The organism is Candidatus Methylomirabilota bacterium, assembly GCA_035315345.1.
GTDB lineage: Bacteria > Methylomirabilota > Methylomirabilia > Rokubacteriales > CSP1-6 > CAMLFJ01.
In genome coordinates, this window is record DATFYA010000091.1 from 1 (window position 1) to 56,436 (window position 56,436).

General features: G+C 70.8%; 56 protein-coding genes (1 of these 56 only partly in view). 27 read left to right on the plus strand and 29 right to left on the minus strand.

Annotation, left to right across the window (positions count from 1 at the left end):
• Positions 1-7: 7 nt before the first annotated feature.
• The 6 genes from VKN16_11960 to VKN16_11985 are packed head-to-tail and all read right to left on the minus strand — an operon-like array spanning position 8 to position 4,637.
• Complete coding sequence (locus tag VKN16_11960; protein HME94921.1) at positions 8-751, minus strand: dienelactone hydrolase family protein; 744 nt, start codon at positions 749-751, stop codon at positions 8-10.
• 37 nt (positions 752-788) lie between these two features.
• Positions 789-1,751, minus strand: coding sequence for an NADPH:quinone reductase (locus tag VKN16_11965; GenBank protein HME94922.1), 963 nt, complete (start codon positions 1,749-1,751; stop codon positions 789-791).
• Positions 1,752-1,776: 25 nt separating this feature from the next.
• Positions 1,777-2,025, minus strand: a complete 249-nt coding sequence (locus tag VKN16_11970; GenBank protein ID HME94923.1) for a hypothetical protein — start codon at positions 2,023-2,025, stop codon at positions 1,777-1,779.
• Between the two features lie 6 nt (positions 2,026-2,031).
• Complete coding sequence (gene merB, locus VKN16_11975; GenBank protein ID HME94924.1) at positions 2,032-2,499, minus strand: organomercurial lyase; 468 nt, start codon at positions 2,497-2,499, stop codon at positions 2,032-2,034.
• 26 nt (positions 2,500-2,525) lie between these two features.
• The gene (locus tag VKN16_11980) at positions 2,526-2,966 is read right to left on the minus strand and encodes a RidA family protein (GenBank protein HME94925.1); all 441 of its coding nucleotides are present in this window, start codon (positions 2,964-2,966) and stop codon (positions 2,526-2,528) included.
• Between the two features lie 24 nt (positions 2,967-2,990).
• On the minus strand, positions 2,991-4,637 hold the full coding sequence (locus VKN16_11985) for an AMP-binding protein (GenBank protein ID HME94926.1): 1,647 nt from the start codon (positions 4,635-4,637) through the stop codon (positions 2,991-2,993).
• 106 nt (positions 4,638-4,743) lie between these two features.
• On the opposite strand from VKN16_11985, the gene VKN16_11990 reads away from it, so the two are divergent.
• Complete coding sequence (locus VKN16_11990) at positions 4,744-5,547, plus strand: enoyl-CoA hydratase (protein HME94927.1); 804 nt, start codon at positions 4,744-4,746, stop codon at positions 5,545-5,547.
• Positions 5,548-5,576: 29 nt separating this feature from the next.
• On the opposite strand, the gene VKN16_11995 is transcribed toward VKN16_11990, so the two are convergent.
• The gene (locus VKN16_11995) at positions 5,577-6,401 is read right to left on the minus strand and encodes an alpha/beta fold hydrolase (GenBank protein HME94928.1); all 825 of its coding nucleotides are present in this window, start codon (positions 6,399-6,401) and stop codon (positions 5,577-5,579) included.
• 20 nt (positions 6,402-6,421) lie between these two features.
• Positions 6,422-8,005 carry an amidase family protein gene (locus VKN16_12000; protein HME94929.1) on the minus strand — a complete coding sequence of 528 codons (1,584 nt, stop codon included), beginning with the start codon at positions 8,003-8,005 and terminating at the stop codon, positions 6,422-6,424.
• Positions 8,006-8,173: 168 nt separating this feature from the next.
• On the opposite strand from VKN16_12000, the gene VKN16_12005 reads away from it, so the two are divergent.
• Genes VKN16_12005 through VKN16_12020 form a run of 4 tightly spaced genes read left to right on the plus strand, consistent with a single transcriptional unit; the run spans position 8,174 to position 12,263 of the window.
• Positions 8,174-8,722 carry a hypothetical protein gene (locus VKN16_12005; GenBank protein HME94930.1) on the plus strand — a complete coding sequence of 183 codons (549 nt, stop codon included), beginning with the start codon at positions 8,174-8,176 and terminating at the stop codon, positions 8,720-8,722.
• Positions 8,719-9,669: an ABC transporter permease gene (locus VKN16_12010; protein HME94931.1), complete on the plus strand. Its 951-nt coding sequence runs from the start codon at positions 8,719-8,721 to the stop codon at positions 9,667-9,669. The genes VKN16_12005 and VKN16_12010 overlap by 4 nt, the downstream gene beginning before the upstream one ends.
• Position 9,670: 1 nt before the next feature.
• Positions 9,671-10,570 (plus strand): ABC transporter permease, encoded by a 900-nt coding sequence (locus VKN16_12015; GenBank protein HME94932.1) that lies wholly within the window; start codon positions 9,671-9,673, stop codon positions 10,568-10,570.
• Between the two features lie 28 nt (positions 10,571-10,598).
• Complete coding sequence (locus VKN16_12020; GenBank protein HME94933.1) at positions 10,599-12,263, plus strand: ABC transporter substrate-binding protein; 1,665 nt, start codon at positions 10,599-10,601, stop codon at positions 12,261-12,263.
• A 39-nt stretch (positions 12,264-12,302) separates the two neighbouring features.
• Here the strand turns inward: VKN16_12020 and VKN16_12025 are convergent, their stop codons facing one another.
• Positions 12,303-12,641 (minus strand): peptidoglycan-binding domain-containing protein, encoded by a 339-nt coding sequence (locus VKN16_12025; GenBank protein ID HME94934.1) that lies wholly within the window; start codon positions 12,639-12,641, stop codon positions 12,303-12,305.
• A 152-nt stretch (positions 12,642-12,793) separates the two neighbouring features.
• Entirely contained in the window at positions 12,794-13,321 is a 528-nt protein-coding gene (locus tag VKN16_12030; GenBank protein ID HME94935.1) for a phospholipase D-like domain-containing protein, read from the minus strand.
• An 84-nt stretch (positions 13,322-13,405) separates the two neighbouring features.
• On the opposite strand from VKN16_12030, the gene VKN16_12035 reads away from it, so the two are divergent.
• Positions 13,406-14,203, plus strand: coding sequence for a ChbG/HpnK family deacetylase (locus VKN16_12035; protein HME94936.1), 798 nt, complete (start codon positions 13,406-13,408; stop codon positions 14,201-14,203).
• Here VKN16_12035 and VKN16_12040 read toward each other — a convergent pair.
• On the minus strand, positions 14,190-15,380 hold the full coding sequence (locus VKN16_12040; GenBank protein ID HME94937.1) for a heparan-alpha-glucosaminide N-acetyltransferase domain-containing protein: 1,191 nt from the start codon (positions 15,378-15,380) through the stop codon (positions 14,190-14,192). The two genes, VKN16_12035 and VKN16_12040, sit on opposite strands and share 14 nt — an antisense overlap.
• Positions 15,381-15,462: 82 nt before the next feature.
• On the opposite strand from VKN16_12040, the gene VKN16_12045 reads away from it, so the two are divergent.
• The 11 genes from VKN16_12045 to VKN16_12095 all read left to right on the plus strand — a co-directional run bounded on the left by VKN16_12045 (position 15,463) and on the right by VKN16_12095 (position 24,090).
• Positions 15,463-16,377: an LLM class F420-dependent oxidoreductase gene (locus VKN16_12045; GenBank protein HME94938.1), complete on the plus strand. Its 915-nt coding sequence runs from the start codon at positions 15,463-15,465 to the stop codon at positions 16,375-16,377.
• Between the two features lie 12 nt (positions 16,378-16,389).
• Positions 16,390-17,241, plus strand: coding sequence for an EamA family transporter (locus tag VKN16_12050; GenBank protein ID HME94939.1), 852 nt, complete (start codon positions 16,390-16,392; stop codon positions 17,239-17,241).
• Between the two features lie 168 nt (positions 17,242-17,409).
• Positions 17,410-17,892: a GspH/FimT family pseudopilin gene (locus VKN16_12055; protein ID HME94940.1), complete on the plus strand. Its 483-nt coding sequence runs from the start codon at positions 17,410-17,412 to the stop codon at positions 17,890-17,892.
• Between the two features lie 5 nt (positions 17,893-17,897).
• Positions 17,898-18,398 carry a hypothetical protein gene (locus tag VKN16_12060; GenBank protein HME94941.1) on the plus strand — a complete coding sequence of 167 codons (501 nt, stop codon included), beginning with the start codon at positions 17,898-17,900 and terminating at the stop codon, positions 18,396-18,398.
• The gene (locus VKN16_12065; protein ID HME94942.1) at positions 18,395-18,955 is read left to right on the plus strand and encodes a prepilin-type N-terminal cleavage/methylation domain-containing protein; all 561 of its coding nucleotides are present in this window, start codon (positions 18,395-18,397) and stop codon (positions 18,953-18,955) included. The genes VKN16_12060 and VKN16_12065 overlap by 4 nt, the downstream gene beginning before the upstream one ends.
• A gap of 10 nt (positions 18,956-18,965) precedes the next feature.
• Entirely contained in the window at positions 18,966-20,225 is a 1,260-nt protein-coding gene (locus VKN16_12070) for a hypothetical protein (GenBank protein ID HME94943.1), read from the plus strand.
• Positions 20,226-20,454: 229 nt separating this feature from the next.
• Positions 20,455-20,958 carry a GspH/FimT family pseudopilin gene (locus tag VKN16_12075; protein HME94944.1) on the plus strand — a complete coding sequence of 168 codons (504 nt, stop codon included), beginning with the start codon at positions 20,455-20,457 and terminating at the stop codon, positions 20,956-20,958.
• A gap of 14 nt (positions 20,959-20,972) precedes the next feature.
• The gene (locus VKN16_12080) at positions 20,973-21,524 is read left to right on the plus strand and encodes a prepilin-type N-terminal cleavage/methylation domain-containing protein (protein ID HME94945.1); all 552 of its coding nucleotides are present in this window, start codon (positions 20,973-20,975) and stop codon (positions 21,522-21,524) included.
• Complete coding sequence (locus VKN16_12085) at positions 21,521-22,066, plus strand: prepilin-type N-terminal cleavage/methylation domain-containing protein (GenBank protein ID HME94946.1); 546 nt, start codon at positions 21,521-21,523, stop codon at positions 22,064-22,066. Before VKN16_12080 ends, VKN16_12085 begins: the two co-directional genes overlap by 4 nt.
• 76 nt (positions 22,067-22,142) lie before the next feature.
• Positions 22,143-23,357 carry a hypothetical protein gene (locus VKN16_12090; GenBank protein ID HME94947.1) on the plus strand — a complete coding sequence of 405 codons (1,215 nt, stop codon included), beginning with the start codon at positions 22,143-22,145 and terminating at the stop codon, positions 23,355-23,357.
• A 1-nt stretch (position 23,358) separates the two neighbouring features.
• Positions 23,359-24,090 carry a tetratricopeptide repeat protein gene (locus VKN16_12095; GenBank protein HME94948.1) on the plus strand — a complete coding sequence of 244 codons (732 nt, stop codon included), beginning with the start codon at positions 23,359-23,361 and terminating at the stop codon, positions 24,088-24,090.
• Positions 24,091-24,117: 27 nt separating this feature from the next.
• Here the strand turns inward: VKN16_12095 and VKN16_12100 are convergent, their stop codons facing one another.
• The 4 genes from VKN16_12100 to VKN16_12115 form a co-directional block, all read right to left on the minus strand.
• Positions 24,118-26,439, minus strand: coding sequence for a xanthine dehydrogenase family protein molybdopterin-binding subunit (locus VKN16_12100; protein HME94949.1), 2,322 nt, complete (start codon positions 26,437-26,439; stop codon positions 24,118-24,120).
• A 96-nt stretch (positions 26,440-26,535) separates the two neighbouring features.
• Positions 26,536-28,056, minus strand: coding sequence for a tripartite tricarboxylate transporter permease (locus tag VKN16_12105; GenBank protein HME94950.1), 1,521 nt, complete (start codon positions 28,054-28,056; stop codon positions 26,536-26,538).
• Between the two features lie 3 nt (positions 28,057-28,059).
• The gene (locus VKN16_12110) at positions 28,060-28,500 is read right to left on the minus strand and encodes a tripartite tricarboxylate transporter TctB family protein (protein HME94951.1); all 441 of its coding nucleotides are present in this window, start codon (positions 28,498-28,500) and stop codon (positions 28,060-28,062) included.
• A 25-nt stretch (positions 28,501-28,525) separates the two neighbouring features.
• Positions 28,526-29,509 carry a tripartite tricarboxylate transporter substrate binding protein gene (locus VKN16_12115; GenBank protein HME94952.1) on the minus strand — a complete coding sequence of 328 codons (984 nt, stop codon included), beginning with the start codon at positions 29,507-29,509 and terminating at the stop codon, positions 28,526-28,528.
• A gap of 144 nt (positions 29,510-29,653) precedes the next feature.
• Between VKN16_12115 and VKN16_12120 the strand changes: the two genes are divergently transcribed.
• On the plus strand, positions 29,654-30,418 hold the full coding sequence (locus tag VKN16_12120) for a RidA family protein (protein HME94953.1): 765 nt from the start codon (positions 29,654-29,656) through the stop codon (positions 30,416-30,418).
• A 170-nt stretch (positions 30,419-30,588) separates the two neighbouring features.
• Here VKN16_12120 and VKN16_12125 read toward each other — a convergent pair whose 3' ends face one another.
• Together VKN16_12125 and VKN16_12130 are read right to left on the minus strand one after the other, a co-directional pair.
• Positions 30,589-32,121, minus strand: coding sequence for an AAA family ATPase (locus tag VKN16_12125; protein HME94954.1), 1,533 nt, complete (start codon positions 32,119-32,121; stop codon positions 30,589-30,591).
• Complete coding sequence (locus VKN16_12130; protein ID HME94955.1) at positions 32,106-35,690, minus strand: proline dehydrogenase family protein; 3,585 nt, start codon at positions 35,688-35,690, stop codon at positions 32,106-32,108. Before VKN16_12130 ends, VKN16_12125 begins: the two co-directional genes overlap by 16 nt.
• A gap of 66 nt (positions 35,691-35,756) precedes the next feature.
• Here VKN16_12130 and VKN16_12135 point away from each other — a divergent pair, with 66 nt between their 5' ends.
• Positions 35,757-36,776, plus strand: a complete 1,020-nt coding sequence (locus tag VKN16_12135; protein ID HME94956.1) for an alcohol dehydrogenase catalytic domain-containing protein — start codon at positions 35,757-35,759, stop codon at positions 36,774-36,776.
• Positions 36,777-36,835: 59 nt separating this feature from the next.
• Here the strand turns inward: VKN16_12135 and VKN16_12140 are convergent, their stop codons facing one another.
• The 3 genes from VKN16_12140 to VKN16_12150 form a co-directional block, all read right to left on the minus strand.
• Complete coding sequence (locus VKN16_12140) at positions 36,836-37,249, minus strand: MaoC family dehydratase (protein ID HME94957.1); 414 nt, start codon at positions 37,247-37,249, stop codon at positions 36,836-36,838.
• Entirely contained in the window at positions 37,236-37,679 is a 444-nt protein-coding gene (locus VKN16_12145) for a MaoC family dehydratase (protein HME94958.1), read from the minus strand. The genes VKN16_12140 and VKN16_12145 overlap by 14 nt, the downstream gene beginning before the upstream one ends.
• Positions 37,680-37,823: 144 nt before the next feature.
• Complete coding sequence (locus VKN16_12150) at positions 37,824-38,774, minus strand: LLM class flavin-dependent oxidoreductase (GenBank protein ID HME94959.1); 951 nt, start codon at positions 38,772-38,774, stop codon at positions 37,824-37,826.
• A gap of 177 nt (positions 38,775-38,951) precedes the next feature.
• On the opposite strand from VKN16_12150, the gene VKN16_12155 reads away from it, so the two are divergent.
• From VKN16_12155 to VKN16_12170, 4 genes are all read left to right on the plus strand, one after another.
• Positions 38,952-40,460, plus strand: coding sequence for an MFS transporter (locus tag VKN16_12155; GenBank protein HME94960.1), 1,509 nt, complete (start codon positions 38,952-38,954; stop codon positions 40,458-40,460).
• Between the two features lie 88 nt (positions 40,461-40,548).
• On the plus strand, positions 40,549-42,903 hold the full coding sequence (locus VKN16_12160; GenBank protein ID HME94961.1) for a xanthine dehydrogenase family protein molybdopterin-binding subunit: 2,355 nt from the start codon (positions 40,549-40,551) through the stop codon (positions 42,901-42,903).
• 156 nt (positions 42,904-43,059) lie between these two features.
• Positions 43,060-43,449 carry a response regulator gene (locus tag VKN16_12165; protein HME94962.1) on the plus strand — a complete coding sequence of 130 codons (390 nt, stop codon included), beginning with the start codon at positions 43,060-43,062 and terminating at the stop codon, positions 43,447-43,449.
• Positions 43,450-43,462: 13 nt separating this feature from the next.
• Positions 43,463-43,963, plus strand: a complete 501-nt coding sequence (locus tag VKN16_12170; GenBank protein ID HME94963.1) for a hypothetical protein — start codon at positions 43,463-43,465, stop codon at positions 43,961-43,963.
• Positions 43,964-43,992: 29 nt separating this feature from the next.
• Here the strand turns inward: VKN16_12170 and VKN16_12175 are convergent, their stop codons facing one another.
• Positions 43,993-44,625: an isochorismatase family cysteine hydrolase gene (locus VKN16_12175; GenBank protein ID HME94964.1), complete on the minus strand. Its 633-nt coding sequence runs from the start codon at positions 44,623-44,625 to the stop codon at positions 43,993-43,995.
• Between the two features lie 202 nt (positions 44,626-44,827).
• Between VKN16_12175 and VKN16_12180 the strand changes: the two genes are divergently transcribed.
• Both VKN16_12180 and VKN16_12185 read left to right on the plus strand, forming a co-directional pair.
• Positions 44,828-45,256: a CBS domain-containing protein gene (locus tag VKN16_12180; GenBank protein ID HME94965.1), complete on the plus strand. Its 429-nt coding sequence runs from the start codon at positions 44,828-44,830 to the stop codon at positions 45,254-45,256.
• Positions 45,257-45,277: 21 nt separating this feature from the next.
• Entirely contained in the window at positions 45,278-45,637 is a 360-nt protein-coding gene (locus VKN16_12185) for a hypothetical protein (GenBank protein ID HME94966.1), read from the plus strand.
• On the opposite strand, the gene VKN16_12190 is transcribed toward VKN16_12185, so the two are convergent.
• From VKN16_12190 to VKN16_12210, 5 genes are all read right to left on the minus strand, one after another.
• Positions 45,638-47,731: a glycosyltransferase family 39 protein gene (locus tag VKN16_12190; GenBank protein HME94967.1), complete on the minus strand. Its 2,094-nt coding sequence runs from the start codon at positions 47,729-47,731 to the stop codon at positions 45,638-45,640. It lies immediately after the preceding gene.
• 165 nt (positions 47,732-47,896) lie between these two features.
• On the minus strand, positions 47,897-49,225 hold the full coding sequence (locus tag VKN16_12195) for a nitroreductase/quinone reductase family protein (GenBank protein HME94968.1): 1,329 nt from the start codon (positions 49,223-49,225) through the stop codon (positions 47,897-47,899).
• Positions 49,226-49,276: 51 nt separating this feature from the next.
• Positions 49,277-49,753 carry a hypothetical protein gene (locus VKN16_12200; protein ID HME94969.1) on the minus strand — a complete coding sequence of 159 codons (477 nt, stop codon included), beginning with the start codon at positions 49,751-49,753 and terminating at the stop codon, positions 49,277-49,279.
• Positions 49,754-49,799: 46 nt separating this feature from the next.
• Entirely contained in the window at positions 49,800-51,389 is a 1,590-nt protein-coding gene (locus VKN16_12205) for an alpha-amylase family glycosyl hydrolase (GenBank protein HME94970.1), read from the minus strand.
• A 48-nt stretch (positions 51,390-51,437) separates the two neighbouring features.
• Positions 51,438-53,060, minus strand: a complete 1,623-nt coding sequence (locus VKN16_12210) for an alpha-amylase family protein (protein ID HME94971.1) — start codon at positions 53,058-53,060, stop codon at positions 51,438-51,440.
• Positions 53,061-53,626: 566 nt separating this feature from the next.
• Between VKN16_12210 and VKN16_12215 the strand changes: the two genes are divergently transcribed.
• Positions 53,627-53,872: a hypothetical protein gene (locus tag VKN16_12215; GenBank protein HME94972.1), complete on the plus strand. Its 246-nt coding sequence runs from the start codon at positions 53,627-53,629 to the stop codon at positions 53,870-53,872.
• Between the two features lie 151 nt (positions 53,873-54,023).
• Complete coding sequence (locus VKN16_12220) at positions 54,024-54,401, plus strand: hypothetical protein (GenBank protein HME94973.1); 378 nt, start codon at positions 54,024-54,026, stop codon at positions 54,399-54,401.
• Between the two features lie 7 nt (positions 54,402-54,408).
• On the opposite strand, the gene VKN16_12225 is transcribed toward VKN16_12220, so the two are convergent.
• The 3 genes in view from VKN16_12225 to VKN16_12235 are tightly spaced (at most 33 nt apart) and all read right to left on the minus strand, a layout consistent with a single transcriptional unit that may run on beyond the window.
• On the minus strand, positions 54,409-54,831 hold the full coding sequence (locus VKN16_12225; protein HME94974.1) for a hypothetical protein: 423 nt from the start codon (positions 54,829-54,831) through the stop codon (positions 54,409-54,411).
• A 33-nt stretch (positions 54,832-54,864) separates the two neighbouring features.
• Complete coding sequence (locus VKN16_12230; GenBank protein HME94975.1) at positions 54,865-55,527, minus strand: DedA family protein; 663 nt, start codon at positions 55,525-55,527, stop codon at positions 54,865-54,867.
• Positions 55,527-56,436, minus strand: partial view of an MFS transporter gene (locus tag VKN16_12235; protein HME94976.1) — the 3' portion only. It continues 299 nt past the right edge of the window; 910 of the gene's 1,209 nt are visible here — the last part of the coding sequence; its start codon lies beyond the right edge, outside the window; the stop codon is at positions 55,527-55,529. Before VKN16_12235 ends, VKN16_12230 begins: the two co-directional genes overlap by 1 nt.

Sequence of the window (56,436 nt, forward strand, 5' to 3'; positions counted from 1 at the left end):
CAACCGATCACTCGTGCCGCAGGCGTCGGCCGAAAAAATCGCTGACCCGCTGCCGAGCGGCGGTGGTGGCGGCGTCATCGTAGCCGAGCGTGTGCCCCAGGTAGCTGCGTGGACGCCCCGGATTGTCGAAGGAATGCGGCGCCCCTCGGTACACCTCGAGCTCGACGGTCGCATGCCCCTGCACTACCTCGCACCGCACCGCCGGAGTCCAGTCATCCGCGCCTCCGATGAGGATCAACAGCGGCGCGTAGAACCGGGAGTAGTGCTCGCAGAAGGGATACAGGGCGACGCCGGCGCGAAAGCCACCTTCCGGAGGTCGGCTGCGCTCCCACATCGCGGCCAGCACGACGCTGCCGCCGTGTGACCACCCCATGAGCGCCACGCGTTCCCGGTCGACGAACGGCGACGATCGGAGGTAGTCGAGCGCGCCATAGGCGTCGAGTGTTCGCTGCGAAACGCCGAGTCGGCCGAAGTTGGTGCAGATCTCGGTCAGGCCACGAGGACCGAAGCTGTCCACGAGTAGCGTGACGTACCCCCCCTCGGTGAGGAAGCTTGCCCACGACTCATTGCCAGGTTGAATGCCACCGCACCCGTGCATGAGGACGACCGCCGGGAACGGGCCGTCACCATTCGGCTTGCGAAGAACGCCGGTGATTCGCTCCTGCGAGCGCGAGCTGAACCTCACGACACCACAGCCCGCGAGCGTCAGGAGGGCAAGGACGAGGGGGAGAGCCGCACGCGCGAGCGTCACGAATGTTCCCGGGCACCTCCACCCACTCTTCCGGCCGTCACGCCACCAGCACGATCTTGCCGTGGTGGCCGGCCTGCATGACCGCCTCGTGGGCGCGTGCGGCCTCACCAAGCGGCAGCTCCTGCGCGATCACCGGACCCAGCGAGCCGTTGCGGAGCCCCTCCACCAGCGCGGCGTGGATGCCCGCGTGCTGGGCGGGCGTCGCGTGGTTCAGCGCCATGCCCAGGATCGCCGCGTCCTTGTTCATGGCCAGCCGCGCGTTGATCTCGACCGTGCCGCGGTTGCCGATCACCACGATGCGCCCCCGCAGGGCGATGATCCCTAGATCTTTCTGGAGGTTCACGTTGGCCAGCATCTCCATGATGACGTCGGGCCCGCGCCCGCCGGCGAGCCGCACGCACTCCTCGAGATAACCCGGCGCGCCGTGGTCGAGCACGTGATGGGCCCCCTGCTCGGCCACCATCTTCCGGCCGCGCTCGGTGCTCGCGGTCCCGATGACGGTGAGGCCGCGCGCCCGCGCGAGCTGGACCGCGCCGATGCCCACGCCGCCGGAGGCGCCGTGCACCAGCACCGTCTCGCCCGCGCTGCCGTGAGCGCGATTGAACAGCGCATGGTAGGCGGTGGCATAGGGAATGTTCATCGCCGCGCCCTGCGCGAAGCTCGCATTGGCCGGCAGCGGATGCACCTGGGCGGGCTCGCACACGCAGTACTCGGCGTAGGCGCCGCTGACGGTGCCGCCCACGTAGACGCGATCGCCCGCCTTCACGCCGGTCACACCCGACCCGACCGACTCGACCACGCCGGCCGCGTCGGCGCCCGGGGTGTAGGGCAGCTTCGGCCCGCGGTTGTCGGTGTTCGAGCGCAGGTAGGTGTCCACCGGGTTGATGCCCACCGCGTGATTGCGCACGAGCACCTGGCCCGGGCCCGGCTGGGGCGTGGGGATCTCCTCGAGCTTGAGCACGGCGGGGCCGCCGTACTCCGAGACGCGAATCGCCTTCATGGTCGACGCTCCTTTGTGGTTGGGATCAGGACACCGGGAGATCCGGTGTGCCCATCCAGAACGGGGTGGTCTTGCCGATCGACTCCAGATAGGCGCGGCGCTCGGCCCCGCGGCGCGGATACCACGTCGAGAGGTAGTCGCCGTCCAGCATGTGCCGGCGGCTCTCGGTGCCGAAGAAACCGGCCAGCTGCGGCAGCGTGATGAATCCTTCCTCGGACCGAGGCGTGTACTGGCTCCAGCGGCGCGCGTGCTCTTCCGACCGGAAGAGGTTCATCCCGGTTCAGAGATACGGCGGCCGGCCGCGCGAGGGGCCGAAGCCGAAGGCCAGGTGCCCGACGAGGCCGGGCGGATCGACCCACGTGATCGTCCCGTCGCGCATCTCGACCGTCACCGGGTCGCCGCAGTCGAGGCAGGGCGCGTCGACCCGCACGGTCTGGCCGGGGAAGAGCCAGGTCGCCGAGGTGGCCTCGAATCCGCACTGGGCGAACCAGCGCTGCTCGCCGCGCACCGTGATGCGGTACTGGGTGGGCAGATTGTTCAGCGGCGGGAACGACGCGATGTAGTCGGTGTCGGGATGGAGCCAGCCGATCGGATAGGCGGCCATCACGTCGCGCAGCAGCGCGCGGCCCTCCTCGGCGGGCACCGCGAGGGCGCGGGCCAGCTCCGCGTAGTGCGGGGCGCGGCCGGTGTCGACGAGGCTGCGCATGATGCGCTGGAAGGCCTGGTCCATCGATCGCGGGTCGGGCATGGTGGCTCCTTCTTTTCAACCGCCCCTCATCCTGCCCTCTGCCCACCGGGGAGAGGGGAAGACATGGGCGGGGCGTGATCGGGGAGGACGGCGATGGCGGAGATCTCGATCAGGGCGCCCTCGCGCAGGAGGCCGGCGACGATCACGCCGGTGGCGGTGGGGAAGCGGTCCTTGAAGATCTCGCGGCGCACCGCCGCGGTCTTGGCGTAGTTCTCGGTGGTCGTCACGTACTCGGTGGTCTGCACGATGTGCTCGAAGCCGGCGCCGGCGTCCGCGAGCAGACGGCCGAATTTCTCGAAGATGTAGCGCGTCTGGGCCACGATGTCGCCGGGGCCGACGATCTGACCGGTGTCGTCGCCCGCGGTCATGCCCGAGATGAACAGGAGATTTCCCGCGCGCACCGCGGGGGAGAACGTATAGCGGGCCGGCCACGGGCTCGGCCCGGTGATCACCTCGTAGGCGGGCATCGCGTGTTCTCCTCGATCGCGGCGTCACCGACGCCGCAGCAGGAACCGCTGGATCTTGCCGGTCTCGGTCTTGGGCAGCTCGGCGAGGAACTCGATCTCGCGCGGGTACTGGTGCCGGCCCAGGTGCGTCTTGACCACGTCGACGATCTCGCCCTCGAGCCCGCCCCGCGGCGCGCGGCCGGGCTTGAGCACCACGAAGGCCTTCACGATCTGGCCGCGCAGCGGATCGGGCTTGCCCACCACCGCGGCCTCCGCCACCGCGTCGTGCTTGAGGATCGCGCTCTCCACCTCGAAGGGGCCGATGCGGTAGCCCGCGCTCTTGATCACGTCGTCGGCGCGGCCCTCGAACCAGAAGTAGCCGTCGGCGTCGCGGCGGGCCAGATCCCCGCAGGTGAGCCACTCGCCGCGGTAGCCCTCGCGATCCCGCCCGGGGTCGTTCCAGTAGCCGAGCGAGTAGTAGCCCTCCGGGTGCGGCTTCATCCCGACGTGCCCGACCACGTCCGTCGCCACCTCATGGCCGTCGTCGTCCACCACCGCCATCGTGCAGCCGGGCAGCGGCAGCCCCATCGAGCCGGGCTTCACCGCCATGTCGATCGGGGCGAGGTTGCCGACGGGCAGGCCGAATTCGCTCGAGCCGTACTGGTCCCGCACCGTGACGCTCCAGTGCTCCTGGAAGAAGCGCACCACCTGCGCGTTCAGCGGCTCCCCGCAGCTGCTCGCGCGGCGCAGGCGCACCCCCTCGCCCGCGGCGGCTCCGAGGGCCATCACGGAGCGCAGCAGGGTCGGCGTGGTCGCCAGGTTGGTGATCTGCTGCGCGCGCAGCTGGGCCAGGCAGTACTCCGCGGTCGGCGCGGCCTCGTGCGAGTGGACCGGGAGGCCCAGGGCGAGCGCGCCCATGTAACACACCAGGCCGTAGCCCCACCCGGGATCGCCGGTCGGCCAGAAGGCGTCGCCGCTCCGCAGATCGGCGCCGAACACGAGATGGGGATGGATCGCCATCAGGAAGTTGGCGGCGATCCTCACCCCCTTGGGCGCCCCCGTCGAGCCCGAGGTGTAGAGCAGCACGGCCGGATCGTCTCGCCGACAGGTCGCGGGCGTCCCGTCCTCGCGCGCCTCCCGCATGGCGCGCCAGAAATCGATATCGGGGGCCAGGGCGCCGGCCACGGAGCCGGGCGCCGGGCTGTCGTCACCCGTCACCGTGACGACCCGCGTGGCGGGCGGCAGCGTCGCGGGTAGACGGGCGCGGTGCTCGCGGTGGGTGCAGATCACGGCGGCGCCGCTGTGGCGCAGGCGGAAGTCGATGGCGTCGGGGCCGAAGCCGGTGAAGATCGGCACGTACACCGCGCCGGCCTTCCACGCGCCGATCATCGCGATCAGCATCTCGGGCACGCGCGGCATGAACGAGGCGACGCGGTCGCCGCGACGGACGCCGTGGGCCTGCAGCACCGCGGCGAAGCGGGCGGTCAGCCGCGCCAGCTCGTCGAAGGTGTACGTGCGCCCCTCACCGTGGCGGCTTCGCCAGCGCAGCGCGGGTCGATCGGCTCCCGCGTGGCGATCGACGATGGTGTGCCCCAGGCTCACCGGCTCGCCCGGACGCCAGCCCAGCGCGCGGGCGCTCTCCTCCCAGCGAAAGGCAGCGCGCGCCTCCTCGTACCGGGGCGGAGTCGGCATGGCGGTGACGGCCCGGAGCATACCGCACTTGCGCGGGGCGGGCGGACGGGATACACCAGTCTCCGCCGGCCACGGGTCCGGCCATCCGCCATCCCAGGAGAGCGCCATGACCGCGACCGTGAAGACCGAGAAGCTGCTGATGCAGAAGGACGGCCCGATCGGCTGGATCACCTTCAACCAGCCCGAGAAGCGCAACGCGGTGAGCCAGGAGATGTGGCAGGCCATGCCCGAGTACGTGGCCGACCTCGCGGCCGACGACGCGATCCGGGTGGTGATCCTGCGCGGGGCGGGCGAGCAGGCCTTCGTGGCCGGCGCGGACATCTCGCAGTTCAAGGACCGCCGCCGCAACGCGGCGGACGAGGAGGAGTACCGCCGCATCTCGGGGGCGGGCTCGCAGTCGCTCGCCAAGCTCGGCAAGCCGCTGCTCGCGATGATCCACGGCTTCTGCATCGGGGGCGGCGTCTCGATCGCGATCACCTGCGACATGCGCATCGCGGCCGACGACGCGCGCTTCGGCATCCCGGCGGCCCGCCTGGGGCTGGGCTACCACTATCACGGCATGGAGAAGCTCATGTCGCTGATCGGTCCGGCCTACACCAAGGAGCTGTTCTTCACCGCGCGCACCGACTTCAGCGCCCCGGACGCCCTCCGCATGGGCCTGGTCAACCAGGTGGTGCCGAAGGCCGACCTCGAGCGCTTCACCCGCGACTACGCGATCATGATGTCGCGCAACGCCCCGCTGACCCTGCGCTCCGCGAAGGCCAGCGTGGATCAGCTGGTGCGGCCGGAGGAGCGGCGTGACTACGCGATGCTCGATCGGCTGATCAAGGACTGCTTCGACAGCCAGGACTACCAGGAGGGGGTCAAGGCGTTCTCGGAGAAGCGGCGGCCGCAGTTCCAGGGGCGCTGAGTCCCTCGGGTCGGACCGCGCTCACGCGCCTACGCGCGTCGGGGCGTGAGCCACTCGATCAGCAGCCGATTGACCTCCGGCGCCGCCTCGTAGTTGACCCAGTGGCCCGCCCCCTCGATCACGCGGGTGTCGAGCCTCTCGTCCGTCTCGGTCAGCAGACGTCGGCTCTCGGCCAGGTGATGGCCGGTGAACGCGTCGCGGCTGCCCCAGATCCCGGCCAGGTGCGCGCGGACGGCCGGGAGCGCTCGGCGGAGCACGTCCGACACCGGGATCGTGCCCGACTTGAAGCGCGCGCGCTGCACGTTGTCGATCTGCAGCGCCACCGCGAGATCGTCGGCGCTCTCGGGACGAGCGAGCATCAGGGTGCGCAGGTTCTCGCGGTGGACGTGCCGGATCGCATCGGGCTCCATCCCCGGCTCGAGACGGAGGAGGGTCCGCACCGGCGCCGGGGTCAGCCCGAGCCCGCCGGTCCCGATCAGCACCAACGTCCGAACCCGCGTCCCGAGCCGCGCGGCCACCAGGCCGCCGATGATCGCGCCGAATGAAAAGCCGGCCAGATCGAACGTGGCCGGCGCGGTCAGGATCTGGTCGATGCCGGCGGTCACCAGATCGGCCAGCCGGTCCGCGGTGTGCGGCTCCGGCGGGGCGTCCGACTCGCCGTAGCCCGGCATGTCGGGCGCGAGCACGCGGAAGCGCTCGGCGAGCGGCAGCACGTTGCGGATCCAGTGCGTCCACGAGCCGCTGGCTCCGTGGAGGAGGACGAGCGGCGGGCCCGCGCCCCACGCGCGCCAGACCATCGCGCCGCTGGCCACCCGCGTGACGGTGCGGGTGGCGCGCGCGGCCGGATCCTCCATCGAGCGGGCGGTCTCGACGATCAGGCGCCGGAGTCGGGCACCGCGAGCAGCGCGTCCCAGTCGACCGCCCGCTGGTACGCGGCCGCGGCCTGCAGCAGCGCGTCCTCGCGGAAATGCGGCGCCACCAGCATGAGCCCCACCGGCATCCCGCCGAGCTTGGCGCACGGCACGCTGATGGCGGGATGGCCCGTGTAGTTGAACGGACACGTGTTGGCGATCACCGGGCCGAGGTCCAGGCTCCGCGCCCCGCCCAGCATGGTCAGCTCCAGCGCGTCCTCGTGATCGCGCGGCGCCCGCCAGCGCGGCGCGGTCAGCGGGATGGTGGGCATGGCCAGCACGTCGACGTCGTGGAAGACGCGGTCGTACTGCGCCGCGAACGTGGGCCGCACGTTCTGGGCCTTCGCGTAGAGGCGGCCGCCGTAGTTGCGCTGCAGATAGTAGCCCTGCAGCAGGTTGAGCTTGAGGTTCGGCGAGAACTCCCGCGCGTGGCTCTGCTTGAGGCGGCCGAAGATCGAGATCAGCGACGACGGATAGTACGTCTTGGCGAACGAGCCGCCGAAGTGGGTGTCGTACATCCGCTTGCCGCCCTCGAGGTAGATCGGCAGCAGCGCGGGGAGCGCCTTCGTGTGCAGCGGCACCGAGACCCGCCGGACGCGCGCGCCCGCCCGCTCCAGCGCGCCCACCGCCTCCATCACCGCCTCGTCGACGGCGCGATCGCCGCCCGGCACTCCGAGACCTTCCTCCAGGACGCCGACGCGCAGGCCGCTCACCCCGCGGGCGAGCGCATCGACGTAGCGGGGCAGCGTGGCCGGCACGTCGGCCTGCCGCGGGTCGAGGCCGTCGCGCCCGGCCAGGCACTGAAGCGACACCGCGATGTCCTCCACGGTCCGCGCCATCGGGCCCACGTAGTCGATGGTGGGCTCGAGCCCGAAGACGCCGGTGTGCGGCACCAGCCCGTGGGTCGGCATGAGCCCCACGATGCCGCACCACGCGGCGGGCAGGCGGATGGATCCGCCCTGGTCGCCGCCGAGCGAGATGTCCACCATGCGGCCGGCCACCGCCGCGCCCGATCCGGACGACGAGCCGCCGGTGACGTGCTCGCGGTTGTGCGGGTTGAGCGGCCGCCCGTAGTCCCCCACCCCGGAGAGCCCGGGCCCGCCCCAGGAGAACTCCTCCATCTTGAGCTTGCCCACGATGGTGGCCCCGGCGGCGAGCAGCCGGGTGGCCACGGTGGCGTCGAAGTCCGGCACGTAGCCGTCCATCATGTGCGAGCTGAACGTCATCGGCACGCCGGCCAGCGCGATGTGGTCCTTCAGCGCGACGGTCTTGCCGTGGAGCGGACCCGAGTCCGCGCCCTTGACGCGGCACTTCGTGATGAACGCGCCGAGCGGGTCCTCCTCCTCCGAGGGCCGACGCCCCGGGTCGCGGTCGGTGAAGGACAGCGGCGGCCGCCGCTCCTCCACGCGCATCTCGTCGAACGCCTCGAGCGCGGCGACCGTGTCCATCATGCGGGCCTGGATCAGCCGCGCCTCGGTCGGGGTGAGATCGAATCCCAGCGCGCGCCCGTACTCCATCACCTCGTCGACGTCCGGCCGCCTCAACATCGTGATCGTCTCCTGTGTTCGGGTCGCTCCCTCTTCCCTCGGGGGAGAGGGTCAGGGTGAGGGGTGTTCTATTGCGGGTGCATCATGCCATGGACTATAGTGGGCGGGGCCCGCGACGTGGCGGCACGTGCCGACCGTCGATCGGGCCGGCGGACTTTCTGGAGAGCGATGGTCACCGTGACCGCCGAGACGTCATCGTCGTCCTCCCTGGACGACGCGTGGGCAGCCCTCGGCCGGCGCGCTACGTACTTCTACTTCCCCGGCGTCAGCCGATCTCCCTCCGGCGCCACCCTGGACCACGCGCTCGATCTGCCGATCGTGGACCGACAGGAGCAGGTCGCGACGCTCCGCATCGATCGCCCCTCCCGCCCCTCTCCCCTCGAGGGGAGAGGACAGGGTGAGGGGGGTCATCGCGAGCGACGGTTCACCCTGCGCGGTGAGCTGGTCACGATCAGCGGCCGCTGGCGGCTCGAGCCGACCGACGCGGGCGTCCGCGTGCGCCTCACCCTCGACTACGACATCGCGGGCCCGCTGAAGACGCTCGCGGTGAACACGCTGCGCAGCCGGAGCCCGCTGCCGATCCGCACCGACGCCGACGAGATCCTGAGCCGCGCGGTGGACGAGTTCTTCGAGACGCGCTTCGCCGAGCAGGCCGCCGACTACTGCGAGCGCCTGCGCACGCGCCTCGAGGGCACGAAGGCGGGCCGACCCGCGTGATCGTCTACGTCCTGCAGCGGCTGCTCGGCCTCGTCCCCGTCCTCTTCGGCATCTCGGTGGTGATCTTCCTCGCCATGAAGCTGATTCCGGGCGACGTGGCCCGCGCCCTGCTCGGGCCCATGGCCACCGACCAGTCGCTCGCCCAGCTGCGCCACGCCCTGGGCCTCGACGAGGCGATCTACGTCCAGTACGGCAAGTGGCTCTGGCGCGCGCTGCACGGTGATCTCGGGCTCTCCCCGATCGTGCACAAGCCGGTGGTCGAGCTGCTGCTCCCCAAGTTCGGCAACACGCTGATCCTCGCCGGCGCGAGCTTCGTCCTGGCCGCGGTGGGCGGCGTCGCGGTGGGGGTGCTCGCCGCCTCGCGCCAGCAGACGGTGGTGGACCGGGCCGCGATGGGCGCCTCGCTCCTCGTCGGCAACATGCCGCCCTTCTGGCTCGGCCTGGTGCTCATCGTGTTCTTCGCCATCAACCTGCGCTGGCTGCCCAGCCTCGGCATGTACTCGTCGCGCGGCCCCGGGGGCTTCGAGGACCTGCTCGCGCACCTGATCATGCCGGCGGTGGCCACCGCGGCCGCGCCCGGCGCGATCATCGCCCGCATGACGCGGGCCTCGGTGCTGGAGATCCTCGGTCAGGACTACATCAAGGTCGCACGGTCCAAGGGCCTCTCCGAGCGTGCGGTCCTGGGCCTGCACGCGCTGCGGGTGGCCTGGCCGCCGATCCTCACCATCGCCGGGCTGCAGCTCGGCTACCTGCTGGGCGGCGCCGTCTTCACCGAGGAGGTCTTCGGCTGGCCGGGGCTCGGCCGCCAGCTCGTCAGCTCGGTCATCGCGCGCGACGTGCAGGTGGTCCAGGGCGCCGCGCTCTTCATCGCGCTGTCGTTCGTGATCGTGAACCTGGCGGTCGATCTGCTGAACCTCTACCTCGATCCGCGCTCGCGGCCGGCCTGACGTGGCCACCACCACCGCGCTCGCGGTCAATCCGGTGCAGGCCCGCGCCCGCCGCGGCCCGACCGCGCTCGTCGGCTTCCTGCGCGCGTTCGCGCGCGACCGGCAGGCCCTGGTCGGCGTGGTCATCATCGCGATCGCGGGCGGGGCCGCGCTGGCCGCCCCGCTCATCAGCCCGTGGGATCCGCTGACGTCCGGGGCCACGGAGCGGCTCGCGCCGATCGGCACCGCCGGCCACCTGCTCGGCACCGACGAGCAGGGCCGCGACATCCTGAGCCGGCTCATCTGGGGCGGCCGCGCCTCCCTGCTGGTCGGCATCCTGCCCACGGTGACCGCGGCGGTCGTGGCGCTCGGGCTCGGACTGCTCGCCGGCTACGCCGGCGGCCTGCTCGATCACGTGATCATGCGCGTGCTCGACGTGTTCTTCGCGTTCCCCCTCGTGCTGCTCGCCATCGCGATCGTGGGCGTGATCGGACCCGGCATGCAGAACCAGATGTTCGCGCTCGCGGTGGTCCTGGTGCCCTACAGCACGCGCGTGGTCCGCACCGCCACCCTGTCGGTGAAGCCACTCGAGTTCGTGGAGGGCGCCCGCGCCCTCGGAGCCGGCCGCGGCCGGCTGATCGGCCGGCACCTGCTGCCCAACGTGCTGCCGCCGCTGCTCGTCTACACCAGCACCCTGGTCGGCATGATGATCGTGGCCTCGGCCGGCCTGAGCTTCCTCGGCCTGGGCGTGCAGCCGCCCACCCCGGACTGGGGCGTCATGGTGGGCAACGGGCGGCTCGTGCTGTACCGGGCCGCGCACGTGGCCACCATTCCCGGCATCGTCATCGTGGTCGTGGCCCTGGCCTTCAACTTCGTCGGAGACGGTCTGCGCGAGGCCCTCGACCCTCGCGCGCGCCGGTAGGCCCCCGGTCGAGCCAAGGAGGCACGTGATGGATGCTCGAAACATCGATCTGATGATGCGGATGCTGCCCCGGACGTCGCCCGACGTGAGCCGGCGCGACTTCCTCCGCACCGCGGCCGCCGGCGCGGCGGGCGCCGCGGGCGCGCTGGCCACGCCGAAGCGCGCGCGCGCCCAGACCCCGAAGAAGGGCGGCACGCTCGTCTACGGCATGGAAGGCCCCTCCGACATCCTGGACCCGCAGGCCACCGGCTGCTGGCTCACGTATCGCGTGACCTACCAGATGTTCGAGGGCCTGCTCGCCGAGGATCTCACCAAGTCCGACGTGGCCATCCCGAAGGTGGTGCCGCGGCTCGCCGAGTCCTACACGCTGTCCAAGGACGGCCTCACCCGCACGTTCAAGCTGCGCAAGGGAGTGAAGTTCCACGACGGCAGCGCGTTCAACGCCCAGGCCGCGGTGTTCTCCTGGGAGCGCATGTTCAAGAAGGACGCCCCGCAGTTCTACGCGCGCGCCAACAGCTACACCAGCTATGTGGTCGAGTACATCACCGGCGTGGAGGCGGTCGACGAGTACACGCTGAAGATGACGTTCAGCAAGCCCTACGCGGAGTGGGAGCGGATGACGCTGCAGAGCTGGGGCGAGCCGATGATGATCAGCCCGGCCCAGGTGAAGAAGACCGGCAACGAGAAGTTCGCCGACGCCCCGGTGGGCACCGGCCCCTTCAAGTTCGTGGAGAACGTGCCGGGCGACCGCATCGTGCTCGAGCGATTCAAGGAGTACTGGGGCCCGCAGGCCAACGTCGACAAGCTGGTGTTCCGCCGGCTCGACGACCCCGCCGCCCGGGTGGCCGCCCTGCGCACCGGCGAGGTGGACTTCATCCTCGCTCCGCCGCCCGACGAGGTCGAGGCGCTCCGCAAGGACAAGTACCAGGTGATGCAGTCCAACGCCCCGCACATCTGGTACTGGCACCTCAACATGAAGGACGAGAAGTTCAAGGACGTGCGGGTGCGGAAGGCGCTGCAGATGTCGGTGGACAAGGAGAAGATGTGCAAGGAGCTGCTGCGCGGCACCGCCAAGCCGGCCTGGAGCATGATCTCCCCCGCCACCGCGGCCTACGATGCCGGCTACAAGCCGTATTCCTACAACCCGGACAAGGCCAAGGCGCTCCTCAAGGAAGCCGGGCTCGGTAACGGCTTCGAGACCGTGTTCTGGACGTCGACCTCCGGCTCCGGCCAGATGATCCCGGTCCCGATGGCCGAGTGGATCCAGCGCGACCTGGCCAAGGTCGGCATCCGGGTCAAGCTCGAGACGTTCGACTGGATCACCTATCTGTCGAAGATGTTCCAGGGGCTGCGCCCCGGTCACGGGGCCTACCAGCTCTCCTGGGGCATGACCACCAACTTCTGGATCGACATCGTGGCGCGCTCCACCCGTCAGCCCGACAAGGGCGTCAACGTCGGCTGGTACGGCAATCCCAAGGTGGACGGGCTGCTCGACCAGGCCCGCGCCGAGCTCGACGACAAGAAGCGCGCCGCGCTCTACCGGCAGATCGACAAGATCATCATGGAGGACGACGCCGCCTTCTTCCCGATCTGCAACGACCTCAACCTGGTGGTGCTGAGCCCGAAGGTGAAGGGCTTCGTGAATCCGCCCGAGGAGTGGTTCCAGCTCTGGACGCCCTGGGTCGAGGCCTAGGCCGACCAGTCAGGTGATCGCGCGCCCGGTGGCCTCGCGCTACCGGGCGCGCGTGTGCTCGGCAAACACCCGCTTCTGGATGTCGAGCCGCACCATCGTCTCCGGGTCGAGCCGCCCGGTGACCGCGATCTTCTCCGATCGCTGGTACTTCACCAGCGCCTCCCGTGTCCTCGGGCCGACGACGCCGTCCACCGGCCCGGGCTCGTATCCGAGATCGCGCAGCGCGCGCTGCGCCTCGCGCACGTAGCGGGGCGCGGGCTGCGGGGGCGTTCCCGGTCGTGCCGCCGCGGCGGTCACCTCGGATGAGGCGGTGATCGCGAGCGGCGCATCGAGCAGCAGCAGCGACAGCGTGACGGCGAGCGCGATCCAGGGTGTCATGCGCGCCGATCCGCGCAACCGGCGTGCCAACCATCGCATGTCGCACGGTGACGCGGAAGCTGCGAGAAACGCGGGCGTGTCGAGACGCTGACAGGTGCCGCGGTGGGAAACCTTACCCGCCGGCGCGTAGAACCGTCGGGACGCTGACAGACTTACGGGGTGGGCGACCGGACCGAGTGCGCGGCGTGAGCCTGCCAGTTCTCGCTGTAGCGCGCGGCCAGGCCCGCATCGCTGATCACCAGCAGGTTCTCTGCGTTCTGGCTCTCGGTGCCCGCCGCGAAGCTGAAGCCGCCGGTGAGGACGACCTGCCGGTCGATCACGGCCACGCCGCCGCCCACCGGGGCGTGAACCCGGTCGCTCAGGACCGCGATGCCGGCCTGGGCGAGCGACGGCGCCGCGGAGGCACGACCCTTCGGGGCCTTGGCGTTCACGATGACCTCGACGCTCACCCCGCGCTGGTGGGCCTCGACGAGTGCCCGCGTGATCGGGGGCGATGTCACCGCGACGGCCTGGAGGCGCACGCTCTTCCGCGCCCGCCCGATGGCCTCGGTCACCGCGCGGGTGCCGTCGTCGGGCGAGAAGTACACCGCCCACGGACGGGACTGCTCGGGCTCCGCCAGCCGGGGCGCCTGGGCCCAGACCGAGGTCGGCAGCAATACCAGGAGGACCAGGATCAACACGTCTGGATGATCGCACGTCCGGCAACCCGGACTCTTCACGGTCAGTTTTTTTACAGTCCACGGTACTGTTAAAGTTGAGACTCGATGGACCTCCCGACTTCTCGGAGACGCTTCCTGGCCACCGGCGTCGGTGCCCTCGCCGCGGTGGCCGCCGCTCCCCTCCGATCCCTCGCCACCGCCTCGGAGCGCCTGGTCGTCGTGAACGCGGACGACTTCGGCATGTCCGCCGAGATCGACCGCGGCATCCTCGAGGCCCACGACCGGGGCATCGTGACCAGCGCGAGCCTCCTGGTGGACGAGCCGAACACCGAGGCCGCGATCCAGGAGGCCCACCGGCGGCCGAAGCTCGGCCTGGGCCTCCACGTGGCGTTCGACTCGCGGGGCAAGTGGCTCATCGACGTGAAGGACCTGGACGTCGTGCAGCGCGAGATCCACCGGCAGATCGACCGGTTCATCCGGATGACCGGCGCGGCCCCCGATCACATCGATTCGCACCACCACGTGCACCGGCTGTTCAACATCGCCTATCTCTTCCTCGACGTGGGCCGACAGTACCGGGTGCCGGTGCGCGGCCTCACCGAGGTGGTGTTCGTCGGGCGGTTCTACGGCCAGCCCGAGTTCGGCAAGACCGATCTGAGCAAGATCGGCGTGGAAGCCATGATCGGCCTGCTCCAGTCGCTCAAGCCCGGGATCTCGGAGGTCTCCTGCCACCCCGGCACGCTCGAGTCACGGCCGGACGCGGTCTACAACCGCGAGCGCGAGGTCGAGCTGCAGACGCTGACCGACCCGCGCATCCGGAGCCTGATCACCGAGGAGGGCATCCGGCTCATCAACTATCGCGACTACGCCCGCCTCCGATCCGTCCGGCTCAGATCCGAATGAAGATCCGCCTCCGGTAGAGGAGGCCGAGCAGCCCCAGCCAGAGCAGCACGAAGCTGACCGCGTAGGCGAGCGAGGCCATCTCGGGCGGGAGCCACCGGGCGTAGAACGTCTCGTAGATGTACGTCTGGAGCACCAGCGACTCGCCGTCCTCCGGGCTCGTGATCACGATCCAGTTGAGCACGATGCCCATGAGGCTCGAGAGCCAGTAGGCGGTGATCGCGTTGGTGCCGAAGACCAGGAACGGCGTCACCGCCCATCCCCGGTGGCCCTTCATGTCGACGAGCCAGTAGATCGCGGCCAGGACCAGGCAGGCCATCCCCGCCGAGAGCAGGACGAAGGAGCCCGTCCACAGGTTCTTGATGATCGGGTAGGTCTGACTCCACCACGAGCCGAGCGCCACGCCCACCCCGCCCGCGACGATCAGGCCGATCACCTTGGCCGAGGCCACCCGCGACGACCGGATCCAGTGGCCGGCCAGCACCCCGCACATCACGCTGGCGACGCCGCCGAGGGTGCTGAGCGTGCCCTCCGGATCCCAGGTCATGGTCTCGTGCATGAGGTGGTTCCGGCCGATCAGCTTGAGATCGAGCCAGTTGGACAGGTTCAGATCCGGCGCGAGCGCGGTGGACCCGAGCCCCGGCACCGGCACGCGCGTCATCAGCACCCAGTAGCCCACGAGCAGCGCGATCAGGGCCACGAGCTGCCCGCGCACGCCGGTCCACAGCACGATGGTGGCCGCGATCAGGTAGGACAGCGCGATGCGCTGGAGCACGCCGGGCACCCGGATCGTGCGCAGGTCGTACTCGGGGAAGCCCTGCATGGCCAGCCCGAGGGCGAAGATGATGATCGAGCGGGTCAGCACCTTGCGGAACAGCTCGCGGCCGCTGGCCCCGCGCTCCATCAGCCCGCCGATGGAGAGCGTGGTGGTGATGCCGACGATGAACAGGAAGAACGGGAACACCAGATCGGTCGGCGTCCAGCCATCCCACGGCACGTGCTCGAGCGGCGCGTAGACGTGGCTCCAGCTGCCGGGGTTGTTGACCAGCAGCATCGCCGCGATGGTGAGCCCGCGGAAGACGTCGAGCGATTGCAGACGCGGCGAGGGGCGAACCGCCGTCGACTCGACCGTGGCGGGGGCGGGGGCGACGTCGATCAACAGGGGCGCGGGGCGAGCCATCTCGACTCAGACTGTATCACCACGCGATACCCTGCTCCCGACTCCCGTGTTACCGTACTCGCGCTCACAAGGAGGCGAGCGCATGAAGCTCAGCGTGGAGTTTGCCAGCGTGTCCTACCGCGAGGGGCCGGCCGCCGTCGCCGAGCTCGCCCGCGCCATCGAGCGGATCGGCTACGACCACATCGACATCTTCGACCACGTGGTGATGGGCGTGCCGATCGAGGGCCGAGCGCGGGGGCCGTACAACGCGGCGATGCCGATCCTCGAGGCGCTGACCGCGCTCGCCTACATCGCGGCGGTCACCTCGCGGGTCACTCTCGGCACCGAGGTGCTCGTGCTGCCCCAGCGGCAGCCCGCGCTGGTGGCCAAGCAGGTGAGCACGCTCGACACGCTCTCCGGCGGGCGGATCCGGCTCGGGGTCGGCGTCGGCTGGCAGGAGTCGGAATACGAGGCCCTCGGCGAGAGCTTCCGCACCCGCGGCGCGCGGATGGACGACGCGATCCGGCTGCTGCGCGCCTACTGGACCGACGCCGAGGTGACCACGGCCGGCCCGCACTACCGCACCGTCGCCATGGCCATGGAGCCGAAGCCGCCCCAGGGCGCGCGACTGCCGATCTGGATCGGCGGCAACTCGGAGGCGGCCTACCGTCGCGTCGGCCGCCTCGGCGACGGCTGGCTCGCGTCCCGGGTGACCGACCCGGCGAGCGCGCGCGAATCCATCGCGGCCATCCGCCGTCACGCCGAGCAGGCCGGGCGCGATCCGGGCGTCATCGGGCTGCAGAGCATGGTGGCCCCCCCGCCCCGCGACGCCGCCGGCAAGACCTTCTACGCCGACCACGACGCGGTGGTGGCCCGCGTGGCCGCGCTGAAGGCGATGGGCTTCGAATGGGTCGCGCTCAACGCCACCGCGATCTTCCAGGCGGGCGCGCGCTCGGTGGCGGCGATCACCGAGCAGCTCGACCGCCTGCACGCCCGTATTCGCGCCGAGGTCGGCTGATCCGCGTTGACCGTGCCGCCGCAGGTCCTGGCGCTGGGCAGCGCTCTGTGCGCGGCCATGGCCACCTTCCTGATCCAGCGCGGGCTGCAGCGCTCGAACTTCTACGCGGGCGCCTGGATCAACGTGGTCGTGGGCGCCATCGCGGCCTGGACCGCGACGCTGATCCTCGTGCCCTGGCAGGCCTACACCTGGCGCGCGGTGCCCTACTTCGTATTCTCGGGCGTGGTCGGCACCGCGGGCGGTCGGCTCTTCCGCGTGCTCGCCATCCAGAAGGTGGGCGCGCCGGTGGCCGCGGCGGTCAACAACCTCGCGCCCCTGGTGGCGACGGGGCTGGCCATCGTGCTGCTGGGCGAGCACGTGACGCCGCCCATCCTGGGGGGCACCCTCGTGATCGTGGTCGGCACGATCCTGCTCTCGCTGAGCGGGCGCTATGTGGGCTTCCGCCCCCGCCACCTCGTGTATCCCTTCATCGCGGCCTCCTGCTTCGGCACGGTCGCGATCGTGCGCAAGCTCGGGCTCAGCACCGCCGGGCCCCTCTTCGACGCGGCCATCAACGTCACCGCGGCGCTGCTCGCCTCGACCAGCTTCGTGGCCGCTTCCGGGAACCTGGGCTCGCTGCGCTGTGAGCGCCGGAGCCTGCTCTGGTTCGTGGCCGGCGGCATCGCGGAGAATACCGGCGTCTTCCTGGTGCTGCTGGCCCTCGGCGGGGGCGACGTCAGCGTGGTCATCCCCCTGGCCGGCAGCGCCCCCCTCTTCGTCCTGCTGATCGCCTACCTCTTCCCCAGCGAGTCCAACCGCCTGAACTGGCGGGTGATCCTGGGCGCGATGTTGATCGTGCTGGGCGTTGTCCTGCTCACTCGCTGAGCCTCGGCAGTGCCTCGCGCGCCACGACGCGATGCAGCAGACGCCCGCGCGGGCCGGGCCCGGCGCCATCCCGCGAACGTTGACAGGGGGGGGTCTTGGTAGTAGCAACGAAGAGACCGGGGTGCCGTCCTGCTGCCGTGGCTCGCCCGGCGTTCTATGGCATGTCTTTTGCGAACGACTGCGACGACCGATCCGGAGGGGCGCTACCGCCAGCGGGGATTCACGCTCATCGAGATGACCGTGACCCTCACCGTGCTGGGCCTGCTGGTCGCCATGGCCATCCCCGCTTACCTCAGCTATCGCCAGAGCGCGGTCCTGAAGTCGGGCGCCCAGCAGATCGTCACGATGATCAACGTGGCGCGCGAGCTCGCGCTGCGGGTGAACGACAACGTGTGCGTCAAGCTTCCGAGCCCCACCACCATGAGCTACACGCTGGGCGGCTGCTCCGGCAGCGTGTGGATCGGGGCCGGGACGGATCCGGCCGGTAACGTGCCGCTCCCGGAGGGCGTCACCGTGACCACCACCGCGAATCCGGTCTTCAACTACGTCGGCGCCGCCCTGCCGGCCGCCACCTATACGATCACCAACCCGCAGACGAGCGCGACCCTCACCGTGTCGGTGTCGCTCTCGGGGCGGGTCACGATCCCGTGAGCGCCATGAGAGCCGCCCCGCGGCGTGTCGTCGTCGGCTCCCCCGGCATGACCCTGGCCGAGGTGCTCGTGGCCTTGCCCATCATCACCATCGGGCTGCTGGCCCTGCTCGCGGCCATCCCGCTCTCCACGTTCGCCACGCAGGAGGGCAAGCAGACGTCGACCGCCACCTTCCTGGCCGGCCAGCGGCTCGAGCAGGTGCGCAACGCGCAGTGGTCCGCGATTCCCGCCGTCGATCAGCTCGGCATCTCCGCCTCGCCCTCCGCGCCGCCGCAGGTCGGGGGGACGGTCACGTTCGCGGACGAGAATCCGGTGGGCTCCTACGCGGGATACCGTCGGCAGGTCCGCGTCACCGACTGCGGGGTGGGCGGCGGCTGCGGCGGCGTCACCAGCTCCGGCATGCGGCTGGTCACCGTGACCGTGACGTACGCGCCGCTCAGCGCGACCGGCAAGGATGCCGCCGCGCCGCGGTCGGTGATGGTCACGATGCTGGTCGCGCAGCGATGAGCCGGTCCCGCCGGCGGGCCTGGCCGGCCGTGCTCGCCGATCAGCGCGGATTCACCATGACCGAGATGCTCATGGTCACCACCGTGCTCGCGGTGATCCTGGGCGGCGTCATCCTGGTGCAGCACCAGGGGCAGCAGGCGTATCTCTTCGGCTCGCACCGCATCGAGGCCCAGCAGAACGGGCGCGCCGCGCTCGAGCTGATGTCACGGGAGCTGCGATCCGCGCTCTCGGTGACCGCGGTGGGCGGCACGACCGACCTCACGTTCGTCGACGGCAGTGGCGCGCCCGTCCGCTACCAGCTGACCGGCGCCACCCTCAATCGAACCTTCGGCGGAGACACCTCCCCGTTGGTCGGCGGCGTGCAGACCCTGGCCATGACGTGTTACTCCGCGTGGGACGGCAGCACCAATAGCGGCACCGCCACCACGGTGCCCGGGGCCGTGAAGCTGGTGCGCCTGCAGTTAGTGACCGGCACGGAGGATCAGGTGGGTCCGGGCTCGCCCGGCGACCAGCGCATCGCGATGGAATCGCTCGTTCGGCTGCGCAATGTTCCGTGAGAGGCCAGCGGTGCCGTGGCTGATGCGCGCACCGTCGCGACTCGCGCATGACGAGCGCGGCATCGCCCTGCCGATGGCGCTGCTCGCGCTGCTGATCCTCGCCACCCTGGTCATCTCGTTCGTGCTGCTGGCCACCTCAGAGCCGCTCATCGCCACCAACCAGAAGCTGGTGGCGCAGGCCCGCGCGCTGGCCGAATCCGGCATCGAGCGGGCGATCTGGGCGCTCAACAATCCGACCGATCCCAAGGGCGTGCCGAATCCCCTGGTGGGACCCGCGCCCGCCCCCTACGACGGCAGCGCCGCGATCCCGCTGAACGTCAACGGCGTCTACGTCGGCGCCGTGTTCGTGACTATAATGGGGCCAACACCCGCCAACGGGCTCAACGCGAACGAGCGCAGCGTGATCGCGGTCGGCTGGGCGCCCTCGACCACGGGTAGCTCGACGGCCCGCCAGAAGATCCAAGCCACCGTGTACCAGTTCCTCTTCAAGAGCGCGCCGCCGCCGGCCGCGCTCCTCACGCGCGGGGCCATGAACGTGGACGGCCACGTGAACGTCGACGCCCGCGGCGACCTGACCTGCGGCGCCCGCGACGGGACGTGGAGCACCGGGGCCACCGCGGTCAACGGCCCGGCCGACGTCTACGGCGCCGACGGCAACGGCACCCCGAACCAGTCGGTGGGCCCCGGGGTCACCGACGTCAAGCAGCTGGTCGCGGACTCCGCGTTCAGCCCGTTCGTGCTCAAGTCCGGGGACCTCGACGGTCTGAAGGCGATGGCCAAGGCCAACGGCACGTACTGGAGCGGCACCGCCGTGCAGACCCTCACCTTCAACTCCGGCAACAAGCTGCCCAACGGCATCATCTTCGTGGACACGGTCAGCGGCGACAACATCGACAAGAACGGCCCCAACACCACGTCGCCGGGGGACTTCGCCAACATCACGATCCAGGGCAACGCGGAGGGCGACCCGAGCGGCGTCTTCAGCGGCATGATCGTGGTGGCGGGGAATCTCAACATCTCCGGCAGCCTCCAAATGCGCGGGATCGTCTACGCGGTCGGCACGCTCGCGCTCGCGGTCGGCGGAAGCGGACAGATCGACGGCGCGGTGATCACCCAGAACATCCGCAACGCCTCGGCCACGACCGTCGACCCCGCCGCCGCCAGCACCAGCATCAACTTCAACTGCGGCCACGCGTCGAATCCGGGCGGGCAGATGCCTCAGACCTTCACCGTGCAGCCCGGCAGCTACCGGGAGGTGTCGGGCAGCTGATCCCTCGCGCGCGCGACGGCCACCTCCGGGTGGATGTCGGCGCGCGTGTGACCGCAACTCATCCGCCTCGACTAGGTTGACCCGCGGACCAGCTCCTGTCGCACGGGTGACGGCCTTTGTCATTTCAGCCATTGAGCCGTGCGGGCGCTGGCCGTCAACCGCTCTCAGAAACTGGAGTTTTGTCCCGAACTAACCAGGCACTCGACTTGCAACCCATCGCGAGAAAGCGATGCAAACTGAACAAGATATCTCGCCGGATCCGCTCGCGACCCGCCGGGCAGATCCCGGGTTCACTCTCGCCGAACTGATCGTGCTGATCGCGGTGATCGGCATCCTGTCGATCATGGCCATGCCGTCGTTCTTGAGGTACTACCAAGCCGCCACTCTGAAGTCGGGTGCCCAGCAGTTCGCGGCCCTGATCAACCAGGCGCGCGAAATAGCCATCAAGGAAAACGACAACCTGTGCGTCAAGGTCTCGAGTCCAACGCAGATGATGTATGTCCGCAACAATTGCACCACGGGTACCGCCTGGGTTGGAGCTGGTACAGACGCTGCCGGCAACATCAACCTGCCGCCGCGCATCTCCGTGGCGGGTCCCTCCGCCGCGAACTCGCCGATCTTCAACTATGTCGGGTCGGCACTACCGGCGGCCACCTTCACACTCACCAATATCGAGACCGGTGCCACCCTCACGGTGTCAGTGGCGGCGTCCGGTCGGGTCACGATCCCGTAACAGGAGATACAACAATGGGACGGCTCGTCTCAGATCAACGCGGTATGACGCTGGCCGAGGTGCTGGTCGCGCTGCCGATCATCACCATCGGCCTCCTGGCGCTGCTCTCGGCGATCCCCATCTCCACCTACGCGACCGCGGACGGAAGCCAGACTTCGACCGCGACCTTCCTGGCGAACCAACGGCTCGAGCAAGTACGCAACACCCAGTGGAGTGCTACGTGTCAGGTAGACCCTGCGACCGGCCTGGTCATCCCCGGTGCGGCTACGGTCATCGACAAGGTCGGCGTCTCGGCCTCCTCGACGGTCGCCCCGAAGGATCCGGCCGCGGTCGTGACCTTCGCCGATGAGAACCCGGTCGCGGCGCCCTACACTCGCTACTCGAGACAGGTGCGCATCACAGGTGTAGCCACGACTCCGACCTGCACGGCCGCGGGGATCATGAGCGCCACCGGGGTGCGAACGGTCACGGTGACCGTCGCGTACACGCCGCTCAGCGCCACCGGGTCGAATGCGGTCTCCGGGACACGGCCGGTCAGCGTGACCATGCAGATCGCCCAGAGATGATCCCCGTGCGGGCCATGCTCAGGGACGAACGGGGGTTCACGCTGACCGAGCTGCTTGTGGTGACGGCCGTCCTCGGATTGATTTTGGCCGGCGTCGTGCTGGTGCAGCAGCGGGGGCAGGAAGCCTATCTGTTCGGCGCCCACCGGGTCGAGGTCCAGCAGAACAACCGGTCCGCCCTCGAGCTCATGGTTCGGGAGCTTCGATCGGCAAAATCCGTCACCGCGATCCCCAGCGCCACGAATCTGACCTTCCAGGACGCAGATGGCGTGACCAAGCAGTACCAACTCTCGGGCACCACTCTGAATCGTACGGTGGCCGGCACGACTACACCGCTCATCGGAGGCGTCCAGACGCTGAGCATGACCTACTTCTCCGCGTGGAATGGAGCCACCAATACCGGCACCAGCACGACGGCGCCGAGCAGCGTGAAGTTGATCCGGATCCAGCTCGTGACGGGTACCGAGGACCAGGTAGGTACCGCTTCACCGGGAAACCAGCGTGCCATCATGGAGTCGCTGGTGCAACTGAGAAACATCCCGTAGCACAAGGAGAGCAGGCGTGCCTATCTACAGTAGGACTCTGAAGCTCCTCCGAGACGAGCGTGGGATCGCGCTCCCGATGTCACTGTTGGCCTTGCTCGTTCTCTCCACGCTCGTGATCGCGTTCGCCCTGCTGGCGGCCTCCGAGCCGGTCATCGCCACAAACCAGAAAATGGTCGCTCAGGCCCGAGCCGTGGCCGAATCCGGCGTGGAGCGCGCCATTTGGGCCCTCAACAATCCGACGGATTTCAACGGGATCCCCGACCCGTTCCCGGGGACGGCCCCGGCCCCATATGACGGCAGCGCCGGGATCCCGATCCTCAACAGCGGTGGGACGCAGATCGGCCTGGCGTTCGTGACGGTCACCCCGGGAGCCGCGACGAACGAGCGGACCATCGTGGCCGTCGGCTGGGTGCCCACGAACACGGGGAGCACGGCCAAAGCCCACCAGAAGATCCAGGTGACGGTGTCCAAGTTCCTGTTCAAAGTATCTCCCCCGCCGGCAGCGCTGACGGTCGCGGGCCAGATCAATGCCGGCGGCAACGTGAACATCGACTCCCGCAGCGATACCAGCTGCGGGAACAAGGACGGAACGTGGAGCGCGAATTCCACGGATACCGGGGGCTCGGCGGAGATCTACGGAGCGGACGGGAACAACACCAAGAACCAGACGCTGAGCGGGATGGGCGGCGGGGTCGCCGACAAGCGGACGGACGTACCAGGTACCGCGTTTGACCCGTACATACTCAAGAATGCGGACCTGAACACTCTCAAGGCGTATGCAAAGAAGAACGGGACCTACTATTCGGGCGCGGGAGTCCAGGGTCTGACCTTCAACTCGGGCAACAAGATGCCAAACGGTATCATCTTCATCGACACGGTGTCCGGCAACAACATCGATTACAACGCCGACGGATCCGCCTGCGCCGGCTGCACGGCGACATCGGATTTTGCCAGCGTCGACATCCACGGCGGTTTCGCCGCGGACGCCAGCGGCATATTCAGCGGAATGATCGTCGTCGCGGGCGGGCTGTCGATCTCCGGGGACGTCGAGCTGCGCGGGTTGGTCTACGTGGTGAACGATCTGACCTATACGGGTACCGGCAACGGCCACATCGATGGCGCGGTATTCAGCCAGAACGTCCGCGACATCTCGTCAACAACGATCGATACGAATACCGGCGGCAATGCGCAGGTCAACTACAACTGCAACTATGCCTCGAACCCGGGCGGACAGTTGCCCCAGGGCTTCAGCATCGCGCCCGGGACCTACAAGGAAGTCGCTGGATCCTGAGATGAGCCGATCGAACGCTTGCGCGCTGCTCGTCCTTCTTGCGGTGGTCGTCGGGTGCCAGTCTCCATCACCGCCGTCCCGGCCGAGCTCCGCCAAAGATACGGCGGGGCTGGCGGCACAGGCCCTCGCGGAGGGTCGCCATGCCGACGCGGCCCGGCTGTACCGAGAGGCGCTCGGCGAGGAGCCCGGCAACATGGCACTCCACTACGGGCTGGCCGTGACCAGCACCTACCTGGATCAGCGGGATGACGCGATCCGGGAATTCAGGTGGGTCTTTCAGTATGGGCCTCCGAACGCAGCGGAGGTAGAGGCATCTCGACGCTGGCTCAGTCGGGCCGGGGCCCTTCCCCTGGTGACCTATGCCGCGGCAATTCAGGATCGGCCGGAGAAGGAGCGCACCCCGGGCAACGCCAGCCTCGAGGGGCGGGCCGTGTTCGCGGAGAACGGGAAACCGCCACAGCCGATGCGCCGGGAGCAGCTCTTCCTGGTTGGGCAGCCGAACAGTCCGACCCAACGGGAACGCTACAATCTGAGGACCGACGAGAACGGTGCCTTCAAGTTCCCCGATGTCGTCCCCGGCCCTTACAAGCTCACCAACCGGGTGGCCGGCACGCCGACTTGGCGCATGCGGGTCGAGCTCAAGGCCAGCGAGGTGAAGGTGCTCGACCTCAACCCGTCCAACAGCGCAACCCTGCAGGACGACTTCCCAGAACCAGCGGCCGAGACGAAGTAGCTCGATCGGGTTCCGTCCAGCTCGCCTCTAGCCTCGACTCCGTTGCCGCGCCGCCGCCACCAGGGCGTGGATGTCCGCGCGCGTCACCGGCACCCGCTCGATGGGATCGCAGCCGAACGGGGCCAGCGCGTCCTCGATGGCCTGGGCGATCAGCGGGTGCACCGGCATGATGCCGCCTTCGCCGGCGCCCTTCGCCCCGAGCGGGTTCAACGGCGTGGGCGACTCCAGATGACGCAGCTCGAAGACCGGCGGCGCGTCGGCCGCGGTGGCCAGCACGTAGTCCATCAGCGTCGCGGTCAGGCGCTGGCCGCCCTCGTCGTAGGCCAGCTGCACGTTGAGCGCGTCGGGCAGCCCCTGCACCACCGCGCCGTGGATCTGCCCGTCCACGATGCCCGGCTCCAGCACGTGGCCGCAGTCGTGCGCCACGATCCAGCGCAGGATCGACACCGCGCCGGTGTCGGGATCCACCTCCAGCACCACCGCGTGGGTGCCGTTGGCGAAGCTCGACTGCGAGACCGCGAAGACCTGCGTGTCCTCGAGGCCGGCCGCCTCGCCGGGCACCCCACCGGCATGGGCGGCCGCGGCCACGTCGGCCCAGGTCAGCGCGCGACTGGGCAGCCCGCGCACCGAGAACGTGCCCTCGGCGACGACCACGTCCGCCGGGGCCGCCTCGAGCAGGTGCGCGGCGACGCGGCGGGCTCGCTCGAGCACCGCACGCGAGGCGAGCAGCGCCGCGCTGCCGCCGATGGCCGCGGTCCGGCTGCCGTAGGTGCCGCCGCCGGTGGCGACCAACGCGGTGTCGCCGGTCAGCACCTCGATCGCGTCGGGATCGACGCCGAGCTGACGCCCCACGAGCCGCGCGAACATCGTGGCGTGCCCCTGCCCCTGCGGCGCCGCACCGCTGATGACGGTCACCGTGCCGTCGGCACCGACGCGCACCACCGCGCTCTCGTTGGGCACGGTGGCGGTGGCCTCGACGTAGTTGACCACGCCGACGCCGAGGTAGCGGCCCTGCGCCCGTAGCCGCGCCTGCTCGCGCCGCGCCGCCGCGTGATCCAGGGCCTCGAGGGCCAGGGCCATGCAGCGGGGATAGTCGCCGCTGTCGTAGTCCACCGGGCCGCGACCCGCGGTGGTGAGGCCGGTCGCGTAGGGGTGCCGGTCCGGCGGGATCAGGTTCCGGCGACGCAGCTCGACCGGATCCATCCGGAGCGCCCGGGCCAGCGCATCCATCGCCCGCTCGATCACCCCGGTGCCGTACGGCCGCCCAGCGCCGCGGTAGGCGCCGACCGGCGTGGTGGTGGTGACCACGCCGCGGAAGCGCAGGTCGAGATTCGGGATCACGTACGAGCCGACCGAATGGATCATCGCGTTCTGTGGCAGGTTCAGGCCGGAGATCGTGTAGGCGCCCATCTCGTGGAGGAAGTCGTCGCGCAGGGCGAGCAGGCGTCCGTCGCGGGTGGCCGCGATCTCCACGTCGTGGACCTGGTCGCGCTCCACGCAGGCCACCAGGGTGTGCTCGCGCCGCGTCTCGATCCACTTGATCGGCCGGCCCAGGCGGCGCGCGAGCTCGGCCACCACGAGGTACTCGGGGTAGTACATGCCCTTGGTGCCGAAGCCGCCGCCGACGTCGGGCGGGGCGATCACCCGCACCGACTCCTCGGGCAGGCCCAGCTGGCCCGCGAACACGGCGCGGTGGCGATGCACCATCTGGACGGCGCCGCGGACGGTCAGGCGATCACCGCTCCATTCCGCGATGAGGGCGCGTGGCTCGAGCGGATGGGCGCCGCCGCGGGCCAGCCGGATGCGGGTGCGCACTGTGATCGCCGCCCCGCGCAGCGCCGCGTCCACGTCGCCCACCTGCTGGCGCCACTCCGCCACCACGTTGCTGCCGATCGCCTCGTGCAGGATCGGCGCGCCCGGGGCGAGCGCGGCCTCCACATCCACCAGCGCGGGCAGCGGGTCGTACTCGACGCGGATCAGGTCGAGCGCGTCGTAGGCGCGGTACACGTCGTCGGCGATGACCACCGCCACCGGCTCGCCCACGAAGCGCACCCGGTCGCGGGCGAGCGGGCGGATCTTGCAGGGCACGGGCAGCGCGGGGTGCGGCGCGTAGATCGGCATGGGATCGCCCGCCGCCCCGAGGTCGTCGGCCACGAACACGCCGGCCACGCCGGGGGCCCGCCGCGCCGCCGCCACGTCGATCGCGACGACCCGCGCATGCGCGTGCGGGCTGCGCAGCATCGCCGCGTGCAGGCACCCGACCACCCGCAGATCGTCCACGAACTGCCCCATCCCGGTCACCAGCCGCGGGTCCTCCCGCCGCCTCACCACCCCCGCATGCTCAGCCATACGCGCTCCGGGGTCAGGTCTTGCATTACGACATTTCTAGCGCTCACCGACCCGGCGGCGACCAGAAAATGTCGTAATGCAAGACCTGACCCCCGATCAGGTTTCGGTTTCGGCGGCGAGACGGGCCCGCCAGTCCAGGGTGCGGGAGATGAGCGGGCGCAGGGCGAGGACGACGAGCAGCACGCCCACCGCCAGCAGCGTCGCCGAGATCGGGCGCGTCACGAACACCGTGTAGTTGCCGGCCGACATGGCCAGCGACTGGCGTAGCGACAGCTCCATCATCGGGGCCAGCACGAGCCCCAGCACGATCGGCGCGGTCTCGAAGTCGAGCTTGCGCAATACGTAGCCCAGCACGCCGGTGCCCAGCATGATCCACACGTCCACCGCGCTGCTGTTCACCGCGTAGACGCCGAGGATCGAGCACACGAGGATGATCGGGTACATCAGCGGGTACGGCACGCGCAGCAGGTTTACGAAGAGCCCGACCAGCGGCAGGTTCAGGATCAGCAGGATGACGTTGCCCACGTACATCGAGGCGATGAAGCCCCAGAAGAGCCGCGGGTCCTGCTGGATCAGCAACGGCCCCGGCGTCACCCCGTGCACCATCATCGCGGCCAGGAGCAGCGCGGCCACCGGCACGCCGGGCACGCCGAGGGCCAGCATGGGCACGAAGGCGCCCGAGGTGGCCGCGTTGTTGGCCGACTCGGGCCCCGCCACCCCGGCCACCGCCCCCTGGCCGAACTGCTCGGGCCGCGTCGAGAGCTTCCGCTCGATCGCGTAGGACACGAACGTGGAGATGACGTGGGCCGAGCCGGGGATGATGCCGATGAAGAAGCCGATGCCGGTGCCGCGCCAGATCGGCAGGTGCGCCGCGCGCCACTCCTCGCGCGAGGGCAGCAGGTCGCGCAGCTTCGGGCGGATGACTGCTGGCGGGTTCGGTTGCCCGGCGGTCAAGAGAATCTCCGCCAGGCCGAACAAGCCCACCGCCACCGGCACGACGCCGATGCCGTCGCCCAGCTCGGTGATGCCGTAGGCGAAGCGGAAGTAGCTCGACATCTGGTCGATGCCGATCATGCCGAGCAGCAGCCCGAGCGCGGCCATGGCCAGGCCCTTCACCATCGAGCCCGAGTTCATGTAGGCGAGCACGAGGAGCCCGAGCAGCAGCAGCGAGAAGTACTCCGGCGGCCCGAAGCGCAGCGCGAAGGAGGCCAGCGGCGGGGCCAGGAACATCAGGGCGATCACGCTCACCGTGCCCGCCACGTAGGAGCCGACCGCCGCGATGGTCAACGCCGGCCCCGCGCGCCCCTTGCGGGCCATCGCGTACCCGTCGATGCACGTCATCACCGAGGCCGCCTCGCCCGGGATGCGCATGAGGATCGAGGTGGTGGAGCCGCCGTACATGGCTCCGTAGTAGATGCCGGCCAGCATGACCAGCGCGCGCGTCGCGTCGAGCCCGTAGGTGGCGGGCAGCAGCAGGCTGATGCCGGCCAGCGGCCCCACCCCGGGCAGCACGCCGACCAGCGTCCCGACCAGGCAGCCGATGAAGCCGTACCAGAGCACGCCGGGGGCGAGCGCGACCTGGAAGCCCAGGCCCAGGTTCTGCAGCGTCTCGAGCACGGCTCAGATGCCGAAGGGACCGCGGGGCAGCGGCACACGGAGGAGCGTGTCGAACAGGAAGAACGAGCCCCAGGCCATGACCGCGGTGAGCGCGAGGCTGAACGCGAGGCCCTTGCGCTCGACCACGAGCAGCAGGAAGGCCACCACCACCGCGATGGTGATCCGGTACCCGATTCGCTCGAGGCCCCATGCCGCGAAGGCGCACGCCCCGAAGATGGCCATCGCGTGCCGCCACTCGTGCCAGCCGACCTCGGCGAGGCGCCGGGCGCGGCCGCCCATCAGGAACACCACGCCCCCGAGCCCGATCAGGAGGCCGGCCAGCAGCATCGGCATGAAGGCGGGGCCGGGCCGATGCAGCGTACCGAACGGAAAGGCGCGGCTCTCCTCGACGGCCACCAGGCCGACCAGGACGAGGGCCAGGCCCGCGACGCGATCGATCGTCATCGCGCGGCGCGCGCCCCTGCCCGGATCACTCGACCTTGCCGATCTGCTTCACCACCTGGGCCAGGCGCGCCGCGTCCTTGGCCCACCACGGATTGAACTCGTCGGCGTCCATGTAGGCGATGGGGGTCTCGAGCTTCGCGTGCGAGGTGATGACCTCGGGCTCCTTCACCGCCTGCCGGGTGGCCTCGCGCAGGATCTTGATCACGCCCGGCGGCGTGTCCTTCGGCACCACCAGCCCGGCCCACGCAGTGTACTCCACGTCGTAGCCCTGCGACTTGAACGTGGGCACCTCGGGGTACGCGGCCACCGGCCCGGTGCCGGTCTGCGCGAGCAGGCGCAGCTTGCCCGCCTTCACGTGCGCGGCGGCCAGGCTCACCGGCGTCATCACGGCCTGGGCGTGGCCGCCCAGGATCGCGTTCATCATCGGGCCACCGCCGGTGGTCGGCAAGTGGCGCAGCTTGATGCCCGAGGCGAGCATGAACATCTCCATCGGGATGTGCGCGGTGCCGTAGAGGCCGGACGACGTGAAGACGATCTCGTTCGGCCGCTGCTTGGCGTCGTCGACCAGGTCTTTCAACGTCTTCCAGGGCGTGTCGGCCCGCACCACCAGCATCGAGGGATCGGCGTTGATGCGGGCGATGCCGGTGAACTGCTCGCGGGTGTAGTTCTGCGGCCGGCCGAAGAGCTTGTCCACCTCGGGCAGCACCGAGACGCTGACCAGCGCCATCAGCGCGGTGTAGCCGTCGGGCTTGGCGGTGGCCGCGGTCTGGTAGCCGACCGCGCCGGCGGCCCCGGACTTGTTCAGCACCGTCACCGGCTGCTTCAGGATGCGCTCGAGTGCAGCGGCCACCGGCCGCGCGGTGTTGTCGGCGACGCCGCCCGGCGGGAACGCGACGACGATGGTGACCGGCCGCGTGGGATACGGGTCGTCGGCGCGGGCCGAGCCTCCCGCCATGACCACCAGGGCCAGCGCGACGATCAGAGAGATCCGCACGAGCGGTCGCATCATGCTCATCTCCTTTGAGGAGGATGCCGGCGGCTGCGATCCGGGCCGCAGCCTAGCAGCCGGTCCCCGAGGAGGTCAAGACGTGGGCGGCTCGAGCGCTCCGTCCATCCCTCGAGGGCTGGAGGAGCCACGAGGGAAGAAGGTAAGATGGTCGCCATGCTCCGCGACCATCCGACCGGCGGCTACCGCTACATGCCCGGCATCAGCGCGTTCTCCTGCGGCACGGTGGCCGTGGACGGCCACGAGATCGTCCACGTCACCCTGGCGTCCCCCGTGCCCTGGCGCGACGGGTTCGCCCGGATCGATCGGCACCTCACCGAGCAGCGGCGCCCGCGCACGGCGCTCTGCGGTATCGAGCTGCGGAGCCCGACGCCGTTCACCTTCGACGGCTTCGGGCAGTTCAACGACGGCTACCGCGCGCTCCTGGCCGAGTGGAAGATCCTGGTCGGCGACGACAACCCGATCCCCCGCACCAACGTGTGCCCGGTCGCCGCGGCCCCCGCCGAGCCGTCGCTCTACGCGTTCGCCTACACGGTCTCCGGCCACACCCCCGCCCCGACCTTCATCGTCGCCGGGGCGGGCGAGCTGGCCGACCGCGCGCAGGGACCCGAGGGCATCATCCGCCACGGCGACACCTCACCGGGGGCGATGCGGGAGAAGGCGCGCTTCGTGATGGCCACGATGCAGGAGCGACTGCGCACGCTGGGCGGAGACTGGAGCCGCGTCACCGCGATCGACATCTACACCGCGCACCCCATCCACGAATTCCTCGCCGGCGAGATTCTCCGACCCGCAGGCCCTGCGGCGATCCACGGCGTGCGCTGGTATCCGAGCCGGCCGCCCATCCAGGGGCTCGAGTACGAGATGGACCTGCGCGGGGTGGCGCGCGAGCTGGTCCTGCCCACGCGCTAGTTCATCAGGTGCGGGTGACGGACCCAGCACAGATACTCATGCAGGCGCAGTAGGACCCGATAGGTAGAATTGCTGCAGCGTGGACACATCCAGCGCTCCCGGAGTTGTTGCTCGATGTCGTCCGCGGCTTCGCGTCGGTCCACATGCATGAGACGAGCCAACGAGTGATATTATTCAGGATCTGGCAAGCCATTCTCGGGGTCGGCGTCACCGGTCGTGTCGAGGCGGATCACGTTCGGCTCGCCCTCCGGCGACTCGTAGCGGGCGCGGTGCTCGGCCAGTAGCTCCTCGCGGCCGTCCGAGACCTCGCCGCCGGCCCGCCCTCGCTGCCGGAGGCGCTCGGCGAGCACCGCCTCGGGCGCGTCGCACCAGAGCACCGCGGTGGGCACGCCGAGATGCTCGGCCACCGCGCGAGCCTCGTCGCGCTCGGCGGCGCGGGAGAAGCTGCCGTCGAGGATCACCGGCCAGCCCGCCCGGAGCAGGAGCTCCCCCAGCCGCCCGGCCTCTCGGTACGTCCGCTGGCTCATCGCCGCGCCGTAGACGCCCTCGCCGAAGCCGGCGTCGACGCGCTCGCGGAGCGGCACGCCGGCCAGCCGCTTCCGGACCGCGTCGGTCCGGACGACGATCGCGCCGATGCGCGCGGCGGTCCGGCGCGCCACCGTGCTCTTGCCGCTGCCCATCACGCCGGTGGTCAGCATCAGGCGCACGTCACGGTGCGGCCGCACGAAGCGTCCGGCCAGCTCGAACCGCGCCCGCGCCTCCGCCGCCTGCTCGGGGCCATGGAAGCTCAACACCTTGGCGCGCACCCACGCCCGATAGGCGCGGTAGAAATCGAGCAACGGCACCGCTTCGTAGTCGCCGCTCTCGTCGAGATAGGCGTTGAGAAAGCGGGTAGCCAGATCCGGGCGCCCCAGCCGCTCGAGGTCCATGGCCAGGAACGCGATCTCGCTCGAGACGTCGCCGAAGCGGAAGCGATGGTTGAACTCGATGCAGTCGAAGATCTGTAGCGGCTCGACGCAGCAGACGTGCTGCGCCTGCAGATCGCCGTGGCAATCACGGCTGCGGCCGGCCGCCACGCGCGCGGCGAAGCGATCCGCCTCGCCCTTCAGCATCGCGTTCACGTACTCCTTCACCGATCGGCGGATCTCCTCCGGCAGCACGTCCGACTCCAGGGCCTCGGTCTGGGCGAAGTTCTCCTCCCAGTTGCCGCGGATGGTTTCGATGCCGCCGAGCCGGTCGATCTCCCCGCCGGTGTCGGCGGCGTCGTGGAAGCGGGCGACCATGCGGCCGATGTCCTCGAGCAGCTCGGGCGGGGCGGCATTCTCGCCCACCAGCTGGTCGAGCATGCGTTCGGCGGGCAGGCGACGCATGAGCACCGCGACCTCGATCGCCCGCCCCGGGCCGCCGAGCCGCGGGACCGACGGACTGCCGGTGACCGTGATCACGTCGAGGTAGACGTCGGTGGTGAGCCGCCGGTTGAGCCGCACCTCGTCGTGGCAGAAGCGGCGGCGGCGGGCCAGCGTGGTGAAGTCGAGGAAGCCGAGGTTCACCGGCTTCTTGATCTTGTACACGCGCTCGCCGGCCAGGAGCACCCAGGAGATGTGGGTCTCGATCAGCTCGACGCGGCCCACCGGATGCGGATAGACCGCCGGATCGAGCAGGCGCGAGATGAGCCGCGGCGGGCCCGTCACGCGAGCGGCCACGATCCCTCCGCGGGCTCCATCACGGTGCCGTAGCGGTGCACGACGCGGGAGACCGTCTGCTCCCGGAGATAGGCGCGCAGCTCGAGCCGGCCCGCGCCCAGCACCGGCCCATCCCGCACCGTCACGCTCGCGGCGTGGGCGGCGGCCCGCGTCGCCGATGTCAGCGGCGTCAGCGCGCGGAGCCGCTCGATCGTCGCGGAGGCGAGGCGGGTGGCCAGCTCGGCTTCGCTCTCGATCGTTCCGGTCGGATCATCCTCGCCCCCGACCCACGAATCGAGCCGACCGCCGGCCACGCTGATCTCGACGGGCACGCCGCAGGTCCGCGCCGCGACCAGGACCTGCGCGAGCGCCAGCCGACCCGCCGGCGTCGCGATCTCGGCGCGCACGACGATGCGCCGGCAGGCGCGATAGCGGAAGACATTGCGCTCGCCCAGCAGCGGAATCGGCTCGTGCTCGCGCCCGAAGTGATCGCGCCAGGCCGCCGCGTAGCTGGCCGCGCTGGCCCGCAGCATCGCGCGCGATTCCTCGTCGGCCAGGGCGTCGAGACCGCGCGCGAGCCGCGCCTCGACCTCCGGCGACAGCGGGGCGCTCTCGGACGGCCGCGCGTGCGGTCGCCACTGCCCGAGCTGCAGCACGTAATTCGGCCCGCCGGCCTTGGCGCCCGGGCCCACCGACGACGCCTTCCAGCCGCCGAAGGGTTGGCGGCCCACGACGGCGCCGGTGATCGAGCGATTCACGTAGAGATTCCCGGCCTCGATCCGGTCCAGCCAGCGGGCGACCTCGCGATCGTCGAGCGACTGCAGCCCGCTCGTCAGCCCGAACGGCTGGTCGTTGGCCAGAATGATGGCGTCGTCGAGATCGGTCGCCCGCATGAGGCCCAGCACCGGGCCGAAGCACTCGGTGCGATGGAAGAAGGAGCCGCGGCGCACGCCCAGCTTGATGCCCGGCGACCAGAGCGGCGCCTCGCCGTCGAGCCGGCGCGGCTCGAGCAGCCACTCCTCATCCTCGTCCAGGGTCGTGAGCGCGCGGGTCAGCGCCCGGCCGGGCGGCTGGGTGAGCGGGGTGATGCGGCTCGCCGGCTCCCACGCGCTGCCCACCGCGAGGCTCGAGGCCGCGTCACGAAGCTGGCGGCGGAACGTGGCGTCGTCGTAGACCTCGGCCTCGCAGATCGCCAGGCTCGCGGCCGAGCACTTCTGCCCATCGTGGCCGAAGGCGGAGCGCACCAGATCGCGAATCGCCTGGTCGCGGTCGGCCAGCGCGGTGACGATCATCGCGTTCTTGCCGCTGGTCTCCGCGAAGAGCCGCAGGTCGGGCCGCCATTCGAGGAAGCGGCGCGCGGTCTCCACCGAGCCGGTCAGGATCACGCCGTCGATGCGCGGGTCGGTCACCAGGCCGCGGCCCACGTCGTCGTCGGGACACGGCACGAACTGCAGCAGCGCGCGCGGGATGCCGGCCTCCCACAGCGCGGTCGCGAGGTGCCAGCCGACCAGCACCGCCTCGGGCGCGGGCTTGAGTAGCACCGCGTTGCCGGCGGCCAGGGCGGCCAGCACGCCGCCGGCCGGGATCGAGAGCGGGAAGTTCCACGGCGGCGCGACCAGGACCACGCCGAGCGGCTCCATCCGGCAGCCGTCCACCGTGTCCCCCGCGCCGAGCGCGCGCGCGTAGTAGCGGGCGAAGTCGATCGCCTCGGAGACCTCGGGATCCGCCTCGGTCACCGTCTTGGCCGAGTCGACGATCATCGCGCCGATGAGGTCGCCCCGCCGCCGGGCCAGCACGCCCGCGGCGCCGTCGATCAGGCCGCGCCGCTCCGCGGCCGGCCGGGCCGCCCACGCCGCCTGCGCCACCCGCGCGGCATCGAGCGCGCGTCCCACCTGCGCCCGATCCGCCAGCGCGTGCCGGTAGGCCACGCGCTCCGGCCGCGATCGATCGCGCCCTTCGACCTCACCCGCGCCCGCGACCACCTCACCCGCAATCTGTAGCGGCACGATCTCCCCCGCCCGCTCCCGCCAGTCCGCCCGCACCCGCGTCATCCCCTCGCGATTCTCCGCCACCCGCCAGTCCGTATCCGGCGCATTACCGAACGGGGTCAGGTCTTGCAATACGACATTTGTCGTGACGGTCAGGCCTCGCCTCGCGACATTTCGAGACGTCGAGAGCACACCGCCATCCGAAAATGTCGTATTGCAAGACCTGACCCCATCCAGGAAACGCTCGCGCTCGAGGGTCCATTCGGGGGAGCCGGGCTCGAGGCCGAAGACGTGGCGGAGGAAGTTGTCGGGCGCGGTGTTCTCGTCGAGGCGGCGGACGAGGTAGGCGATGGCGCTGTGGAAGTCCTCGGCGCGCACCACGGGGGCGTAGAGCAGCAGGCCGCCGGCCCGCGCCTGCACCGCGCGCGCCTGGTGGTTGGCCATGCCCTCGAGCATCTCGAACTCCGTCCAGGCCTCGACCCCGGCCGCTTCGCGCAGCACCATGGCGTACGCCACGTCGAACAGGTTGTGGCTGGCGATGCCGACATGGACCGCGGCGGCATGCTCGCGCCGGCAGCCGTACTCGATCATGCGCTTGAAGTTCGCGTCGACCTCCCGCTTCGTCGTGTAGGGCGCCTGCGGCCAGCCGTGCAGATCGGCCTCGATGCGCTCCATCGCGAGGTTCGCGCCCTTCACGACGCGCAGCTTGATGGGTGCCCCGCCGCGCTCGCACCGCGCGGTGGCCCACGCGACCAGCGCCCGCTGCACGCCGTGCGACTCGGGCAGATACGCCTGCAGCACGATGCCGGCGGGCAGCGTCAGGAACTCGGGCTCGTCCAGCACCTCGCGGAAGGCGGCGACGGTGATGTCGAGGTCGCGATACTCCTCCATGTCCAGGTTGACGAACTTGGGCGTCACCCGGCCGTCCGGATGCCGATACCGATGGCGCAGCGCCTCGCGATACAGCGCGCGCAGCCGCTCCTTCACCACGTCCACGGTGTGCCGGAACGCGGTCAGGTCGATCTGGCTCGACACCGACGAGATCTTCACCGAGATGTACTCGACGTCGTCGCGCGCCAGCAGCGCCAGGTAGGCGTGGAGCCGCCGCGCCGCCTCGGCTTCCCCCAGGATCGCCTCGCCCAGCTGGTTCAAGTTGAGCCGGATGCCCGCGGCGCGCCGCTCGGCCAGGTAGCGGCGCAGGTCCTCGTCCTCGGCGGGCAGGATCAGCGCCTCGGTCTCGTGGCGGAGCCGCGCCACGATCGGCGGCACCACGAGGCTCGGCAGGTACTGGCCCATGAGCGCGCCGAGCGTGAGGCCGATGCGCTCCCACCACTCCATGAAACGCGGCGCGCCATAACGCTCGAGCAGGTAGTGGAGCTGGTCGGCGATGCGCTCGGGGCGCCGGCTACGGAAGCACTGGTCGGTGAGCGCGATCGTCAGCTCCTTGCCGCGTGGGTCGTCCATGAGCCGCGCGAGGCGCTCGGCGCGCGCCCGCTCCTCGGCGGTCTGTCCGGCCCGCGCCTCGGCCAGCAGCGCCGCGGCCAGCCCGATCGCCCGCTCCGCCGCCTCCATCCGAGCCGCCGTCGTCACCGCCCACGCCATGGCCCCCAGCCTACTCCTTGACCGCACCACCTCGCCTGATACATCCTCGCCGCGGACCCCGCGAGCATGCGCGCCCTCGTCCTGGACACCTTCGACGGCCCCTTCGTGGCCCGCGACGTCCCCACCCCCGCGATCGGCCCGCACGAGACGCTGGTCCGGGTGCGCAACGTCGGCGTCTGCGGGACCGACGTGAAGATCCGCGGCGGACGGATGGGGCTCGGCGTGATCCCGCTGATCATGGGCCACGAGATCGCGGGCGAGGTCGCCGAGGTCGGCAGCGAGGTGCGCGGCTTCGCGCCGGGCGATCGCGTGGTCGTGAACTTCTACGTGACCTGCGGCCGCTGCCAGTTCTGCCGGGTGGGCCGTGACACCCTCTGTCCCGAGGTGCGGCAGCACGGCTTCAGCATCGACGGCGGCTTCGCGGAGTACGTCAAGACTCCCGGCGTCAATCTCTGCAAGGTGCCCGACCACGTCTCGCTGGAGTCGGCGTGCATCCTGGGCGACGCGGTCGCGACGTCATACCACGCGATCACCCGGCGCGCGCAGGTACGGCCGGGCACCACCCTGGCCCTGATCGGCGTGGGCGGCGTGGGCCTGCACGCGCTCCAGATGGCCAAGCTGGCCGGCGGCTGGGTGATCGCGATCGACGTCAACGACGCGCGCCTCGAGATGGCACGGAGCCTCGGCGCCGACGCGCTGGTGGACGCGCGCAGCGGGCCCTTCCACGACACGGTGCGCCGGCTGACCGGCGGCCAGGGGGTGGACGTGGTGCTGGAGCTCGTCGCGAGCCCGCAAACCCTGCCCTCGAGCTACGCGAGCGTGAAGCGGGCCGGGCGGCTGGTCTTCGTCGGCTACACGCCCGGGCTGCCGCTGCCGGTGATGCCGCACGAGCTGGTGCGCAACGAGCTGGAGATCGTCGGCTCGCGCGCCAACACCAAGCAGGAGCTGCAGGAGACGATGGAGCTGGTGGGCCGCGGCCGCATCAAGCCGATCGTGGACCGCGTGATCGCGCTGGACGCGATCGAAGAGGCCTTCACCGCGCTGCGCGAGGGGCGGCCCGTCGGGCGGAACGTGCTGGCGATCTAGAATCGCCCCTCATCTTGCACCGCCCCTCACCCTGCCCTCTCCCCGGGGGAAGAGGGAGCCTACGCGGGGATCAGGCCCGAGGCGGTGCCGACCGCCGTCTTCTCGCCGTGCTGGTTCTCGCACCACACCTCGACGACGACGCGCGTGCGCCCGCCCTCGGGCCGCGTCTCCTTCACCACGCCGCGCACGGTCAGGCGGTCGCCCGCGTACACCGGCTTGATGAAGGCCATCGACAGCGTGCCGCCCCGGACGAAGCCTTCGCCCAGGAGCCGCGTCATCATCTCGGAGGCGAAGGCGGTCGACATCATGCCCTGCGCCAGGGTGGTGCGGAAGCCCTTCTGGTGCGCCCACGCCTCGTCGGTGTGGATCGAGCGCGGCCGCACGCCCGAGTAGACGTCGATCCGCCGCTGCGACATCTCCTTCACGAGCGACGGCAGCTCCTGCCCGACCCCGACCGCATCAGCGACCGGCATGACGGGTGCCCTCCGGGATCAGCATCTGGGTGAACTGCCCGCGCACGAGCGGCGTGCCGTGCTCGTCCTCGGTGACGTACTCGGTGACCATGTACTGCCGCCCGCGGCGCTCGTACTTGTCGACGACGGTCCCACGCGAGCGCACCCGCATGCCCGGCCGCATCGGCTCGAGGAAGTTGAACTCCATCCTGGCGTGCAGCCCGGCGTGCACGATGTACTTGCTGTGGCGCAGGTGGAGCGCCTGGTTGGCCATCAGGGTCGGATGCGCGACCGGGCCCCCGAAGGGCGAGTCTTCGGTGAACCAGGGATGGTGGTCGTCCACCGCGAAGGCATAGGCCTCGATGTCTTCCGGCGTGACCAGGTGCGTGTCGGACACGAACTGCTCGCCCACCGTCAGCGCCTCGTACGTGAGCCTGGGAAATTCGGTCATGCCTGCCTCCTCGAGTGGGCGCCGCGCCCCCTCACCCTGCCCTGTCCCCGAAGGGGAAAGGGTGACTGCGGCCGCCGTCTCCCCCGGGGCAGAGGGTGACCGCCGCCGCCTTCCCCCCGAGGGAGAGGGTGACGCCGCCGCGGGTTACTTGACGTGCGGTAGCACCTCGCGGGTGAAGCGCTCCAGCTGCGCCAGCTGATCGTTGCCGATGAAGCGGATGCACAGGTCGGTCACCCCGACTGCCGCGTAGCGAGCCATCACGTCGAGCACCACCGCCGCCGGGCCGAGCCCCATCGCGCCGCGCTCGTGCACGCCGCCGCCGTAGTAGGTGGCCAGGAAGTCCGTGGTCACGCGCTGGGCGGTGGCCACGTCGTCGTCCAGACGCACGGTGGTGTACACGACCAGCGGGAAGTCCGCGCGAGGCCGCCCATGCCGCGCCAGCGCCTCCCGCGCCCGCTCGCGGATGACCGGGATCTCCTCGAAGTTCACGTAGGTCGTGATGATGCCGTCGCCCAGCCGCCCGAAGCGCTCGAACTGCGCGGGCAGCAGCTCGCCCCGGTTGCCCGCGGTGATCAGGATCGGCGGGCCCTCGCTCCGCCACGGCAACGGGCCGATCGTGTGATCCACCAGGTCCAGATCGGAGCCCTGATGCGTCACCGGCTCGCCGGTCCAGAGCCGGCGCCAGATGTCGATATGCTCCTCGAGCCGGCGCACGCGCGCCTTGTGGTTGGCCCCGCACGCGGCCCATTCGCGCTCGGCGCTCGGCAGGCTCCAGCCGACCCCCAGTCCGAGCAGGAGCCGCCCCTGAGAGATCTGATCGATGTTGGCGATCTGCTGCGCCAGCACCACCGGGTGGCGCAGCGCGGGCAACAGGACCGCCGTGCCGAGACGCACGCGCGTGGTGATCCCGGCCAGATAGGCCAGCGTCGTCACCGCGTCGAGCCGCGGCTTCGCCACGATGCTATCGCCGACCCAGACCGCGTCGTAGCCGGCCTGGTCGGCCCGCCGGGCCATGGTCCAGCAGGTCTCCACGGGCGGCCGCCGGGCCGACTCCATCACCGCGCCGCGGGTCGGGATGAGGACGCCGATACGCATGGGCGGGAGTCTACCGCATCCGGCGGCCGCCGATCCGTGTCAGTGGAAGTGACGGCCGGCGTCGCGGCGCGCGGGCGCCGGCCTTCTCAGAATGACGCGATCGACGCGGATCCACGAGCGAATCAGCCGCCGGATTCGACGCGGATCCGTGGCCTGAGACGTGCATTCTCTGCTCGTGTGAAGTCGCTCCGTGCTTCCGTCGTCCTCACGTCGCTGGCCCGCATCGCTTCCGCCTTCTCGATCCCCCAGCCGGGCGAGTCACTCCCCGGGTCGAGCCCCGCGCTGTCGGGCGCGCCGGCCCCGGGTCCGGCTCCGGCCGCTCCCGGGCGGCTCGCGGCACCGGGGCGCCCGCTGCGCCGCTCGCTCAACGCGGCGGTGGCCGAGGGCGCGTTCGCCGAGGTCTTCGGCGCGTGCGCCACCGGCGCGGTCATCACCGGCTGGGCGCTCTACCTGGGCGCGAGCGCGGCGCTGATCGGCCTCCTGGGCGCGCTGCCGCTCGGCGCCCAGGTCGCGAGCCTGCCCGCCGCGTGGTTCACCAGCTCCCGCAGCCGCAAGGCGGTCGCGCTGTGGGCGGTCGGCATCTCGCGCATGACGTTCCTGCCCCTGCTCGCCCTGCCGACGCTCGACGCGACGCCGGCCACCAAGCTCCACCTCTTCCTGGCCATCGTCGCGATCAGCACGGTCGCCAGCGTCATCGGCAATACCGCGTGGGCGGCGTGGATGGGCGACCTCGTGCCGGAGCGCCTGCGCGGGCGATTCTTCGGACGCCGGACGATCTTCCTCAGCATCGCGGGCACGCTGACGTCGATCGGGGCTGCGATCCTGCTGGACCGCCTGGCCCCGCTCGGCTGGACCGGCGCCGCGCTGTCCGGCCTCACCGCCGCGGCCTGCCTGGCCGGCGTGGCCAGCGTGTCCCTGATGCTCCGCCAGCACGAGCCGCACGCGGCCGCCGAGCCCAGCGTCCCGGCCTGGCAGGCGCTGCGCCTCGCCCTGCGCGATCGGCGCGCGCGGCCGTTCCTCGGCTACCTGCTCGCGTGGAACGCGGCGGTCGGCATCTCGGCCAGCTTCTTCGCCTACCACATGCTGACGAACCTCAAGACCGGCTTCCTCGTCGTCGCCGCGCACGGCGTGGGCGTCGCGGTGGTGCGCATCCTCTCGGCGCGGTTCTGGGGCCACGCGGTGGATCGTATCGGCGCGGGACCCGTGCTGATCTTCTGCTCGTTCGGCATCGCGGCGGTTCCGCTCACCTGGTTCTTCGTCACGCCGGAGCGCCTGTGGCCCATCGCGGTGGACGCCGGCTTCGCCGCGTTCCTCTGGGCCGGCCACGGCATCGCCGCCTTCGACCTGACGATCGGGCTGGCCCCGCGCGCGTCGCGACCGATCTACCTGGCCGCCTTCGCCACCGCCGGCGGTCTCGGCTTCGGCGCGGCCTCGATCGCCGCCGGGCAGCTCGCCGCGCTCATCCCGCTGCACTTCGAGCTGCTCGGCGAGGTGTGGACCAACCTCCACGTGCTCTTCCTGCTCTCCGCGATCGGCCGCCTCGCCTCCGCCGGGCTCTCGCTCAGGCTGCACGATCCGGGCGCGCGGGGCACCGTCCCCGAGCTGGTGGCCGCCCTCGCCGACCGCCTCGGCATCGGCGTCGTGCGCCCCTACCTGCCCGTCCTGGCGCGCATCCACCGCCGCTAGTTCTCCCTGCCCTCCCGGGGGAGGGCAGGGTGCGGAGCCTCGGTTTGCTCCCGTCCTGCCGCGCATGGCATAGTTACGACCCGCCGCCATGAGCGATCCCGTGACGATCCAGAAGTTCGCGATGGGCCAGTCGGTGTCTCGCGTCGAAGATCCCCGCCTCGTCCAGGGCCTCGGCCGCTACTCCGACGACGTGAACCTGCCGCGCCAGGCCTACGCGGTGGTGGTCCGCTCCCCGCACGCCCACGCGCGCGTCGTCGCCATCGAGACCGCCGCCGCGCGGCAGTCGCCCGGCGCGCTCGCGGTGCTGACCGGCGCCGAGCTCGCGGCCGACGGCGTCGGCCACCTCCCGACCGATGCCACCCGCAAGCGCCGCGACGGCTCGCCCGCGTTCACGCCGCCGCGGCCGGCGCTGGCGCGCGACCGCGTCCGCCACGTCGGCGATCCGGTCGCTCTGGTGGTCGCCGCGAGCCCGGAAGCCGCCGCGGACGCCGCCGACCTCGTGGTCGTCGACTACGCGCCCTTGCCCGCGGTGACCGGCGCGGAGCGCGCCACGCGCCCCGGCGCGCCCGCGGTCTGGGACGAGGCGCCCGACAACGTGGCCTTCGTCTGGGAGGCGGGCTCGCGCGACACGGTGGCGCGCGCCTTCGCCCAGGCCGCGCACGTCACCCATCTCGACTTCGTGGTGACGCGGGTGGCCGCGGCGCCGCTCGAGCCGCGTGCGGCGGTGGGCGATTTCGACCGGCGCAGCGGGCGCTACACGCTCTACACCGGCATCCAGGGCCCGCACGGCCTGCGCGCGCAGCTGGCCGAGCAGATCCTCCGCGTGCCGCACGGGCAGGTGCGCGTGGTGACCGACGAGGTCGGCGGCAGCTTCGGCATGCGCAGCGGCATGTATCCGGAGCTGGTGCTCGTGCTCTGGGCCGCGAAGCGCCTCGGCCGCCCGGTGAAGTGGACGTCGACCCGACGCGAAGGCTTCGTCAGCGACGAGCCCGGCCGCGACAACGTGTCGGCCGCCGAGCTGGCCCTCGATGCGCGCGGCCGCTTCCTCGCCCTGCGCGTCGCGTTGAAGGTCGACATCGGTGCTTACCTCACGCCGCGCAGCGCCGGCCCGGCCACCAACAACGTGGGCGGGCTCGCCGGGACGTACACCACCCCGGCCATTCACATCGAGAGCACCGGCGTGTACACGAACACCACGCCCACCGGTCCCTACCGCGGCGCCGGCCGGCCCGAGGCCACCTACGCGATCGAGCGGGTGATCGACGTGGCGGCGCGCGAGCTGGGGATCGATCCCATCGAGCTGCGCCGGCGCAATCTCATCCCGCCCTCCGCGATGCCGTTCAAGACCGGGCTCGTGTTCACCTACGACTGCGGCGAGTTCGAGCGGGTGATGACGATGGCCCTGACCCGGTCCGACCGCGCCGGCTTCGAGCGCCGCCGCGCCGAGGCGCGGGCGCGCGGTAAGCTGCTCGGCCTCGGCCTCGCGAATCCGATCGAGGTGGCGGGCGGCCCGTATACCTCGGTCAATCCCGACACCGCGGAGCTGCGGATCAATCCCGACGGCTCGGTCTCGCTCTTCGCGGGGACGACGTCGATGGGCCAGGGCAACGAGACCGCGTTCGCCCAGATCGTCAGCGATCGGCTCGGGGTGCCGCCCGAGCGCATCCAGGTCTTCTGGGGCGACAGCGACGCGCTGGGCGCGGGCCGCGGCAACGGCGGATCGGGCGCGATCTCGGTGGGCGGCGCCGCGGTGCTCCGCGCCACCGAGCGCGTCGTCGAGCGCGGCCGCCGCCTGGCCGCGCACCTGCTGGAGGCCGCGGCCGAGGACGTGACCCTGCGCGACGGGCGGTTCGTCGTCGCGGGCACCGATCGCGACGTCGCGTGGAGCCGCGTCGCGCGCGCCGCGTATCAGCGCACTCAGCCGGCCGGCCTCGAGCCCGGCTTCAGCGAGACCGCGACGTTCACGCCGCCGTCGGTCACGTTTCCCAATGGCTGCCACGTCTGCGAGGTCGAGATCGATCCCGACACCGGCGCGGTGCGCGTGGTCCGCTACACCGTCGTGGACGACGTCGGGCGCATGATCAACCCGCTGCTCGTGAAGGGCCAGATCCACGGCGGCGCCGTCCAGGGCCTGGGTCAGGGCCTCGCCGAGGTGCTCGCCTACGACGAGGCCGGACAGGTCCTCGCCGGCTCGTTCATGGACTACGCGATGCCGCGCGCCGACGACGTGCCGTCCTTCGACGTCGACGCCCACGAGGTGCCGACGCGGGTCAACCCGCTGGGCGCCAAGGGCGTGGGCGAGGCCGGCACGGTGGGCGCGCTGCCCGCCCTGCTCAACGCGGTCAACGACGCGCTCGCCCCCCTCGGCGTGCGGCACCTGGACATGCCGGCGAGCCCCGAGCGGGTCTGGCAGGCGATCCGGGTCGCCGGGCGCGTCGTGTAATTCCTACCCGGGCGACGTCACCTCGCGAACAGGGCTTGCACGGATGCGGTACAAGTGCGCTTGAATCCGTGCGTAGTTCGGTGGCACCTCGGATGCAGCCCCGACGGCATACCGGCGGCGACGCAGTTCCCAAGTCGGCCCGGCGCGAGGTGACAGATGGCCCTCCAATCGACCGTGAGCACGAGCGCCGGACGAATCCTGGTCGTCGACGATGACAAGCGGGCGCGCGACTTCATCGTCTCGAGCCTGCGCGCCGACGGCCACGAGGTGGACGCCAGCAGCACCGGGCTCGAGGCCCTCCGCATGCTCGGCCGCAGCTGGTACGACCTGATCGTGTCCGAGCTGCGCATGCCCGAGCTGGACGGGCCCAGCCTCTACTCGGAAGTCACGCGCCGCTGGCCGAGTCCCCCGCCCATGCTCTTCGTCTCCGGCCTCGGCAACACCTCCGCCTACGACGGCTTCCTCGAGGTCATTCGCGCGCCGTTGCTGACCAAGCCGTTCCGGAGCGGATCGCTTCGCCGGATCATCAAGCGCCTGCTCGAGTAGCCGGCGACCTGTCATGTCGCGCTGCTGCCTTCCGATCGTCGCCGCCGTCGTCTCAGTGCTCGCCGCCGGCTGCGCCTCGTCGCTCTCCACCGCGATCCCCGCCTACCCGAGCGCGGGTCAGCTCGAAATGGACACGCTGGCGTGCGAGCAGACCGCCACCGGCCGCGCCGAGTTCGAGCGGCGCGCGGACTACATGGCCTGCATGATCGCGCAGGGCTATCGCACCTATGTGTCGGCGGCGACGTACTGGGCCATGGCCGAGCTCACGGTCTCCGCGCCGAGGAAGCCATCGCAGGGGCAGGTGCGGCTCGATCTCCAGTCGTGCGCGACGGAGGCCGGCGCGGTCGCGGGCGCGCGCAGCGGAGAGCTGGCCGAGGCGGTGGACTGGGTGAACGCGAAGGTGCTGCGGCGCGAGCCCGGGCGGGACGGCGACGCGCTCGCGACCGCCTTCGCGCGGTGCTTGACGAAGCGGGCGTACGCCACACGACCGGTGAGTCGCGTCGCCGCAGAGTAGCCGGTCCTCGAAGAGACCACCCCTCTCACCTACCGCCGCCCCCGCCGCCGGCCCGCGCCTCCCCGCAGCCCCTTCACGTCCATCGCCTCCACCGGGCGCGTGTCCGCCTCCAGCGCCCGGCGCATCACCGCGAGCGCTCGCCGCCGGTCCTCGGGCTGCCGCGCCGCCACGCAATCCTCCGGCACCACCACGCGGTAACCGCGCATGTGCGCCTCGTGCGCGGTGAGCAGGATGCAGCTGTCGGCGAGCAGCCCGGTGAGGATCAAGGTGCGGGCACCGAGATGCTCGAGCAGCAGGTCCAGCGTGGTCGAGTGGAACGCCGAGTGCTTCGGCTTCAGCACGAAGTAGTCGCGCCGATCGGGCCGGAGCAGCCCCGTGATCGCGCGGCTCCGGGCACCGGCCCGCAGGCAGTGGGCCACCAGGGTGCGAAAATCGGACCGCCACCGGCCGAAGTTGTCGTTGACGTACACGGTGGCGATGCCGGCACCGCGCGCGAGCTGCTTCAGCCGCCGGATCCGCTGGGCGACGGGCAGCGCGTCGGCTGCCACCTGCCGCCCATCCGCGAAGTCGAAGTCGTTGATCGCGTCGATCACGAGCAGCACCACCGGCGAGCGATCCGGTGCGCTGCCGTGGAGGTTACGCGCGGCCGCGCGGGCGCTCATGCGATCAGGCTACACCCTCTTCCCGGCCGGTAAAGGACACCCGGCACTCTCTGCCGCCCGCCGGCTCCGCGGCGGGGCAATCGCGGACGCGAGGAGCGGAATGCGCATCCGGCGGTCTGCGGCACAGGCCTTGCTGCCGTCGACTGGAGGTGCGGGCGCGACGCACGCGGCCCGCCTCAACCGGTGCCAGGAGGAGCTCCCAATGGACACAGCAGACCGCATCCGCGACGTGATGACCCCGAACCCGCAGGCGCTCCCCGCGAGCACGACCGGACGAGAAGCGGCGGAGGCGATGCGCGCCAACGATATCGGCAACGTGGTGGTGACCGACGACAACGGCAACCTGGCCGGGATCCTGACCGATCGCGACCTCGTCGTGCGGGTGATCGCGGAAGGTCGCGACCCGCGTGCCACCCGCATCGGCGACATCGCGAGCCACGACCTGGCCGCCGTTGCCCCCGACGATCCGGTGGGGCGCGCGGTACAGATCATGCGAGAGAAGGCGGTGCGGCGGCTGCCGGTGGTCGAGAACGGCAAGGTCGTGGGCATCGTCAGCATCGGCGACCTGGCCCTCGACCGCGACCCGGACTCGGCACTCGCCGACATCTCCGCCGCGCCGCCGAACAGCTAACATTCAGCCATGGAGGCCGTCATGAAATGGAAGCTGCTGGGCGTGATCACGATGAGTGGCCTGATGCTGGCGGCCGAGGCGGGCGCCCAGACCCCGAGCGGTGGTACCGGCCCCGGCGCGCCGACGTCTCAGCCCGGTACGCCGGTCTCACCGAGCAGCCCGACGACACCCGGCGGCCCGGGCACGCTGAATCCGGCTCTTCCGAGCACCGGAGCGACGGACCCGACGCGGCCGGGCGGCAGCACGCCGGGCACGAACGTGCCGGGCCGCGGACGCGACCTCGGCCTGCCCTGCCCGGCCGGCCAGGCCCGACCGACGGGCAGCTCGATGTGCACGCCGGTGCCTCCGGGGTCGCCGGTATCTCCGCCGAGCACGCGGTAGTCAGCGGGCTCGGAGCCGGTAGACGATCACGTCCCGGCTCAGGTCCTCACCACTGAGCCGGTCGAACTCGCCAGCCTTCTCGACGAGCCAGTCCCACACCGGAGATGTCGCGGTGTACTCCGATCGCGGTCCCACTGCGATGACGTCCACGGGCTGGGCGCGCAGGTACCGAAGCATCTCATCGGCGTCGTGCTGAGCGCCGAGGGCCAGATATGTCAGCGGCCGCTGGATCCGCTTGCCATAGAGGAGGTACGAGGCGTGACACTCCCAGAATCCGATCCGCGCGCCGGGGTCGAGCCCGTCCACGAGCCGGCCGAGCCCGCCGAAGAACTCGTCCTGGAGACGGTAGCGTACGCCGCGAGCCGCCCACGTGCCGCACGTGATCACCGCGACCGCGACCACCACCGTGACGGCCACCCCGAGCCGCGTCCGCCCGGCTCCTCCGGCCAGGAGATCGCGCACCCGTCGGCGGGCCGACTCGCGATCGGCCAGCAGCACCAGCCCGGCGATGGCCAGGACCAGGACGCCCTGCTTCGAGAACCTGATCCCGCCGTTGGCGAAGATGACCGCGGCCAGCGTGGCCAGCGCGGCCAGGAGCCACTCACCTCGGCGCCGTGCCCGGACCGCGCCCGCGGCCAGCGCGGCCAGGATGCCCCAGAACGGAAACGAGTAACGCATCTCCTCCCCCATCCACGACGTGAGCTCGGCCTCCGGGGCGTACGTCGCGCTCCACGGACCGGCCACGTAGAAATAGAAGGCGGCCGCGCACACCAGCAGGAGCGGCACCAGGACCGGGCGCCCGCGCGGCCGTCGGAGCATTCCGACAGAGGTGCCCGCGCCGAGCGCGATGAGGAGCAGCGCCGGCAGCCCGAGAAAGTCCGCGAAGGCCTGCCGCAACACATTCCAGTGGTGGAGGTTGCTGACGGAGAAGCGATGCAGAAGGGTCGTCTCGTCGACCCAGGCCCGAGTCATCGATCCGGTGAACACGATCCGGCCGAAGACGGAGATCTCGAGGAAGCCGAGTGGATTGCCGGTGGCCAGCACGTTTCGCACGTACCAGGAGCCGCCGAGCAAGCCGACGCTCAGGACGGCCAGCCCGATCAGGACCGGCTGCCCTCTCTCCAGGACCGGCCAGGAGCCCCGGCGGGAGTGCCAGAATAGCCAGACCGAGAGCAGCAACACCAGGGCGGCATAGGGGATGCCGGACATCTTCGTGCCCAGCAACATGCCGAGGCCGGCGACCGCCACGAGTTGCGAGAAGCGACAGCGGTAGCGCCAGGCGCGCATCGTGAAATATACGCTCGCCACGAAGAAGGCGCCGAGCGGCAGGTCGTTGTGGGCGGTGGACACGCTCTTCAGACTGAGCGGCATGACCGCGATCAGGACGGCGGCCAGGATGGCGGCGAAGCGGCGAGCGCCGGCGACCCGGCCCAGGGAGTAGGTCGCGAGGCCGAGGATCAGCCAGGCCAGCAGGTTCGGGAGCAGCACGAACTGATCGTGGCCTGCGGATGCCAGGCCGATGAAGAGCAGCGCGCTCCAGCTGTACGGGTACGAGTTGATCGGGTGGTCGGCCGGCCCGTGCTGCTCCAGCGGTCGGGCGAAGCTCGCCTGCTGGTACCACTCGGCCACGCGCGGGAGCTGGTAGTCCAGCGAGTCCCAGTCGGACACCGGCAATGCCAGCACCCGCAGCGTCAAGACCACGGCGAACCCGCAGGCGACCGCGATGAGCCACCGCTCGGGAGCCGGACGGCTCGCCGCGATCCGCCCGCGATCGGCCGGCTCGGCGACCGAGGCGAGCGAGCGCCACGACCCCGCCCGCGCGCACGAGGCCAGACCGCAGGCCAGGACGACGACTTCCAGAAAGAGGATGTTCACGAATCTCAGCCGGCCGAGCCAGCCCAGCAGCACGACGACCGACCCCTGTACGACGGCCCAGAGGACGAGAGCCGCCAGGATCCGGTCGGTGGGCGAGAGCGGAATCCGCGCGCGGGGACCCGCCGAAGACGTCAAGTAGATGAGGAGCGGAACCGGTGCCGCGCTCACCGCCAGCAGTGCGACAACACCGGCCAGCTGAGAGCCGAGGGTTGCCGTCATCGACGCGCAGTCATCCACGATCCTTCGGGGCCATCGGGTTCACGGCAAAGCGCGCGGCCTCACGTCGTCGGCCACGGGAGCGGAAGGAAGGTAGACCATCCGCCGGGGGATGGCCAGCCGAATGTGTCCTTACAGGGTCTGGCGAGCGCGGGGGGGAGCCAGACGCTAGGCCCGGGGCTCGGCCACGAAGACGGGGATGCGGCGCGACGTCTTTCCCTGATACTCCTCGTACGGCGGGAAGGCGGCGACGGCGAGCTTCCACAGCCGCGCGCGCTCCGCCTCGTCGCTCACCTCGCGCACCCGCATCGGCTGCACCGCGGTGTGGTCGCGGATCTCGACGTCGGGCCGCTCGCGCAGGTTGTAGACCCAGACCGGATTGGTCGGCGCCCCTCCCATCGAGCCCACCAGCACGTAGTTGGCGCCGTCCTTCACGCGCATCAGCGGCGTCTTGCGGATCGCGCCGGTCTTCTTGCCGGTGTGCGTGACGATGATGACCGGCAGCCCGGTGTCCCGCAGCGTGGTGCCCTGAGTGCCGCCGCTGCCTTCATAGAGCTCGACCTGCTCGCGCACCCACTGGCGCGGACTCGGGATGTATTCCGGCATGCGTTCTCCCTCGCGTGCGATCACCCGGCTGACCGCGGTGTAGTAGTGGTGTCGGTACCCGGCCGCCGCGGTGCGCTCCATGAGACGGCCGGTCGTGGTGGCCTGCTCGAGCGTCAGCCCCGCCGACTCGGCCAGCGCCAGCGCGTACGACAGATCCTTGATGATGTAGCTGGTCGGGAACGCGCCCTGCGTCGGATGCGCATCGGGCAGCAGCGATTTCATCCCGTGATTGCGCAGCACGAAGCTGTCCGCCGAGCCCTTGGCGAGCGTCTCGAAGAGCACGCGCGGGTCCACCGCTCCGGAGGCGCGGGCCACCGCCATGGCCTCGGCGAGGGCCACGACCGTCTGGGCGACCACCATGTTGTTCATCAGCTTGACGGCCTGCCCGGCGCCGACCGGCCCGCAGTGGGTGATCTCCGTGCCCATGCAGGCCAGGTATGATCGCAGCCGCTCGAACACCGCGCCGTCGGCGCCGACCATGATCGAGAGCGTGCCGTCCCGCGCCGCCTGGGCGGTGCGGGCCACCGGCGCATCGGCGAAGTCCACGCCCAGGCCGGCGAATGCGTGCCCCAGCTCGCGGGCCAGTGCCACCGGCGTGGTGCTCATGTCCACCAGGGTCTGCCCCCGCCGCATGGCGGTGGCGAGGCCGTCGGGCCCGAGCGCCACCGCGCGGACTTCTCGCTCGCCGGGGAGGCACAGGAAGATGAAGTCGGCGCGGTCTGCGACGTCGCGAGCCGAGGCGGCCGCGGTCACTCCGTCGCGTGCGAGCGCGGCGAGCGGCTCCCCGCGCCCGTCGAAGCCGACGACCGCCGCCTTCGACTTCCTCGCCAGGTTGCGACACATGGACTCGCCCATCACTCCGAGTCCGATGAACCCGAGCGTCGTCGCCATGCCGATCACCCCCCGCGGGAGTGTCTCAGCTTTCGACGGGCGGGGCCAGCCCTAGCCGGCGAGGCGCCACTGGGCGATCGACGCGCGCGCGTCACCACCGCTCTTGTCGGGGACGATCACGAGCTCGAGCGCGGTGACGCCGGAGAGGTCCACGCGATAGTCCTCCGCCTCGCGGATGCTCTCGGGCGGGCCGAAGTTCCACTGCTGGCGGACGATGTCGCGGAACGTGCGCCCGCCGTCCGGCGACCAGCGCAGCACGAACTCCTGCGTGCGCGCGGCGTCCGCCTCGATGAACAGCAGCCACACGCGGCTCAGGCGCTGCGGCTGGTCGAAGACCAGGCGGATGGTCTGCTCGCCGGGCTGCGCGGCGCGCCAGCCGCTGTCGTCGCCGAGGATCAACGCTGATTCGATCGGATGGGCGGCATCCTCGGAGGTGACCTCCACCTGCGCCACCTGCTCGACGTCGATCCATTCCTGCTCCGCGGGCTCCGCTTCGGTGGCCGCCGGCCTGATCACACGCTTGCGCATCGCGGTCCTCCTCTCCTCAGTGTCACCCTGGCCGTCAAGCCTCGATTCAGCCGAGCGACCGGGGCACGACCGCACCGGACGCGAGGGACAGTACGACACCCTCGTCACCGCGCAGGCCGAGCTCGCCCTCGACCTTCTCGCCGTCCCGGTCTCCGGCGCTCGACACCACGATCTCGCCGCGCAGCTGCCGATCCGGGAACGCCACCACCGCGTCCTCCCGGCCCAGGTTCAGGCCGATCAGCATGCGCTCGTCGCCGTGCTGGCGCACGTAGAGCAACAGGTCACCGCTGGCCACGATCGGCCGGTAGTCGCCCCGCTGCAAGGCCCGCGAGCGCCGGCGCGCGGCGATCAAACGCCGGTAGAGTTGGAAGGTGGAGGCCGGATCCAGCCGCTGGTGCTCGACGTTGTCGGTGCCGAAACCGGCGGCCACCGGCAGCCACGGCTCCGCCGTCGAGAACCCGGCGTGGGCGGTGGCGTCCCACTGCATCGGCGTGCGCGCCCCGTCCCGCCCGCAGCCGATGCCCGGCACGTTGCGCTCGAACGGATCCCGCACGCGATCGGGCGGGATCGGCACCTGGGTCATGCCGATCTCGTCGCCGTAGTAGATGGTGGGGGTTCCGCGCAGCGTCAGCAGCAGCATCGCCGCAACACGTGCCTGCGCCGGGCCAACTCGGCCCGCGATGCGCGGGCGGTCGTGGTTACCGAGCACCCAGTTCGGCCAGCCGCCCGTCGGCAGCGCCGCCTCGTAGTCGTCGATCAGCTTGGCGATCTCGCGGGCCCGCCACGGCGTCGACAGCAGCGTGAAGTTGAACGGCATGTGCGTGCCTCCCAGCTCGACGCCGTAGTAGGCCATCAGCCGCTCGATCGGCAGGTAGATCTCGCCGATCAACACCCGATCGGGGAACTCGTCGACCACGCGCCGCATGCCGGCGATCGCCTGGTGCACCTCGGGCAGATCCGCGGTGTAGACGGGAAGCAGCGCGTGGCTCGGCGGCTCGCCGGGCTGATAGACGGGATTCGGCGGGTTGTCGCGGAACTGATCGTCCTTGAGCAGGTGCCAGATCACGTCCACCCGGAAGCCGTCGACCCCGCGGCGAAGCCAGAAGCGCATCACCTCGTGGATCGCGTTGCGGACCGCCGGATTGCGCCAGTTGAGATCGGGCTGCGCGGCCAGGAACGCGTGGTAGTAGTACTGCCCGGTGGTGTCGTCCCGCTCCCACGCGCTGCCGCCGAACGCGGACAGCCAGTTGTTGGGCGGACCGCCCCCCGGCGCGGGATCGCGCCAGATGTACCAGTCGCGCCGTGCGCTCTGCCGCGAGGCGCGGCTCTCGCGGAACCACGGGTGCTGGACCGAGGTGTGGTTGGGCACGAGGTCGAGCAGGATGCGGAGCCCCTGCGCGTGGGCCGCGGCCAGCAGCGCGTCGAACTCCTCGAGCGAGCCGAAGATCGGGTCGACGTCGGTGTAGTCGGCGATGTCGTAGCCGAAGTCGGCCATCGGCGAGGGAAAGATCGGCGAGATCCAGGCCGCGCCGATGCCGAGCTCGCCCAGATAGGGCAGCCGCTGCCGGATGCCGCGCAGGTCGCCGACGCCGTCGGCGTTACCGTCCTGGAATGAGCGCGGATAAACCTGATACATGACCGCGGTCTGCCACCAGGCAAGCGGGGCCAGGGAAGCCACGGCCGGTCAGCCCCGGGGCGGCGTCTCGATGTCGCTGCGCTTGAGCAGGTAGTCCAGGCCGCCGACCCGAAACCAGCGGTACCCGTACGCCTCGAGCAGCAGACGATGCTTGCCGTCCTCCGCGGCGAACGAGTGATGCTCGGACAGCACGTTCGCCAGAGTCCGGCCCTCCGGCCCCGGGATGCCCGAGTCGAACGACACCTCGCGCGGCGAGTCCGAGAGGTTGTGCACGAATAGCGTCGAGTTGTTCCGCCAGTCGTAGCGCATCACCAGGATCGCGGGATCGCGCACCGGCAGGACTTCGAAGTTGCCCCAGCCCACCTCGGGCACCTCCTTCCGCATGCGGATGATGCGCTCCGTCCAGTTGAGCAGCGATCCCGGATCGCGGCGCTGCACGGCGGCGTTGACGTGCTGGTAGCCGAACGGCCCCTCGCTGATCACCGGCACCACCGGCTTGTCGGCCTTGGTGAAGCCGCCGTGGGGCTCGGCCGACCACTGCATCGGTGTCCGCGAGCAGTTACGCTCGGGCAGCCCGAGGTCATCCCCCATGCCGATCTCGTCGCCGTAGCGCAGGACTGGCGTGCCGGGCAGAGTGAACATCAGGCTGTAAGCCAGCTCGAGGAGCCGGCGGTCACCGTTCAGCATCGGGGCGAGGCGGCGCCGGATCCCGCGCTTGTAGAGCTGCATGGTCTCCTCGGGCCCGAAGCACCGGAAGACCCGCTGACGCTGCTCGTCGGTGAGCCGGCCCAAGTCGAGCTCGTCGTGGTTGCGCAGGAACAGGCACCACTGCGCGGTCTCGGGCCGGCGCATGGTGGCCTTCAGTGCACGCGCCAGCGGCCGGCGATCGGAGGCGGCGAGCGCGTAGAACAGGTTCTGGTTGACCTGGAAATTGAACATCATGTGCATGCGGTCGCCGTCCTTGCCGAAGTACTCCAGATCGGTGTCGGGCAGGACGTTGGCCTCGGCCAGGATGATCGAATCGCCCACGCGCCACTGCAAGAACGCCCGCAGCGTGCGCAGCAGGTCGTACTGCTCCATCGGCTTCTTGACGTGGGGGCCCTTGGTATTGATCACGAAGGGCACCGCGTCCATCCGGAAGCCCGAGACGCCGAGCTGGATCCAGAAGCCCATGATCTTGAGGATCTCGGCCTGCACGTGCGGGTTCGAGGTGTTCAGGTCGGGCTGAAAGTCGTAGAAGCGGTGGAAGTACCACGCGCGCGCTTCGCTGTCGTAGGACCACGTGGACTTTTGCACGCCGGGGAACACCATGCCCTCGTTCGCGTTCGGCGGCTTCTTCTCGGACCACACGTACCAGTCGCGGTATTTCGACGCGGGATCCCGGCGCGCCTGTTGGAACCATGGGTGCTGGTCGGAGGTGTGGTTCACGACCAGGTCAATGATGACGCGGATGCCGCGCTGCTTGGCTGCGTGCGTGAACTCGACGAAGTCGCCCAGTGTGCCGTACGCGGGATTGACCCCGTAGTAGTCGGACACGTCGTAGCCGTCGTCCTCTCCCGGCGAGGCCTGAAACGGCATCAGCCAGATCGCGGTGATCCCGAGACCCTGCAGGTAATCCAGCCGGCGCATGAGGCCCTCGAAATCGCCGATGCCGTCGCCGTTGGAATCCATGAAGGTGCCGACGGAGAGGCAATAGATGACTGAGTTCTTGTACCAGAGGTCGTTGATGACGGGCGCCGAGCCCGCGGCCCCGTTCCTGGTGCCGTTCGACTCGGGAGGTCGCGCGGGGGCGCGCCGCTTCACTCGTTCCACATGGTGCTCCAGCCGCACTGCGGGCACGGAGCCGGCGGCGCGTCGGCGCGCAACGCCTCTTCGGGAGTGACCGTCGTGGAGCCGGGGCGCTTCCGCTCTCCCCGGTTCGGCACGGGTTTGCCGCCCCGTGGCCTCTCGCCTTCCCGTGGCGGCAGCTCGGTCTTGCACCTCGGGCATTTCATAACGGCCTCGAGTAGCAAGCCAAATGCCGTCGCCGATAGGTGTCGCGCACACCCTCCAAGTTGCCGATTCCGCGAAGGTCGACACGCGAGCCCGGCCGCCGATGGACTCGAGCCACGTAAGAGACGACGGGTCGTCCTTACCTGCACGACGGCCGCCCGGAGCGGCGCACTCTTCCCATCTTGACTCATCGCGAAGCCGGTGGTCCTCTGGACAGCACCATCCGTCTTCCGAGGAGGTCACTCATGATCCAGCGAAAGACGATTCCGGCCCAGGGTGATTACAGCATTGCCGTCGCCAGCGAGCAGATGCGCGACGGCCGGTGGTCGGCGGTGGCGACACTCCAGCAGCCCACCCCGACCGGTCTGCGCAATATCGACCTACCGGTGTCTGATCAGCGCTTCGACACCGAGGCCGAGGCCGAGCGCTTCGTCGTCGAGCTCGCCAGGGCGTGGATCGATCGGAACGAGCCGTCCGAGCCGCAGCCGTAGGCGCTGCCCGGCAACCCTTACACGGTCGCGGCGCCCGACGGGTCGCATCGAACAGCACGATCCGTCGGTCGCCGCGGCCGTGGCGGTCAATTTCGCGACTTCTTCCGGTGGCACGCGGTTTGCCCCTATCCCGCCAGAGGAGGGCGAGCCCATGTCAGCCGTGTACACGCTCGAGCAGATCCTGAATCGCCTCGACGAGCTATCCCTCGACGGTCGGGCCTTCTGTCGTTCCCTGCTGAGCCACGGGGAAGTGCTCGCCGTGCAGCTCAGCTACTTGCCGGAAGCGCTGCTCTGGCTGGTCACCTCGCCGACTCAGACGCGGATCATGCGCGCGCACCAGCCCGAGTGCATGATCCTGACGCTCGCGGAGGCATGCGACCTGTTCACTGCGCTCGGCGATCCGTGCCCCGCCTCGCTGATGGAAGTGGCCGGGCGCTTCGCCACCGCCGCGCCAGGAACGCCCGAGTGGAAGGACGACGACGTGGAGCCGTACGAAGGCCGCGACGAGGACGAGAGCGACTACGTGTGAGGACGGATCAGGGCGAGGGGACGGGCGAGGCCGGAGTGGCGGAGACCCAGACCCATTGCCAGGGCTGGCTCACGCCGTCACCGTACAGCACGTACTTGCCGTGCGGATACACGACCTCGCGCTGGACCGCGGGCGGAGCCGGCGGCGCGGTGGTGTAGGACTGCGCCGGCGCGTAGATGACCGAGGGCGCCGAATAGTACGCGGGCGGCGGATAGGCGTAGTACGGCGGATACGTCGCAGCGACCGCGGCGCCCAGCGCCAGGCCACCGACGAACGCGCCCGGCCACCACCAGCCGCCCCAGCAGCAACCCCGGCCGCCGTGCCAGCCGTGACCGCCATGCCAGCCTCCCCGGCCGCCGGCCTCGCTGGGCACGGCGCAGAGCGTGGCGATCATCACGAGGACGAGGGCGGCAGCCGCCAGGCGCTTCATGTCCGGGATGGTACCCCGAGCGCCCGGGGTTGGCTAGTCACGGCGTGTCGAGTGCTCCAGGGGCTCCGGCTCGACGTCGATCTTCTCCTCGGCGCACCGCGTCCATCGGTGCACCATCACCGCCGCCACCACGATGCCGAGCACGAGCGCGCCCAGCATCCCCCATCGCTCCACCCGGTGGACGTCGGTCAGGATGGCCTCGATCTGGTCGGTGAAGAAGTAGGCCAGACCGAACGACAGCGGCACGCCCGCGAGTGCCGCGGCGGCATCGGTGGCCAGGAACTTCCAGAACGGCACATGCGCGATGCCCGCGGTGAGGAAGGCGGCCGCCCGGAGCCCGATGACGTGCCGCGCGATGACGATGGTCTTCACCGCATGGCGACGGTACGCCCCCTTGAGCCGGCGCTCGCGCGCAGGCGAGAGCACCCAGCGCACCGGGCGCCAGGACAGCACGCGCTCGCCCCAGTGGCGCCCGGCCCAGTAGAGGATCACGTCGCCCGACAGCACGCCCAGGATGCACACCGGCAGCGCCAGCCACCACTGGGCCAGGCCCTCGCGGCTCAGCACCCCGGCGGCCACCACCGGCAGCTCTTCGGGGATGGGCACGCCGAGGCCGCCGGCCAGGAGCAGCGCGAAGACGCCGAGATACGCGTTGTGCCCGGCCAGCTGATCGACGATCCCGTCGAGCGTGAGCATCAGGCCGCTCTGGTCTCCGGCATCAATCCCACCACGACCAGCAAGCCGGAGGCCGCCACCGCCGCGAGCAGCGCGAAGACCATCCCGCTGCCCGCCACGTCCGCCACGTACCCCGCCCCCGCGGTGCTGAGCGACGCGCCGAGGCCGACCGCGGCGCCTACCGCGCCCTGGGCCAGGTTGAAGTGCCCGGTCCCGCGCGTCGTGTCCGCGATGACCAGCGGCACCAGCACGCCCAGTGTCGCCGCCGACACGCCGTCGAGCACCTGGGCGGCCAGGACCACGCCCGGCGCGGTGGACCACGCGAAGATCGCGGCCCGGATCGCGAGCGCGACGAAGCACAGGGCCAGGAGCGGGCGACGCCCGCGCGCCTGGGCCTGACGTCCCACCCAGGGCGCGATGGCCGCCACCACGAGCTGGGGGGTGAGGATGCCGACGGCCAGGATCACGGTGGCGCGCTCCGCCTGCAGCGCGGTCAGCGCGCCCGCGATGATCGGCAGCAGCGCCGCGTTGGCCAGCTGGAACAGCAGCACCGCGGCGGCGAAGACCACCAGGGCGCGGCTGCGCAGCACCGTGGCGGACGCGTGCCGCCAGCGCTCGATTCTCCGGTCACCGGCGCGCGCGGGAGCGATCCCGCCACGCGCCAGCGCCGGGTCGATCTCGCTCGCCCGGATCTGCGTCAGCGCGAGCAGGGTCGGCACGCCGAGGGCCGCGGTCAGCACGAAGATCGCCCGGTTCGTGTAGAGGTAGCCGGCCACGCCCATCGCCGCCGCCGCGATCGCGTTGCCGAGGGAGAGATAGCGCGCGTTACGCCCCAGGCGCACGCTCAGCCGCGCGTGCCCGACGAGGCCCAGGCTGATCGCGGCCAGGACGGGCCCGACCAGACAGCTGCCGATCGCGTGCAGCACCTTG

Coding starts and splice junctions, on each gene's coding strand:
- VKN16_11965 (HME94922.1), bottom strand. CDS start 1,751: ATGAAGGCGATTCGCGTCTCGGAGTACGGCGGCCCCGCCGTGCTCAAG.
- VKN16_11970 (HME94923.1), bottom strand. CDS start 2,025: ATGAACCTCTTCCGGTCGGAAGAGCACGCGCGCCGCTGGAGCCAGTAC.
- merB (HME94924.1), bottom strand. CDS start 2,499: ATGCCCGACCCGCGATCGATGGACCAGGCCTTCCAGCGCATCATGCGC.
- VKN16_11980 (HME94925.1), bottom strand. CDS start 2,966: ATGCCCGCCTACGAGGTGATCACCGGGCCGAGCCCGTGGCCGGCCCGC.
- VKN16_11985 (HME94926.1), bottom strand. CDS start 4,637: ATGCCGACTCCGCCCCGGTACGAGGAGGCGCGCGCTGCCTTTCGCTGG.
- VKN16_11990 (HME94927.1), top strand. CDS start 4,744: ATGACCGCGACCGTGAAGACCGAGAAGCTGCTGATGCAGAAGGACGGC.
- VKN16_11995 (HME94928.1), bottom strand. CDS start 6,401: ATGGAGGATCCGGCCGCGCGCGCCACCCGCACCGTCACGCGGGTGGCC.
- VKN16_12000 (HME94929.1), bottom strand. CDS start 8,005: ATGTTGAGGCGGCCGGACGTCGACGAGGTGATGGAGTACGGGCGCGCG.
- VKN16_12005 (HME94930.1), top strand. CDS start 8,174: ATGGTCACCGTGACCGCCGAGACGTCATCGTCGTCCTCCCTGGACGAC.
- VKN16_12020 (HME94933.1), top strand. CDS start 10,599: ATGGATGCTCGAAACATCGATCTGATGATGCGGATGCTGCCCCGGACG.
- VKN16_12025 (HME94934.1), bottom strand. CDS start 12,641: ATGACACCCTGGATCGCGCTCGCCGTCACGCTGTCGCTGCTGCTGCTC.
- VKN16_12035 (HME94936.1), top strand. CDS start 13,406: ATGGACCTCCCGACTTCTCGGAGACGCTTCCTGGCCACCGGCGTCGGT.
- VKN16_12040 (HME94937.1), bottom strand. CDS start 15,380: ATGGCTCGCCCCGCGCCCCTGTTGATCGACGTCGCCCCCGCCCCCGCC.
- VKN16_12045 (HME94938.1), top strand. CDS start 15,463: ATGAAGCTCAGCGTGGAGTTTGCCAGCGTGTCCTACCGCGAGGGGCCG.
- VKN16_12060 (HME94941.1), top strand. CDS start 17,898: ATGAGAGCCGCCCCGCGGCGTGTCGTCGTCGGCTCCCCCGGCATGACC.
- VKN16_12065 (HME94942.1), top strand. CDS start 18,395: ATGAGCCGGTCCCGCCGGCGGGCCTGGCCGGCCGTGCTCGCCGATCAG.
- VKN16_12075 (HME94944.1), top strand. CDS start 20,455: ATGCAAACTGAACAAGATATCTCGCCGGATCCGCTCGCGACCCGCCGG.
- VKN16_12080 (HME94945.1), top strand. CDS start 20,973: ATGGGACGGCTCGTCTCAGATCAACGCGGTATGACGCTGGCCGAGGTG.
- VKN16_12085 (HME94946.1), top strand. CDS start 21,521: ATGATCCCCGTGCGGGCCATGCTCAGGGACGAACGGGGGTTCACGCTG.
- VKN16_12090 (HME94947.1), top strand. CDS start 22,143: ATGTCACTGTTGGCCTTGCTCGTTCTCTCCACGCTCGTGATCGCGTTC.
- VKN16_12095 (HME94948.1), top strand. CDS start 23,359: ATGAGCCGATCGAACGCTTGCGCGCTGCTCGTCCTTCTTGCGGTGGTC.
- VKN16_12100 (HME94949.1), bottom strand. CDS start 26,439: ATGGCTGAGCATGCGGGGGTGGTGAGGCGGCGGGAGGACCCGCGGCTG.
- VKN16_12110 (HME94951.1), bottom strand. CDS start 28,500: ATGACGATCGATCGCGTCGCGGGCCTGGCCCTCGTCCTGGTCGGCCTG.
- VKN16_12115 (HME94952.1), bottom strand. CDS start 29,509: ATGATGCGACCGCTCGTGCGGATCTCTCTGATCGTCGCGCTGGCCCTG.
- VKN16_12120 (HME94953.1), top strand. CDS start 29,654: ATGGTCGCCATGCTCCGCGACCATCCGACCGGCGGCTACCGCTACATG.
- VKN16_12130 (HME94955.1), bottom strand. CDS start 35,690: ATGGCGTGGGCGGTGACGACGGCGGCTCGGATGGAGGCGGCGGAGCGG.
- VKN16_12135 (HME94956.1), top strand. CDS start 35,757: ATGCGCGCCCTCGTCCTGGACACCTTCGACGGCCCCTTCGTGGCCCGC.
- VKN16_12140 (HME94957.1), bottom strand. CDS start 37,249: ATGCCGGTCGCTGATGCGGTCGGGGTCGGGCAGGAGCTGCCGTCGCTC.
- VKN16_12145 (HME94958.1), bottom strand. CDS start 37,679: ATGACCGAATTTCCCAGGCTCACGTACGAGGCGCTGACGGTGGGCGAG.
- VKN16_12150 (HME94959.1), bottom strand. CDS start 38,774: ATGCGTATCGGCGTCCTCATCCCGACCCGCGGCGCGGTGATGGAGTCG.
- VKN16_12160 (HME94961.1), top strand. CDS start 40,549: ATGAGCGATCCCGTGACGATCCAGAAGTTCGCGATGGGCCAGTCGGTG.
- VKN16_12165 (HME94962.1), top strand. CDS start 43,060: ATGGCCCTCCAATCGACCGTGAGCACGAGCGCCGGACGAATCCTGGTC.
- VKN16_12170 (HME94963.1), top strand. CDS start 43,463: ATGTCGCGCTGCTGCCTTCCGATCGTCGCCGCCGTCGTCTCAGTGCTC.
- VKN16_12175 (HME94964.1), bottom strand. CDS start 44,625: ATGAGCGCCCGCGCGGCCGCGCGTAACCTCCACGGCAGCGCACCGGAT.
- VKN16_12180 (HME94965.1), top strand. CDS start 44,828: ATGGACACAGCAGACCGCATCCGCGACGTGATGACCCCGAACCCGCAG.
- VKN16_12185 (HME94966.1), top strand. CDS start 45,278: ATGAAATGGAAGCTGCTGGGCGTGATCACGATGAGTGGCCTGATGCTG.
- VKN16_12190 (HME94967.1), bottom strand. CDS start 47,731: ATGACGGCAACCCTCGGCTCTCAGCTGGCCGGTGTTGTCGCACTGCTG.
- VKN16_12195 (HME94968.1), bottom strand. CDS start 49,225: ATGGCGACGACGCTCGGGTTCATCGGACTCGGAGTGATGGGCGAGTCC.
- VKN16_12200 (HME94969.1), bottom strand. CDS start 49,753: ATGCGCAAGCGTGTGATCAGGCCGGCGGCCACCGAAGCGGAGCCCGCG.
- VKN16_12205 (HME94970.1), bottom strand. CDS start 51,389: ATGTATCAGGTTTATCCGCGCTCATTCCAGGACGGTAACGCCGACGGC.
- VKN16_12210 (HME94971.1), bottom strand. CDS start 53,060: ATGGATTCCAACGGCGACGGCATCGGCGATTTCGAGGGCCTCATGCGC.
- VKN16_12215 (HME94972.1), top strand. CDS start 53,627: ATGATCCAGCGAAAGACGATTCCGGCCCAGGGTGATTACAGCATTGCC.
- VKN16_12220 (HME94973.1), top strand. CDS start 54,024: ATGTCAGCCGTGTACACGCTCGAGCAGATCCTGAATCGCCTCGACGAG.
- VKN16_12225 (HME94974.1), bottom strand. CDS start 54,831: ATGAAGCGCCTGGCGGCTGCCGCCCTCGTCCTCGTGATGATCGCCACG.
- VKN16_12230 (HME94975.1), bottom strand. CDS start 55,527: ATGCTCACGCTCGACGGGATCGTCGATCAGCTGGCCGGGCACAACGCG.